This is a genomic window from Pontibacter qinzhouensis, assembly GCF_008017455.1.
In the GTDB taxonomy this organism is placed as follows: domain Bacteria; phylum Bacteroidota; class Bacteroidia; order Cytophagales; family Hymenobacteraceae; genus Pontibacter; species Pontibacter qinzhouensis.
This window is the reverse complement of sequence record NZ_VRTY01000011.1, coordinates 1-57,671: the sequence shown is the minus strand read 5'-3', so window position 1 is coordinate 57,671 and position 57,671 is coordinate 1. Positions and strand designations below refer to the sequence as shown.

43 protein-coding genes are annotated in these 57,671 nt (G+C 46.6%); 18 read left to right on the top strand and 25 right to left on the bottom strand.

Going from position 1 to position 57,671, the window contains the following annotated elements:
• Positions 1-621: 621 nt before the first annotated feature.
• The 5 genes from ilvD to ilvA all read left to right on the top strand — a co-directional run bounded on the left by ilvD (position 622) and on the right by ilvA (position 7,189).
• Entirely contained in the window at positions 622-2,340 is a 1,719-nt protein-coding gene (gene ilvD / locus FVR03_RS04565) for a dihydroxy-acid dehydratase (protein ID WP_147920584.1), read from the top strand.
• On the top strand, positions 2,303-4,045 hold the full coding sequence (gene ilvB, locus FVR03_RS04560) for a biosynthetic-type acetolactate synthase large subunit (protein WP_147920583.1): 1,743 nt from the start codon (positions 2,303-2,305) through the stop codon (positions 4,043-4,045). The genes ilvD and ilvB overlap by 38 nt, the downstream gene beginning before the upstream one ends.
• Positions 4,046-4,071: 26 nt before the next feature.
• Complete coding sequence (gene ilvN, locus FVR03_RS04555; protein WP_187270030.1) at positions 4,072-4,680, top strand: acetolactate synthase small subunit; 609 nt, start codon at positions 4,072-4,074, stop codon at positions 4,678-4,680.
• Positions 4,681-4,862: 182 nt separating this feature from the next.
• The gene (ilvC, locus tag FVR03_RS04550) at positions 4,863-5,903 is read left to right on the top strand and encodes a ketol-acid reductoisomerase (protein ID WP_147920582.1); all 1,041 of its coding nucleotides are present in this window, start codon (positions 4,863-4,865) and stop codon (positions 5,901-5,903) included.
• A gap of 14 nt (positions 5,904-5,917) precedes the next feature.
• Positions 5,918-7,189, top strand: a complete 1,272-nt coding sequence (gene ilvA, locus FVR03_RS04545; protein ID WP_147920581.1) for a threonine ammonia-lyase IlvA — start codon at positions 5,918-5,920, stop codon at positions 7,187-7,189.
• Positions 7,190-7,509: 320 nt separating this feature from the next.
• Here ilvA and FVR03_RS04540 read toward each other — a convergent pair whose 3' ends face one another.
• From FVR03_RS04540 to FVR03_RS04445, 20 genes are all read right to left on the bottom strand, one after another.
• The gene (locus tag FVR03_RS04540; protein WP_147920580.1) at positions 7,510-7,722 is read right to left on the bottom strand and encodes a hypothetical protein; all 213 of its coding nucleotides are present in this window, start codon (positions 7,720-7,722) and stop codon (positions 7,510-7,512) included.
• A gap of 392 nt (positions 7,723-8,114) precedes the next feature.
• On the bottom strand, positions 8,115-11,468 hold the full coding sequence (locus tag FVR03_RS04535) for a DUF8818 domain-containing protein (RefSeq protein WP_147920579.1): 3,354 nt from the start codon (positions 11,466-11,468) through the stop codon (positions 8,115-8,117).
• A 113-nt stretch (positions 11,469-11,581) separates the two neighbouring features.
• Positions 11,582-15,208 carry a sensor histidine kinase gene (locus FVR03_RS04530; protein WP_255474055.1) on the bottom strand — a complete coding sequence of 1,209 codons (3,627 nt, stop codon included), beginning with the start codon at positions 15,206-15,208 and terminating at the stop codon, positions 11,582-11,584.
• 145 nt (positions 15,209-15,353) lie between these two features.
• A complete protein-coding gene (locus tag FVR03_RS04525) occupies positions 15,354-15,635 on the bottom strand; it encodes a DUF983 domain-containing protein (RefSeq protein ID WP_147920578.1) in 282 nt (93 codons plus the stop codon).
• Positions 15,636-15,730: 95 nt separating this feature from the next.
• Positions 15,731-15,901, bottom strand: a complete 171-nt coding sequence (locus tag FVR03_RS25160) for a hypothetical protein (RefSeq protein WP_369410443.1) — start codon at positions 15,899-15,901, stop codon at positions 15,731-15,733.
• 540 nt (positions 15,902-16,441) lie between these two features.
• Positions 16,442-17,002: a DUF420 domain-containing protein gene (locus FVR03_RS04515; protein ID WP_147920576.1), complete on the bottom strand. Its 561-nt coding sequence runs from the start codon at positions 17,000-17,002 to the stop codon at positions 16,442-16,444.
• Positions 16,980-17,627: an SCO family protein gene (locus FVR03_RS04510; RefSeq protein WP_255474054.1), complete on the bottom strand. Its 648-nt coding sequence runs from the start codon at positions 17,625-17,627 to the stop codon at positions 16,980-16,982. Before FVR03_RS04510 ends, FVR03_RS04515 begins: the two co-directional genes overlap by 23 nt.
• Before the next feature lie 29 nt (positions 17,628-17,656).
• Positions 17,657-18,004, bottom strand: coding sequence for a cytochrome C oxidase subunit IV family protein (locus tag FVR03_RS04505; RefSeq protein WP_147920574.1), 348 nt, complete (start codon positions 18,002-18,004; stop codon positions 17,657-17,659).
• Positions 18,005-18,071: 67 nt separating this feature from the next.
• A complete protein-coding gene (locus FVR03_RS04500) occupies positions 18,072-18,818 on the bottom strand; it encodes a cytochrome c oxidase subunit 3 (protein WP_147920573.1) in 747 nt (248 codons plus the stop codon).
• 20 nt (positions 18,819-18,838) lie between these two features.
• A complete protein-coding gene (locus FVR03_RS04495; protein ID WP_187270034.1) occupies positions 18,839-19,423 on the bottom strand; it encodes a cytochrome c oxidase subunit 3 in 585 nt (194 codons plus the stop codon).
• Between the two features lie 8 nt (positions 19,424-19,431).
• The gene (gene cyoE, locus FVR03_RS04490; RefSeq protein WP_255474053.1) at positions 19,432-20,286 is read right to left on the bottom strand and encodes a heme o synthase; all 855 of its coding nucleotides are present in this window, start codon (positions 20,284-20,286) and stop codon (positions 19,432-19,434) included.
• A 41-nt stretch (positions 20,287-20,327) separates the two neighbouring features.
• On the bottom strand, positions 20,328-21,404 hold the full coding sequence (locus tag FVR03_RS04485; protein WP_147920570.1) for a COX15/CtaA family protein: 1,077 nt from the start codon (positions 21,402-21,404) through the stop codon (positions 20,328-20,330).
• A gap of 10 nt (positions 21,405-21,414) precedes the next feature.
• Positions 21,415-23,241 carry a cytochrome c oxidase subunit I gene (locus tag FVR03_RS04480; protein ID WP_147920569.1) on the bottom strand — a complete coding sequence of 609 codons (1,827 nt, stop codon included), beginning with the start codon at positions 23,239-23,241 and terminating at the stop codon, positions 21,415-21,417.
• A gap of 19 nt (positions 23,242-23,260) precedes the next feature.
• The gene (locus FVR03_RS04475) at positions 23,261-24,328 is read right to left on the bottom strand and encodes a cytochrome c oxidase subunit II (protein ID WP_147920568.1); all 1,068 of its coding nucleotides are present in this window, start codon (positions 24,326-24,328) and stop codon (positions 23,261-23,263) included.
• Between the two features lie 24 nt (positions 24,329-24,352).
• Positions 24,353-25,624: a quinol:cytochrome C oxidoreductase gene (locus tag FVR03_RS04470; protein WP_147920567.1), complete on the bottom strand. Its 1,272-nt coding sequence runs from the start codon at positions 25,622-25,624 to the stop codon at positions 24,353-24,355.
• A 27-nt stretch (positions 25,625-25,651) separates the two neighbouring features.
• Entirely contained in the window at positions 25,652-26,320 is a 669-nt protein-coding gene (locus FVR03_RS04465; protein WP_147920566.1) for a c-type cytochrome, read from the bottom strand.
• Positions 26,320-26,844 carry a DUF3341 domain-containing protein gene (locus FVR03_RS04460; protein ID WP_147920565.1) on the bottom strand — a complete coding sequence of 175 codons (525 nt, stop codon included), beginning with the start codon at positions 26,842-26,844 and terminating at the stop codon, positions 26,320-26,322. Before FVR03_RS04460 ends, FVR03_RS04465 begins: the two co-directional genes overlap by 1 nt.
• A complete protein-coding gene (nrfD, locus tag FVR03_RS04455; protein WP_147920564.1) occupies positions 26,837-28,273 on the bottom strand; it encodes an NrfD/PsrC family molybdoenzyme membrane anchor subunit in 1,437 nt (478 codons plus the stop codon). Before nrfD ends, FVR03_RS04460 begins: the two co-directional genes overlap by 8 nt.
• Positions 28,274-28,292: 19 nt before the next feature.
• Positions 28,293-31,295 (bottom strand): TAT-variant-translocated molybdopterin oxidoreductase, encoded by a 3,003-nt coding sequence (locus FVR03_RS04450; RefSeq protein WP_147920563.1) that lies wholly within the window; start codon positions 31,293-31,295, stop codon positions 28,293-28,295.
• 46 nt (positions 31,296-31,341) lie between these two features.
• Positions 31,342-32,652 carry a c-type cytochrome gene (locus FVR03_RS04445; protein WP_147920562.1) on the bottom strand — a complete coding sequence of 437 codons (1,311 nt, stop codon included), beginning with the start codon at positions 32,650-32,652 and terminating at the stop codon, positions 31,342-31,344.
• A gap of 583 nt (positions 32,653-33,235) precedes the next feature.
• Here FVR03_RS04445 and rpsF point away from each other — a divergent pair.
• The 7 genes from rpsF (at position 33,236) to priA (ending at position 43,225) form a co-directional block, all read left to right on the top strand.
• Positions 33,236-33,607, top strand: coding sequence for a 30S ribosomal protein S6 (gene rpsF, locus FVR03_RS04440; protein WP_147920561.1), 372 nt, complete (start codon positions 33,236-33,238; stop codon positions 33,605-33,607).
• Positions 33,604-33,855, top strand: coding sequence for a 30S ribosomal protein S18 (gene rpsR / locus FVR03_RS04435; RefSeq protein WP_092104663.1), 252 nt, complete (start codon positions 33,604-33,606; stop codon positions 33,853-33,855). Before rpsF ends, rpsR begins: the two co-directional genes overlap by 4 nt.
• A gap of 14 nt (positions 33,856-33,869) precedes the next feature.
• A complete protein-coding gene (gene rplI / locus FVR03_RS04430; protein WP_147920560.1) occupies positions 33,870-34,313 on the top strand; it encodes a 50S ribosomal protein L9 in 444 nt (147 codons plus the stop codon).
• Positions 34,314-34,820: 507 nt separating this feature from the next.
• Entirely contained in the window at positions 34,821-37,046 is a 2,226-nt protein-coding gene (locus FVR03_RS04425; RefSeq protein ID WP_147920559.1) for a M3 family metallopeptidase, read from the top strand.
• An 80-nt stretch (positions 37,047-37,126) separates the two neighbouring features.
• Positions 37,127-38,107 (top strand): GSCFA domain-containing protein, encoded by a 981-nt coding sequence (locus tag FVR03_RS04420; RefSeq protein WP_255474052.1) that lies wholly within the window; start codon positions 37,127-37,129, stop codon positions 38,105-38,107.
• A gap of 98 nt (positions 38,108-38,205) precedes the next feature.
• Complete coding sequence (locus tag FVR03_RS04415; protein WP_147920558.1) at positions 38,206-40,269, top strand: thioredoxin domain-containing protein; 2,064 nt, start codon at positions 38,206-38,208, stop codon at positions 40,267-40,269.
• 424 nt (positions 40,270-40,693) lie between these two features.
• The gene (priA, locus tag FVR03_RS04410; protein ID WP_147920557.1) at positions 40,694-43,225 is read left to right on the top strand and encodes a replication restart helicase PriA; all 2,532 of its coding nucleotides are present in this window, start codon (positions 40,694-40,696) and stop codon (positions 43,223-43,225) included.
• Between the two features lie 213 nt (positions 43,226-43,438).
• On the opposite strand, the gene FVR03_RS04405 is transcribed toward priA, so the two are convergent.
• Positions 43,439-43,780, bottom strand: a complete 342-nt coding sequence (locus FVR03_RS04405; protein WP_147920556.1) for an FEKKY domain-containing protein — start codon at positions 43,778-43,780, stop codon at positions 43,439-43,441.
• Positions 43,781-44,749: 969 nt separating this feature from the next.
• On the opposite strand from FVR03_RS04405, the gene FVR03_RS04400 reads away from it, so the two are divergent.
• Positions 44,750-45,175: a hypothetical protein gene (locus FVR03_RS04400; protein WP_147920555.1), complete on the top strand. Its 426-nt coding sequence runs from the start codon at positions 44,750-44,752 to the stop codon at positions 45,173-45,175.
• Between the two features lie 390 nt (positions 45,176-45,565).
• On the opposite strand, the gene FVR03_RS04395 is transcribed toward FVR03_RS04400, so the two are convergent.
• The 3 genes from FVR03_RS04395 to FVR03_RS04385 all read right to left on the bottom strand — a co-directional run bounded on the left by FVR03_RS04395 (position 45,566) and on the right by FVR03_RS04385 (position 49,295).
• The gene (locus FVR03_RS04395) at positions 45,566-45,745 is read right to left on the bottom strand and encodes a hypothetical protein (protein ID WP_147920554.1); all 180 of its coding nucleotides are present in this window, start codon (positions 45,743-45,745) and stop codon (positions 45,566-45,568) included.
• Between the two features lie 73 nt (positions 45,746-45,818).
• On the bottom strand, positions 45,819-46,355 hold the full coding sequence (locus FVR03_RS04390) for a DinB family protein (protein ID WP_147920553.1): 537 nt from the start codon (positions 46,353-46,355) through the stop codon (positions 45,819-45,821).
• A gap of 381 nt (positions 46,356-46,736) precedes the next feature.
• Positions 46,737-49,295, bottom strand: a complete 2,559-nt coding sequence (locus tag FVR03_RS04385; protein ID WP_147920552.1) for a M14 metallopeptidase family protein — start codon at positions 49,293-49,295, stop codon at positions 46,737-46,739.
• Positions 49,296-49,585: 290 nt separating this feature from the next.
• Here FVR03_RS04385 and FVR03_RS04380 point away from each other — a divergent pair, with 290 nt between their 5' ends.
• On the top strand, positions 49,586-50,275 hold the full coding sequence (locus tag FVR03_RS04380; RefSeq protein WP_147920551.1) for a TIGR02117 family protein: 690 nt from the start codon (positions 49,586-49,588) through the stop codon (positions 50,273-50,275).
• Between the two features lie 105 nt (positions 50,276-50,380).
• Here FVR03_RS04380 and FVR03_RS04375 read toward each other — a convergent pair whose 3' ends face one another.
• On the bottom strand, positions 50,381-50,995 hold the full coding sequence (locus FVR03_RS04375) for a DJ-1/PfpI family protein (RefSeq protein ID WP_147920550.1): 615 nt from the start codon (positions 50,993-50,995) through the stop codon (positions 50,381-50,383).
• Between the two features lie 543 nt (positions 50,996-51,538).
• On the opposite strand from FVR03_RS04375, the gene FVR03_RS04370 reads away from it, so the two are divergent.
• The 4 genes from FVR03_RS04370 to FVR03_RS04355 all read left to right on the top strand — a co-directional run.
• The gene (locus FVR03_RS04370; protein WP_147920549.1) at positions 51,539-52,081 is read left to right on the top strand and encodes a hypothetical protein; all 543 of its coding nucleotides are present in this window, start codon (positions 51,539-51,541) and stop codon (positions 52,079-52,081) included.
• A 27-nt stretch (positions 52,082-52,108) separates the two neighbouring features.
• Positions 52,109-52,513 carry a DUF2721 domain-containing protein gene (locus FVR03_RS04365; protein ID WP_147920548.1) on the top strand — a complete coding sequence of 135 codons (405 nt, stop codon included), beginning with the start codon at positions 52,109-52,111 and terminating at the stop codon, positions 52,511-52,513.
• Positions 52,514-52,876: 363 nt separating this feature from the next.
• Positions 52,877-56,083, top strand: coding sequence for a T9SS type B sorting domain-containing protein (locus tag FVR03_RS04360; RefSeq protein ID WP_147920547.1), 3,207 nt, complete (start codon positions 52,877-52,879; stop codon positions 56,081-56,083).
• A 673-nt stretch (positions 56,084-56,756) separates the two neighbouring features.
• On the top strand, positions 56,757-57,671 hold a 915-nt coding region (locus FVR03_RS04355; RefSeq protein ID WP_147920546.1), incomplete at its 3' end, for a PKD domain-containing protein.

Genomic DNA, 57,671 nt, shown 5'->3' with positions numbered 1-57,671 from the left:
CTCAGCTACACAAAGACAATCACACAGCACACGACATCTAAGAAGCTACACGGCTTTTGTTCTGGTACCAGGTGTTGCAGCAACATATAGTTCTCCAGCACTTAGTGGCCTAACAACCCCTTGGCCTCCTGTACCCCAAAACTCTCTCCGAAGGCCATTTCCATTAGAATAATTTCCTACCAGCCAGCAGCTACTACACCTTAAAAAGGTAACATCAAACTAAACGCCACAATGAAATGTTATACCCGCAGACGCTACACTAGTATAAACTCCAGTTTGCCTGCCTGCTGATTTCATTTGATTACTACAATTTGGATCAAAACACACCTAAAGTTCCTTAAAATAAATAACTATTATTCGCTTAGAGATTGTAGAACCAAAGCAAACATTGCACTGTTAATCAATATCTTATACTACAAAAAAGAATCATTAGAAATAGTGGCAAATAAAAAAAAAGATTTCACTTGCAGCACTAATTCACTGAAATTGTGAACAGATTTAACTGGCCTCCATCTGTTTAAAGGAACAGGAGACTTGTTAGCTTAAGAAATAGACACAGGCAGAGGACGAACATCAGGAGATGGCTCTGCACCAAATAACCTTGTTAAAAATAATACAGCAATGGCATTAAACAAATATAGCCGCATTTACACGCAAGACGACAGCCTACCTGCTTCACAGGCCATGCTTATCGGCTCTGGATTGTCGGAACAGGATTTGCGCAAGCCTTTTGTAGGCATTTGCTCTACCGGCTTTGAAGGCAACACCTGCAACATGCACCTCAACGACCTGGCTGATGATGTGAAATTAGGAGTCTCTGGTCTTGACATGGTGGGGCTACGGTTTAATACAATTGGTGTAAGCGATGGCATAACCAACGGCACTGCCGGTATGCGCTACTCGCTGGTATCGCGCGAGATTATTGCCGACTCTATTGAGGCTATGGCTGGTGCACACAACTACGATGCGCTGGCTTGTGTGGTAGGTTGCGACAAAAACATGCCTGGCTCTCTTATTGCCATGGCCCGCCTGAACCGCCCCAGCATGATGGTGTATGGCGGTACCATTAAAGGTGGCTTGTTTAAGGAAAATAAACTCAATATAGTATCGTGCTTCGAAGCCTATGGCAAAAAGCTGAATGGCCAGATCTCTGACGAAGATTATAAAGGCATTATCCGGAATGCATGCCCAGGTCCGGGTGCTTGCGGTGGTATGTATACTGCCAATACCATGGCCTCTGCCGCTGAGGCGCTGGGTATGTCGGTGCCCTACTCTTCTTCGTTGCCGGCAGTTAGCCAGGAGAAGCGCGAGGAGTGCCTGAACGCAGGAACATACCTGAGAATCCTGCTTGAAAAAGACATTAAACCAAGAGATATATTGGTAAGAGAAGCTTTCGAAAACGCCATGGTTTTAATTACCGTGCTCGGTGGCTCTACCAACGCTGTTATTCACCTGATTGCTATTGCACATGCGGCCGGTATAAAACTGACGCTGGAAGATTTTCAGGCAGTAAGCGACAGAACACCACTTCTCGGCGACCTGAAACCTAGTGGCAAATACCTGATGGAGGACCTTTTTGCAGTAGGTGGTGTACCTGCCGTCATGAAAACCTTACTCAACGAAGGTTTGATTAACGGCGACTTGCTTACTGTAACAGGCAAAACTATAGCCGAAAACCTGGCCAATGTAAAACCACTTGGTGAAGAGCAAGACCTGCTGCGACCGCTCTCTAACCCGATTAAGGCCGATGGCCACATCCAGATACTCTATGGTAACCTGGCAACTAAAGGTGGCGTGGCCAAAATATCCGGTAAAGAAGGAGAGCGTTTCGAAGGTCCGGCTGTGGTCTTTAACTCAGAAGAAGAACTGAACGAAGGCATTGTGCAAGGCAAGATAAAAGCTGGCAATGTGGTCGTAATCCGGTATGTCGGACCGAAAGGCGGACCAGGCATGCCGGAAATGTTGAAGCCTACCTCTGCCATTATGGGAGCTGGCCTTGGCGATAAAGTAGCGCTTATAACAGATGGTCGATTTTCAGGTGGCACGCATGGCTTCGTTATCGGGCACGTAACCCCTGAGGCTTACGATGGCGGCAACATTGCCCTGGTAGAAGACGGGGACTGGATTGTATTGGATGCCACTACCAACTCCATACACATGCTGGTAGACGATGCCCTGCTGAGCCTGCGCCGCGACAAGTGGACCAGACCTGCGCCAAACGTGACACAGGGAGTGCTGCTGAAGTACCGCAGAACAGTTAGCGATGCAAGTAACGGATGTATTACAGATTTAGAAGAGGCTTATGTTAACGAGAGAGAAACAAGCTCCGGAATTGCTTAAAGAAGAACAAGTGGCAGAAACCATATCAGGTGGTGAAGCCCTTATAAAAATACTCCTGGCAGAAGGTGTAGACACCATTTTCGGATATCCGGGTGGCGCTATTATGCCTATATATGATGCCTTGTATGGGTATCAGGACAAAGTAAATCACGTGCTGGTGCGGCACGAGCAGGGCGGTATACATGCCGGCCAGGGCTATGCCCGCTCCTCCGGCAAGGTAGGTGTAGTATTTGCCACAAGCGGCCCCGGGGCTACCAACTTAATTACCGGCCTCGCTGATGCCCAGATAGACAGCACCCCGCTGGTGTGTATCACCGGTCAGGTGTTCGCGCACCTGCTGGGCACCGACGCTTTTCAGGAAGCAGACGTAATCAGTATCTCAGCTCCGGTTACCAAATGGAATTACCAGATTACCGATGCCAACGAAATACCGGAGGTACTGGCGAAGGCATTCTATTTTGCTAAAAGCGGCCGCCCAGGGCCTGTACTGATCGATATTGCCAAAAACGCGCAGATTCAGAAATTCGAGTACAAAGGCTATAACCGCTGCGACCATGTACGCAGTTATCGCCCGAAGCCGATCGTGCGCAAAGAGTACATTGAGCAGGCAGCAGAACTGATAAACGCTGCTAAAAAGCCTTTTGTACTCTGGGGGCAAGGTGTAATGCTGGGTGCCGCAGAGCAGGAGTTTAAAGCATTCATAGAGAAAAGCGGTATACCAGCTGCCTGGACTATTATGGGTGCCGGCTCGCTGCCCAGCGACCACCCACAGAACGTAGGTATGCTCGGCATGCACGGCAACTATGGCCCTAACGTGCTCACAAACGAATGCGATGTGCTTATTGCCATCGGTATGCGTTTCGACGATCGCGTAACCGGCCGCTTAGACAAATACGCCAAGCAGGCAAAGGTTATTCACTTTGATATCGATCCATCAGAAATCGACAAAAACGTGAAAACAACTGTGCCGGTTTGGGGCGATTGCAAGGAAACACTGCCACTCCTGACAGAGCTCATCGAGCCAAAGCAGCACACCGAGTGGCTGCAAAAGTTTAAGGAATACGAGCAACAGGAAATAGCAGCTGTTATTCAGGATGAGCTTTTCCCTACGTCAGAAGAAATGACAATGGGCGAGGTAATTCAGCAGCTGAACGATTTAACAGGTGGTGAAGCCATTATTGTATCGGATGTAGGCCAGCACCAGATGGTAGCCTGCCGCTACGCCAAGCTAAACAATACACGCAGCAACATTACCAGCGGTGGTTTAGGCACAATGGGCTTTGCCCTGCCTGCTGCCATAGGCGCTAAATTTGGTGCTCAGGACAAAACAGTTGTAGCCGTAATTGGCGATGGCGGTTTCCAGATGACCTTACAGGAATTAGGTACCATTATGCAGAGTGGCGTAGATGTAAAGATCCTCATCCTGAACAACCAGTTCCTGGGCATGGTAAGGCAATGGCAGGAGCTGTTCCACGACAGGCGTTATTCGTTTGTGGATATCACGAGCCCTAACTTTGTAACAGTAGCCAGTGGCTACGGCATTGCCGGAAAAAGCATTTCTAAAAGAGAAGAATTACAACCTACTCTTGCCGAAATGTTGGCCCACAAAGGCTCTTTCCTGCTGGAGGTGATGGTAACAAAAGAGAACAACGTGTTCCCAATGGTGCCGCAGGGCTGCAGCGTAAGCGAGATCAGGCTGAAGTAATCTTCATTTTAAAGAAGAAAAACAACATGAGTAATCAACAGCAAATAGACAGGCAGGAGTACAATATTACAGTTTACACGGAGAACACGATTGGGCTGCTTAACCGCATTTCCACTATCTTCTCCCGCCGCAAACTCAATATCGACTCCCTGAACACATCACCTTCCGAAATAGAAGGTATTCACCGCTTCAACATCGTGATTCACGAAACCGAAGAAGTGGTGCGCAAACTGGCCAGCCAGATAGAAAAGCAGGTTGAAGTACTGAAAGTGTATTACAACACCAACGACGACGTGATCTGGCAGGAAATGGCGCTTTATAAAGTGCCTACCGACATTATCGCTGAAAAAGCCTTAGTGGAGCGGTTGCTGCGTGAAAACGGTGCGCGTGCCGTGGTTATCCGGAAAGATTACACCGTGTTTGAAACAACCGGCCACCGCGAAGAGACCGACAACCTGATAAAGGTATTGCAACCGTTCGGCCTGATTGAGTTTGTACGCAGCGCCCGCATCGCGATCATAAAAGACAGCGATGGCTTTAACAGGAAACTGCGCGAGTTCGAACGCAAAGAACCCGGCCACGAAGTAATCGAAAACGAGTACCTCAACAGCCGCGACAAAGTATTTACTATGTAAGATGCTAGATACTAGATGTTAGATTATAGATTTTGTTTTTGAAAAGAGATTAGAGGCAGAGAGTCTTAGCTCCTTACAATACGCCACTTCTCTTAATCAAAGTCTAATAACACAGTCTAACATCTAGAATCTAATATCTAAAATCTAATAAAATAAACAATTTTTAACTAGCTAAAATCAGAATGGCAACTATCAATTTCGGAGGAGTAGACGAAACAGTTATCACCCGTGACGAATTCCCTCTTTCAAAAGCCCAGGAAGTACTTAAAAACGAAGTAATCGCCGTTATCGGTTACGGCGTGCAAGGTCCTGGTCAGGCTCTTAACATGAGAGACAATGGATTTAATGTTATCGTAGGCCAGCGTAAAGACTCTTCTTCCTGGGACAGAGCTAAAAATGATGGCTTTGTTGAAGGTGAATCATTATTCTCTATTGAAGAAGCAGTAGAGCGTGGCACGATCATCTGCAACCTGCTTTCTGATGCCGGACAAATTGCTGTTTGGCCAACTATTAAAGAAAGACTTACCCCTGGTAAAGCCCTTTATTTCTCTCACGGCTTCGGCATCACATTTAAAGAGCACACAAACATTGTTCCTCCTGCTGATGTTGACGTAATTTTGGTTGCTCCTAAAGGCAGCGGTACAAGCCTTCGCAGATTGTTCCTGGCCGGTGGTGGCCTGAACTCTTCGTTTGCTGTGTTCCAGGATGCTACTGGTAAGGCTTACGAAAAAGCAATTGCCATGGGTATCGGTGTAGGATCTGGTTACCTGTTCGAAACAGATTTCAAAAAAGAAGTATACAGCGACCTTACCGGTGAGCGTGGTGTATTGATGGGTGCCCTTGCAGGCATTATCGAAGCCCAGTATGCGGTACTGCGTGAGCGCGGACACTCTCCTTCTGAGGCCTTTAACGAAACAGTAGAAGAATTAACCCAGAGCCTTGTGCCACTTGTTGGCGAAAACGGCATGGACTGGATGTACGCCAACTGCTCTGTTACTGCACAGCGTGGTGCCCTCGACTGGAAAGGCAAATTCAGAGAAGCTACACTGCCGGTTCTGAACGAGCTGTACGATAGCGTGGCCTCTGGCAAAGAAGCACAGCGCACGATCGAAAGAGGTTCTAACCCAGAGTACCGTCAGGACCTGGAGGCAGAGCTGAAAGAATTGCGTGAGTCAGAATTATGGCAAACAGGAGCGGTAGTAAGAAAACTGCGCTCTAAATAAGGAGTACATTATTAATGGATAAAGCTATAGCCTCTTTAGATACTGTCGTCTCGCTTGAAAAAGTGGAGAAGGCGGCTAAGAACTTGAAAGGTGTTATTTACAAAACACCCCTTCTGCAGAACCTCTCGCTCTCGCAGCACTACAATGCGAACATTTACCTGAAGCGTGAGGACCTGCAGGTGGTGCGGTCTTACAAAATCAGAGGCGCGTACAACAAAATGTGTGGCCTGGCAGCCGAGGAGAAAGAGCGCGAAATCGTTTGCTCCAGCGCCGGAAACCATGCACAAGGGGTGGCCTATGCCTGCCAGTTGTTAGGTATCAAGGGCTATATCTTTATGCCTTCTAATACACCGGCTCAGAAAGTGAGCAAGGTGCGCCTGTTCGGCAAAGAAATGGTAGAAGTCGTGCTAACGGGTAACACCTACGACGATACCTTTAAGGCAGCCAAGGAATTTTGCGACAGCCGTGGCAGTACCTTTATTCCTCCCTTCGACGACATGGCCATAGTAGAAGGCCAGGCAACTGTGGGGCTGGAGATTCTGAAAGATGCTTCTTTCTCCATCGATTTCTGCTTTATGCCGATTGGTGGCGGTGGTCTGGCTTCCGGCCTATCGAGTGTGTTTAAGCGGTTGAGCCCGCATACCAAGCTTATTGGCGTGCAACCTATGGGAGCACCATCTATGTACCGCTCTATACAGGAGAACCAGCGCCTGATGCTCGACCACATCGACAGCTTTGTGGATGGTGCCGCCGTGAAATGCCCCGGAGAACTCACCTTTGAGATCTGCCGTGAGCTGCTCGACGATGTGGTGCTGATTCCGGAAGGCCAGATTTGTGAGGACATCCTGAAGATGTACAACGAAGAAGGCATTGTGCTCGAACCTGCAGGCACACTCTCTATTTCCGCGCTCAAAGGTTATGCCAGTCAGATAGAAGGCAAAAATGTGGTTTGTGTGGTAAGTGGCAGCAACAACGATATTACCCGCATGGAGGATATTAAGGAGCGCGCCATGCAGCATCAGGGCCTGAAGCACTACTTTATGGTTACTTTTAACCAGAAACCCGGTGCGTTACGGACCTTTGTGAACAAAGTGCTGCACCCCGACCACGACATTATCCATTTTCAGTACATCAAGAAAAACAACAAGGAGAAAGGACCTGTGTTTGTAGGAATCGAGGTGAAGCATCCGCACGATGTGGAAACTATTAAGCTGAAAATGCTTGAAGAAGGTTTCGCCTACGAATACCTCAACGGCAAACAGGATTTCCTGAACCTGCTCGTGTAGCAGAAACCACTTATAATAAGAAGCCCTGCCTGATTCATTTCGGGTGGGGCTTTTTTATGCTGGTATTGAAACTAGAAATCAACCATCTGCTTGTTCAACAGCCGAATAGCTTTCTGTTAAAAACAAAGACCATAGGCAGAATTCCGGCAGAAATTCTTCAGAAGGCCATTTTCATTAGAATAATTTATTAGTAAGTAACTAGAGACTGCTGTATATCCTTTCAATACATCACCAGAATACCATTAAAAAAAACCGGTTGCTTTAGTCATAAAGACCAAAGCAACCGGTTATAACTTTTACAATATACTTATACGTTACTATTATTGATTTCTGGTTTCGTCAGCGTCGATCGTTTCTGTTCTGGTGGTAGTATCTGTTTCTACTACAGTTTCTTCCACTTCATATTCTGAAACTTTAGTTTCTGAATCGATTACTGTCTCATTTGCATCGCTCTCAGTTCCAGCCTGATTATCGCAAGAATACATGCTAAATGAACCAAAAAGAACGGCTGCGGCAAAAAATAACTTTTTCATAATCTACTTTTTTAGTTTAACTTTTATAAATACGATATTTCACCAATTTAAATATAGGTCTATCGTATATTTCTCATCTTTACGAACTTAAGTTTAGAAAGGATATATTTATTTTGTATTTTTTTCATAACACCGGCTTTAAACAACTAGCAGCTAACTAATTACTGGGCAAATAAGGTGCAATTATTCTAATAAAAACAGCCTTCCAAAGCCAAATTTGGCTTCGGGCATCCAAGGGTAAGGAGAGGCGCTTGCTTTAGTTTAAGATGGAACGAAAAGTTTTGCCAGCCGAGAGCGTGGCAGGCCTTGGCAGAATTTATCTGAAACATCTTCGGAAGGCTTATTTCATTTGAAAAATTTAGCGCAGCTACTAAGCTAAACGCGTTGGCAACCTAAAACAGCACCGAAACCTGGGTTCTGCCAGTATGCACCGCTCCTATTCCGTTAGCTTTCCGGCCATCGTAGTTCACCGAAATGTTAAGGCCATTGCTCAGGCGCTGCTGCACATTAAACGACCATGTCAGGTTGTTACCGGGTCGCAGAGCATTCAGGATCTCGTAGGCCACAAAGGTCTGCTGATCGCCTTCGAAATGGATATTGACATACCGAACCGTGCCGGCCAGTGTGCGCTTGCTTACCTGGTTCAGCTTAGTCTCCAGGCCCAGCTCATGAAACACCCCCTCCTGCTGCGCCGCCTCATCAGCTTGCAGCACATCCTGGCGCACTGCATATTGGTATGTTCCGGTAAAACGCAGCTTCGTACCTGGCTGATAACTCAGTTCCGGCGTTAGCTCCTTCGATACGATTCTGAAGTTTTTAGAAGACAGGAAATTAGAACGATTATCACGGATGTGCTGCCCCACACTAAGTTTAGAGCTCATCACCTCGTTTAAGTTGAGCCTGCCTATTACGGCATGGCTCCCGAGGCTCCTGGTTTCGGCCCCATTGGTCAGCAGCGACTTCTGCTGGTTCTGCTGCACCGTATACTCTAAACCGTATTTGGGATTGGTCCGGTTAAAATAAAACGTGTTCCGCAACGACTTCACCATCGAGATCAGGAACTCATCATCGAAATTCTCGCTGAAAGGGTTGAACCTGTTCGTTAAATCTTCATCGGTTGTTTTTTTGTCGATGCTCACAAACGTCAACACCGAAAAATGAGAAGCCAGTCCTTTCCAGTTTTTCTGATTGTGCCAGCTGCGGGGAGTGGCACTATTGAGGCGGTAGGTAAAGCGGTTGGTGTAGGCATTTATGTACTCGTCGGTAGGCAGAAATATTTTGATGTAGCGTTGCTGGTCTATGGTTTGGGCTTCGAGGTAATCGTTCAGGTCGTTGAGGTTGCCACCTTCACGTAGGTAGTGGGTTCCTTGCCCCGGCAGCGTCTCCCTGAAAATAAATATCCGCTTCAGTTCGCGCCCCGTGCCTACTGAGTAGCTGAACTCAGAGCGGAAACTACCATCCAGAAAACTGCCGTTCCAGTCTACCCGCGATTGCACTGTTTCTTCGTTTTGGGCTGTGGCTAACTCCAGTTTCCGGTACGTTACCTGCAGGGCCAGGTCGTTCTCCTGCCCTAGCTTTGTCTGCACAGTTCCGTTATAGGTCTGCCCTACCTCCGGCAGCCCCATGGTGCCGTTCTCTGTGGGGCGGAGATCGGTGCGGTGACTGTAGTCTAGGCGGAACTTTGTTTTAGCAGTATCCTGACTTTGCACATAAAACAGGTGCTCATCGAAATACATGGCCGATGCTATAACGGCATCAGTGCTTGCTGCTGTAATTTTATTTTTATCGAAACGATACACATAGCCCGGCACCAGCCAGCGGGTGTTGTATTTTATACCTACATCGCCCCGCACCCAATCAGACTCCCGTTCTCCTTGTGCGCTGTTGAGCATAAAGAAGCTGTTCTGCAAGTCCACCCGGCCCAGCCGTTGCACCACATCGAGGGAATGCTGCATGCCGTTGAGCTGCGAATCACGGTTTCGGTGACTGATGCGATAGTTGAACATGTTGTGCTGATCTTTGGTGGCCCCCACCGAAAAGTTAAAGATATGATCTGCCGCTTTCTGCTCTGCCCCCGTTAAACTCCAGTCGCGGTCGAACTCGATGGGCCGGTAACGGTCTATGGGCAGAAAGTTCTCATCCGTAAATTCATAGTTCAGCACGCTGTTAACTTTGTAAGCTCCCAGCAACGACACCTCCTTGTCCTGCACGGTGTACCCTACCCGCACGGCCATGCCTTGGTCGTCGTGCGAATCGAGTTTAGAGAAGCGGTTCAGGTCGTTTTCCGAAACGGCACCTTCTACAAAGAAGTTTACGCCTTTTTGCAGCTCATAGGAGGCTCCCAGGTTTACAAGCTGTTTCTTACGTGGCGTTGGCAGAATGCGCACCGGTGCATAGCTGCCTTGCGGCACACCGTTAACTGGTGCCACCCAGGTATAGACTCTGCCATTCACAGTAGAGTTGGCAGCCACATAATCGCCGGCATTAGGCCCCACCTCCGTAAAGCGCACATTGTACATAGCCGAATCGGGGTTAGTAGAGTAGCGGTAGATGGTGGCAAAGCCCTGGCCTTCGTTATAAATAGTATCGAGTTTCGCGTACAGCACCTGGTTTGGGTCGAAGGTTACTTCAGTTGCTCCCGGAATAACCGCCATGTTCAGGCTATCGCCGATGCTGGCCAGCAAGCGTTTGTCGTCGTCGCGCAGGTCCAGGTTCAGGAGGTTGTTCGGGTTATCAGATTCGTTATAGTAGTTGGCGTACACCTTCATCTTACCAAAGGTCTGGTAATGGCTCATGTTATAGATGCTCCGGCTGTAGTTCATGTCGGAGTACTCGAAGTCTACTTTAATGCGGGAATTCTTGGTAATAACGTGGCGAGTGGTAAAAGTGATCTCTGCCTGGTTGTAATCTACAGTATAGTCGAAGTCGAAGCCACGGGTCAGCAGCCTTCCATCTAGGAATACACGCTCGGAGTTGGCCAGCACAATAATAAAACGCTCGTTATTGGGGCCACGCAGCCGGTAAGGCCCCTGCACGCCCTCCAGCGCCTGCACTGTTTGCGAAGCAAATTTACCTTTAGATACCGAGGCAGCCACCGTGGTAATGCCCTGCCGCTCCGGCGATTTGCCGGTAATGGTTTCGAAGGCTGCGCCCTGCACGTTTTTATAGTATTGCAGAAAGTACGATGGCCGGCTCTGCAACACCACATCGCCTGCTGTTAGTTGCCATTGCTTGTGCTTGAGGGTGATATACACACGGTCGAACTCCTGCAGTTGCTGCGTGTTGCCCTCCGGCTGAAAGGGTATGTTCTGGTCGGTGATGGCTGCTGTTATACTGATATCATCGGTCAGTTTACCATCGAGCTGCAGGTTTAGGGCTGAATTTACAAACACGTTTTGCGTATTACCAAACGACACGCCTCTGGAGATGCTACCTGTTTTGTTCAGGCCTGGTGTTTTAAAAATTTCTTCGCGTGTTGTAAAATCCTCCTGGTAAAAATCGTCTTTAAAGGAGCTGACATCGAGCTTGGTAATGTCGCGATTATAAGCTGGTTTCGTCAGGTTCAACGACATCACTCTAAAACAGACCAACACAGAATCTGCTACTTTTGCACCCACAGAATCGGGCTGTGGCCATTTGGTTAAGCGGAACTCGTTGGTGGTGTAGCTATAATCGAATGCGTATTGTTTGTTGTTGGGGCCGAAAAAAGAAACAGTAGAAGGCAGCAGCGTGAGAGAATCGAGCACGACAGGGTTTGCGGATACAGGTATCCATTGGCAGCGCTTGTTATTGACTGGTGCCTGCGCCAATGCAGGTAAGCATAAACCGAGAAAAAATAGTATAAGGTAGAGCTGCCTCATCATGGCTGCGCCAAGGGTAATGCTATAAAAAATGTAGTGCCTTTCTCTTCCTCCGTCTCAAACCAGATACTTCCGCCTGCATTTTCTATTCCCTTTTTCGCTACGGCCAGTCCAATGCCCGAACCTGTATACTTCGTACTGAAGTTCGGAATAAACACCCTGTTCCGGATATCAGCCGGAATGCCGTTTCCATTGTCTTGTATCGAAATCAGCACCTTACCAGTCGCGTCTATTTCTAACGACACATTTATCTTTGGTTTTCGGCTTGTAGGCACTGCCTGAATAGCGTTCAGGAGCAGGTTATTAAAGCATCTCACCATCAGGCTTTCATCTGCCAGAACTATAACCGGAACGGATGGTATAGCTGTCGTAATGGAGGCTGTCGCCGTATCGTGGTGCAGGTCTACGGCTTTGCGCAAGGCTTCTGCCATATCCATAGGTTCTACCTTCGGCTCCGGCATCGACGTAAAATTAGAGAACGACGTGGCAATGTCGCTTAATATATTTATCTGAGTAATAAGGGTATGCGAAATCTTATCGATCAGTTGTTCGGTATTTGGCTTTTTCTCAGCAATGGCTTTCTGCAGGTACTGCAGCGAGAGCTTCATGGGCGTTAGCGGGTTCTTGATCTCGTGTGCCACCTGGCGCGCCATTTCCCGCCATGCCGCTTCCTTCTCGCGCATGGCCAGCTCTAGTTTGTTCTGCTCCAGTGTCAGCAGCATCCGGTTATACTCTTGTACCAACATTCCTATTTCATCGGCTCCTTCGTAAGCAAGCATTTCGTTTTTCCCGGTCAGGGATGTTTGCTTTAGCTTATTAGCCAACATACGCAAGGGTACAGTTAGTGCCCGCGAAGCAAAAAATGTGAGAATGATAAACATCATAAACATCACGGTAAAAATGTTCATGATGGTGGTAACCAGCTCAATCAGTTTCAGGTCGAGCTGTTTCTCTGAGTTAAAGAACGGAATGCCGATAAAGCCTGCGATCTGGTCTGAGTTCTCGCCTTCGTGCAGCGGCAGGTAAACGGCGTTAAAAGTCAGGTTGCCAGCTCGCTCATCTAACAGCACACGCAGGGCCTGCCGTTCCGAAATGGCAGCAAACGCCTCCGGGTTAATAAGCTGCGAGAGCAAACCAGCTTCAAAAATAAGTGGCTGGCTGGTTACCAACAACCGGCCATAGCGGTTATACACGTTCACATCTGCCTCCGATATGGCAGCTACCTCCGTTACATGCCGCAACAGCCAGTTTTTCTGCGACATCAGGTCCCTCTTTATAACCCTCCTCAGGTTCTCCTGAATAGACTCCCCACGCTGCTCATAAGAGCGCATCAGGTCTTTGCGGTAAGAGGCGGTTACCAGGCTGGCCGTAACCAGGCTCACCAGCAGCAAAGGCAACAGAATGCCAAAGTTCAGGAAAATCTGGATTTTAGTACTGAAATTGGGGCTATAGGCTTTAAAGCTATGGCGTTGGAGCAACAAGCCAATAAACACGCAGATAATTACGCCGCCCGTAAAAAACAGGAATAGAAAAGAAAAGTTAGACAGCAGCTCGCGCCCGCCGTACTGCTCTGTCGTGATAACCAGAATCTGCTCCTGCGCCTTATCGTTCCGGATGCCTACATGATGGTAGCCTTCGCTGGTCGTACCTTTTCTGTAGAACTCACTCCTGTTAACAAGCGATTTGTTAAAGTTGGTGGCATAATCGTATTCGCCCTCACTGTAGCTTAGCTTGCCACCGTCGTACAAAGCATAACTCAGCATGTCGGCCCGGAAAGGCTGGTTGTGTTTCTGGTCTACCAGCAGCTCCGGCACCACACTGTTGGGCAGCAGCTTCTTGAGGCTTAGTTGCAGAATAATGGTGCCCCGTTGCCAGTTATTTATCTGAACGGGAATAACCTGCAGGTAAGTGCGGGTATTAAATTTAGTTGGCTCCCGCACCAGGAACAGGTTCTTATGCTCTGTTCTGGTTTGGGGAGTGTTATACCGGGCCATGAGTTCCTGTAGCGTCGGCACGGCGCTATCGGCACTTTCGAGTGCCAGTCCATCGCTGTCGAAGAGCAACACATTGGTCTCGTATTTATCGAAATAATCAGGGAGGTGCTTCGATATTTTCCTTCTGATAAAGTAAGGATCTACGTAAGGTCCCTTTAACTTAAACTGAATAAGCGGGTCGGCTGCTATTTTGGCTGCTACGTCTTCCAGCAGGTACTCCCCTAAAACATCATTCTCTTCCAGAATAGTACGCCCGAATTTCTGCTTATACTCCATCAGCTCATTCTGATAATGTGTATAAATAGCAGTAGCGCCGGTTAAGGCACTTATGGCTACAATCAGGAAAACGAACAGGTAACTGCGATACGGAAAACTAACAGCATGCTTGTACTGCGCCGACACCACCATCAGGACCCAGAAGAGGACACCTGTAAACGCCAGGCCGCTAAGGTGCGGCGTGAGCCACGACGACAGAATCAGGAGAACAAAGGCAATGCTGCCAAATACTTTATAGGTCCATGCCTTCTCCTCCTGCTGCAACAGCACCGAAACCACAGTAGCCAGTATAAACGTGAACACACACAGCGAAGCCGTGTGCACAAACATGATACTATAAATAATGATCTTGTATTTTGTGAGATCAAGCGACTGGCTGATATCGAGCACCAGTGGCGAGTTGTGGTAAATGCCGTAGTAGAACTGGTAAAGCACCACCAGCAACACAAATAACGCTAAAAAGCAACCTACCAGCAATTGCCTCACTTGCCGTTTGGGCAGCACGAACAACTGGTTGGTTACTTCATTCTTTTTGTATAAATAAGCCGCTGCCCATGCAATTAGGGCCAGCAACAGCATGTTCATGGCCATATCGCCTACAGAAGGAGACCAGAACGAGGCGGCATACACACGCGGATCGAATAATTCTATTTCTACCAGGCTAAAGGGGAGATTAAGCACCAGCAGCAGCACCCGGAACAGTACCAGAAAGCCCAGCAGCTGAAATACACCTTCGTTGTGTTTGCCCTTCCGAAATAAGATCCTGCTGCGGTAAACTGCGAACAGAACAAAGAAGACTATGCCGGCTGCAAACAGCAGAAACACCAGCGACCCGGTACCGGCTTCGGCTTTGGCTACACCAAAATCGAGCGCAAACAAAAACTGACCATCGGAGGTGGTAATGTGGTGCAGGTGTGCTACGGGCTCTAACACCAATGCTGCAGCAATATTACCAAATATACTTTTCTGAAGCCCCGAGGACAGATAACTGTTGCTGATGCGATAGTCTATCTGCAGCGGAATGTACACCAACACATCGTAGTACTGCACTTTGTGCGGAACAACCAGAAAAGCGCCGTATGCGTTGCGCACTGTAGTGGGCCGCATGGTTTTAGGCGGATAATCAAGGTCCGGAATTATGCTGTGATCGGACCAGAAAACCAATCGATCCTGGCTGTAAATAAAGGTAGGAAACTTAGTACGGTGCAGCAATTGCGAAAAAGACAAGTCGTGCTGCTCTAGTTGCGCTTCTATAAGAGAGGCATCTCGGTTAGCATCGGCAATGCTCTCTTCTACCAGGTTGTTTATGTTGCCTACAATGCTGGCGTAATTACCGGCAGGCTTAGATGTTAGCAAATTAAAATGCAGGGCAGCAGAGGCTAAAAAGCATAGCAGCGCAAGAAGTAAAAAAAGAATTGGCGTAACCTTCCGATTCAAAGCAGATGAGTTTATCTACGAAAATAAGCAAAACGACACAGAAGCACCATTCTTTCAGAAGAAATCAGTGCTTGTCGCTATAAGTCGGATCTAATTTGGTGCCAGAAAAAAAGTGAAGCATCAGAATACGGGCGTATCTGAATAAAAAAGGTGTGAAAACAAAAATGAAGGAGGCAACCATTGCTAAATAAACCCAGGTTGGCGGGTCGCCGGCCAGGTAGTACAACAAAACACCTACCGGCAGCACAATTCCTACCGACATAAAGCAACTGATGTACAGCACTCCCCAGAAGAATCCAATCTCGACTTCGTAGAAGAAACCACAGATAGGGCAATGCTTGTGCATACTGTAGTACCTGCCCAGGTTGTAAGAGCTAAAAAACCTGCCTCTTTCGGCACCTCGGACATTTACTAGCCAATATGGCTTCTGCCTCTGCCGGTTCAGGCATTCTTTTTACGGCTGCTCTTATACCAGAGCAGGCCTACCGTACCAACCAGCACGTAAGGAATAATCATGAGGTACAAAATGCCGGTGTTCAAGCCAGATCCCACATCAGAATCAGAATCTGTACTGCCAGTACCAACATTAGACTCAACTGTAGCTCTACACATAGCACACTGACTGTAAGCCGTAGTAGAAACCATGGTTAAAACAAACATGAAGCTAAGAAGCAGCCATACCTTTTGAATCTGTTTTGATATCTTCATTTTATGGTGCAATTATTAGTTTATGAAAAGACGTACGTATTATGGTACAAGCCTTCTAATTTTTACGATTATTGTTTCGATCTGATACTGTCAGTTAACTCAACAGCTGTTGAAGCTATTTAGTTTATCTGTTTAGGTATTGATGAATTATTCTAATGAAAAAGGCCTTCCAAAAGATTTTTGGGTATTTCACCTCAAGGTCTAACGTAAGGTGAGTACGAATAAAGTTTCAGGTAAATTATTTAACTGTCCAAATTGCTTTTAAAGATTCTATTCCTTAGTTACAAAGTTAATCTCAGCTTCCCGTTTAAATTTTCTCCCTTACATGTGAATCGTACCCTTGACAAAAAATCTCAGAATTAGCTTTGGAAGGGCTATTTCATTTAAATAATTAGGTGTATCTATTTGCTATTACTTTAGAATAACAAAATGCCTGATTATGTTTTAGTTGGTTACATTATAATAAGGTGAGATCAGCAGGTAAACCAGCACACCTGTTACAGCCACATACAACCAAATCGGGAAGGTCCAGCGGGAAATACGACGGTGCTTCAGGCGCTGATCTGTAATTCCAAAATAAACCGAGAGCAGCACCAATGGCACGATAACGACGGCGAGTACGATGTGCGTCAGGAGAATGAAGTAGTAAAACATTTTCAGGAAACCATCACCCCCGTAAATAGTACGCTCACCCAGGAAATGATAGGTAACATACGAAACCAGAAAAACAGAAGAAAGACCAAATGCCGTGAGCATAGCGGCCCTGTGGTTCTTAGTATTGCCGCGTTTTATGTTTATATAGCCAATAACAAGTGCTACGGCTGTAAGTGAGTTCAGAATAGCATGAAAAGCCGGAAGAAAAGAAACATCTACTGTAGAGCCTGCTTTCGGCATAAAAAATAGCATGGCCACCACCACCGGAATTGCCACCGACAGAACAGCAATCACTATCAAAAACTTTCTGTCTTTCTGAGCACTCTGATTATTTGTTTTTACTGTATTCATCCAGCAGAACGTTTATTTCTAACATCAACCTGTCTACATCTTCTCTGTCGGTGCCATCGTAGATGCCCCGAACTCTCCTGTTCTTGTCAACCAGCAAAAATCTTTCGCTATGAATAAAATCCTGCTGGCCGGCCACTTGTTGCACTGGTAAATAGAACCCTTTTTCAGCAAGTGTGTAAATCTCCTTTCTATTTCCGGTCAAAAAATACCATTTAGCAGGGTCTGCCCCGTACATATCGGCATACTGCTGCAGCACCTCTGGGGTATCATGTTCCGGATTAATGGAGATAGAAACAAGTTTCACATCAGGCGATTTCTGAAATTTTTCCTGCACACGTGTTAGCTGCGACGACATTTTTTTGCAGACATCAGGGCAAGACGCGAAAAAGAAATTCACCACGTAAAGGTTACCTTCCAGATCGTTGCCTGTAACGGTTTTACCTTCCTGAGAAGTAAGGGCGAATGGCGGTATCTGCTTAAAAACAGTATCACCAGATTCCGTTAACATAATCTCACCTCGGCTATCCGTTTCCGGAAAGTAATGCTTCAACGTAAAATGGTGTTCCCCGAAGGTACCTATAAACAGGAAAATAAGAATAGGCACTAACAGTAGGAGACCTAACATTAGTGCCTTTGCAGGTTTCATCTTATAAATTAATTAAAGTAATTTTCAACAGAGTCGAAGTAGTAACTTCCTTCTGAAATAAGTGCTACCATTAGCCATACAACGAGTGCCATCGGAATAAGCACAGACCAGATCAGAGCTTTTGTTTCGTGTTTTAAGTGCATAAACTCCGCTACAATATAAAATGCTTTAAATATAGTAAGCACTATAAAGATTGCATTTCGGAGTGTACCTGCATCCATGGTAAAGGCGAACAAGAACTCCACGGCAGTAAGAGCTACCAATATGAAAAATGTTTTCCAGATTACCTTTGTCTGCGGCTTTGGAATATCCGCGGTATGGTCAAAATCGTGTGAATGATCAGAATGCATTGCCATAACTTACAGTATCTATATTTTAAAACGACCTTAGGGTCAATTTATTTAGTTTATTGTTGTACGAAAATTAAATTAAGTAGAAGAAGGTAAATACAAATACCCACACTAAGTCTACAAAGTGCCAGTATAAACCAACTTTTTCTACCATTTCGTAGTGGCCACGCTTATGGTAAACACCATTAACCGTATTAATAAAGATCATGACCAGCAATACTACCCCAGAGAATACGTGCGTGCCGTGGAAGCCAGTGATGAAGAAGAACAGATCTGCAAACAAGGGAGGTCCGTACTGGTTCACTGTCAGGTTAGCACCGAAAATCTGTGTTCCGTCAGATAATACCATGCCAGTATCATCGCCTGAGATAAAGTGCGCCCACTCCCACGCCTGGCAACCCAGGAAGATGCTACCAAACAGGATCGTCCATAACAACCACTTCTGCACATCGTTTTTATCCATTCGATGTCCCGCCTCAACTGCCAGCACCATGGTTACAGAGCTTAAGATCAGAATCATGGTCATTAAGGCCACGAATGCCAAAGGCAGATCCATTCCATGTAAACCAGGGAAAGCATTGTAAACCTTTTCAGGAATTGGCCACCATTCAGTTGAGAACGTGAAAGCATCAGGATCTCCGGTGTAAGGAAGGTGCTTATGACGTGATAAACCGTAAACGATCAGTAAAGCGCCAAAAGTAAAGGCATCTGACAGCAGGAAAAACCACATCATGAGTTTTCCATAGCTCGCTTTTAATGGCTCGTTGCCACCGTCCCATGTACCTGAATTTGGTGCTTCCAGCGTAGTTGAAGTAGACATATTGATATAATAAAAACGTGTTAATTATAAATTCTTAAAAAGATGTACAAAAATAGCCAAAGTCCACCTAAAAAGTGCCAATAGATGGTACATAAATGAATTTGCAGCATACTTTTGGAATGTACTTTAAACCTGAAGCTGGCCACCAGAACAATTAACAGGAAAATAAGACCAGTAACAAGGTGAAAACCGTGTACCCCCGTTAGTACATACAAAAATGATCCTGCAGGGTTACTTTCTGAACCTCCAAAAAACACTTTATTGTTAACTAGTTCTCCCCAAGCGTTTAACTGACCAAATAAAAATGCTATTCCAAGACCAATGGTTAGCAACAGCATAATTTTAACCATTGGCAGGTTATTTTTATTAGCTGCATTATGAGCCAATTGCATGGAGGCGCTGCTTAGCAGAATAATAACTGTATTGATAAGAAAAGCTGCTGGCAATTCAAATTCTAACCAATTGCCTTCAAATCTTCTAACTATATAAGCGCTTGTAAAGGCAGCAAACATCATAAAAATACTAACAATAATCAACCAAAGCGAAAACTTTAGTGGATGTACCCCTGCCGGAGAATTTTCTTCATCTAATTTATTAGCTACCATCATTACTATTACACTTTATCCAACACAAAAGCTATCTGCACGATAGGCAGATATAAAAAAGATCCGAACATAATACTCATGGCTGCTTTTTTAGAGCAGGTGCGCATAAGATAAAATGTTTGGGCAAGAAAAAGAACGCCACATACTACAGCTACTAAGGCTGAGGTAGCACCTGTCATACCAAACTGTAGAGGCAACAGGCTTAGTGGAATTAACAGAAGCGTATATATCATAATCTGGATAGCTGTTTTGAGGTTTTTACCACCAGACATAGGCAACATTTTAAAACCGGCTTTTTTATAGTCGTCATCAAGTACCCAGGCGATCGCCCAGAAATGCGGGAACTGCCAGGTGAATTGTATGCCAAACAAAATCCAGGCTTCTACTCCTAATACACCAGTTGCTGCCGCCCAACCAATAAGTGGTGGCATGCCACCTGGTATAGCCCCAACAAATACGCATATAGGACTTATACGCTTCATTGGTGTATAAACAAAACCGTAAAGGACAAGGGATAATAAAGAGAGAAGCGCTGCTAAAGGATTGAAAACAAACCAAAGAATTGCCACACCAGACACGCCGATAAGAGTTCCGAATACAGCAGACTCCAAAACAGATAAACGACCAGTAGGCAATGGCCGCTTTGCTGTGCGTTTCATATGCTTATCCAGATCTTTCTCCAGTATTTGATTAATGATATTGGCAGCCCCCGTTACGAGCATGCCAGCCAAAAATACCAGCCCCACCTGTAGAAATGAGCTATCCATTCGGCCAAGTATAAAGCCTATAGCACTGGAAAAAGCAACTACAAAACTTAACCTGAACTTTAAAAGCTTAAAGTATTCTGTTGCTTTATTTGTCATGAGTAAACAAGACAATATCAGGTTTGATTTCTGTGTGTACATTATCTAACTGCTGCTATTGCCTTTTTTGGTGCTCCTTTAGAAGCATAATTGTAAATGATAATCATAAAGAACTGTACACCGAACAGAACAGTAGCAAGCACAAGGTGCAAAGGCTGCAATACAGGTGGTATAGCAAAATATGCCATTACCACACCTATTGCTATTTCTGCTCCTACTACGATCAGCATCCAGTTACAAAGCAAACTCATGGTATTGTCTTTGAGCTTATACAGTTGGTAAGCTAACCAGCCGTTTAGAGCTAACAATACAATCGAGAATGAACGGTGAATATAAAAAGATCTACCCAACTGCTCAATCCAACTTTCTCTGTTAGTGCCATTCATCATGTAAGCTACTACATCAACATCCTCCCGCACCTGCGTTCCAATTAATATTTGCACAAAAGTAATAGCTGTAACTATCAGGAGCAACATATTGGTACTGGCCGAAAAGTTAAACCGACTTACAAAGGACCTGGCCTGTGACCTCACCAGCATGTACTCCAGCAAAGCAATAAGCACTAATGCCAGCGCCATATGTACGGTTACTGTAACTGGCAGCAAATTAGTTGATACCACGATAGAACCTAACCAGCCTTGAACACCTACCACCAAAAAACTGGTAAAGGCCAGGTAAAATACTACCTTATCTTTTCTTAGATAAGGAATAGAGAAAACGACTGTCAGGAAAATGAAAATACCGATTAAAACACCAACAAGCCTGTTAACATATTCTATCCATGTCTTTGTTACATTAAACTCCGTCTCAATGTACTGACTAGGATGTGCGAATATATTAGCAGCAAGTTCTGTAAATCCGAATTTACTTAACGAGGCAGCTAACCTCTCATTCTTATCTATACGTTTCTGTTTATAAACTTCAAGATAATCAGGAGGTAGTTGACTGACATCAGTTGGAGGAACCCAGCTGCCAAAACACTTTGGCCAGTCTGGGCAACCCATACCTGAACCAGTGCTTCGCACGATTCCTCCAACCAGTATCAGAAAATAAACAGCAACAACTGTTACAATTCCAATTGTTCTAAACCTTTTTTCAGGAAAAGAATTTTTAGTCATTAATGTATTTCTACTCTAAATCTTTCTCATGCGGCAGGTTTGAAGACTGCGTTTCTGAGAAAGGTACTGTTTGAGGAATATAATCTTCCGCGGCACCTGGTTTGCTATAGTCGTAAGGCCATCTGTAAACAGCAGGTATTTCACCTGGCCAGTTACCATGTCCTGGCAACGGAGGAGTTGTCCACTCCAGAGTGTTGGAGTGCCATGGATTCATAGAAGCTCTACGCCCTTTAAAGATGCTATAGATAAAGTTAAAGAGGAAGATAAACTGAGCTCCGAAACCGATGATAGCAGCTATACTAATGAAAGCATTTAAGTCTCCGAACATGCTGAAAGAATCAAAAGTAGTCCAGGAGTAATATCTTCTAGGGAAGCCTGCAATACCAAGGTAGTGCATAGGCATAAACACCAGGTAAACAGCCACAAACGTTAACCAGAAGTGGATATATCCTAATTTCTCATCCATCATGCGGCCAAACATCTTAGGGAACCAGTGGTATACCCCTGTAAACATACCAAAGAATGCTGCAGCTCCCATTACAAGGTGGAAGTGGGCAATTACAAAATAAGTATCGTGCAGGTGAATGTCGAGTGAAGAGTTACCAAGGATAATACCTGTTAAACCACCAGCTATAAACAGCGATACAAAACCAATAGAGAACATCATGGCTGCTGTAAAACGGATATTGCCTCTCCAAAGTGTAGCCAACCAGTTAAATACCTTAACAGCTGAAGGAACTGCAATAATCAGAGTAAGGAACATGAACACAGATCCAAGGAACGGGTTCATACCCGTTACGAACATGTGGTGCGCCCAAACCACAAACGAAAGTAAAGCAATTCCAAGTAATGAACCAATCATGGCTCGGTAACCGAAAATAGGTTTACGCGCGTTGGTCGAGATAACTTCTGACACCATACCGAAGCTAGGCAGAATTACGATATACACCTCTGGGTGACCAAGGAACCAGAACAAGTGCTGGAATAAGATAGGAGAACCACCCGTGTTCGCTAAAGCCTCTCCTGCAATGTAGATGTCAGAAAGGTAAAAGCTGGTGCCAAAGCTTCTGTCAAAAATCAGCAACAAGGCAGCTGAGAAAAGAACAGGGAAAGAAAGTAAGCCAAGTATAGCCGTTAAGAAGAATGACCAGATTGTTAAAGGCATTTTGGTCATTGACATACCTTTAGTGCGCAGGTTAATGACAGTTGTAATGTAATTAACACCACCTAAAAGCTGCGATACAATGAAAAGCGCCATTGCAATAAGCCAAAGCGTCATTCCTGACTTAGAACCTTCAATAGCCTGCGGTAAGGCACTTAATGGAGGGTAAACTGTCCAGCCACCACCTGCAGGACCTGAATCTAAGAAAAGGGAGATAAACAGAATTACGCTGGCCAGGAAGAAGAACCAGAATGAAAGCATGTTCATGAAGCCTGAAGCCATATCGCGCGCACCAATCTGCAACGGAATAAGGAAGTTAAAGAACGTACCGCTTAGACCGGCAGTCAATACAAAGAACACCATAATAGTACCGTGCATGGTCACCATGGCCAGGTAAAACTCCGGGTTTAGTTTACCATTCTCAATCCATCCACCCAGAATAGGTTCCAGAAACGTGAATGTAGCCTCAGGCCAACCTAACTGCAATCGGAACAGAATAGATAAGAAGCCACCTATAAAAGCCCACAGAATACCCATAAAGAGGAACTGCTTCCCAATTACTTTATGGTCCTGGCTAAAGATATACTTCTCAAAGAAATTTTGATCGTGATGATGATCATGCTCATCGTGAGCATGATGTACATCTTTATGAATGGAGATATCTGCACTAGACATAGACAAACGTATTTAAATGCTACAACTCTGATTTTATTTCCTCTGCTTTCTCAGCCTCTTTGCTCATTACTAAACGCTCTTGAGAAGGGTTAGAAAACTTCGCTAATATATCCGGGTTCTGATCAACAAAAGACTTCTGTTGTGCAACCCATTCTTCATAATCCTCGGGTTCATCTACAACTACAATAAAGCGCATTGCAAAGTGACCACGTCCGCAGATTTCCGTACATGCTAACTCATAGTTAAAGTCAGGGTTACCGGTTTTGCTTCGCATGTCATTTGTTGTTTCAGTAGGAACAAACCAGAACTTAGTGGGCATACCAGGCACGGCATCCATTTTAAGTCTGAAATGTGGCATAAATACACTATGTATTACATCTCTGGCTCTGATCTTTAACAACACAGGCTTACCTTTTGGTACGTGCAACTGCATTGGCATAAAGTCGTCCTGCGCATTCGGATCACTGAAGTCTACACCAAGTTCATTTACAGCATCAATTAGTTTATAATCGGCTACACCCAGTTTGCCATCAGCACCCGGATACCGAACAATCCAGTTAAACTGCTTTCCTACTACCTCAATTACCACGGCATCTTCAGGCGCAGCACTTGTAATTTTTGTCCATGTTTTCCAGCCGGCAAATACTAGTAGTGCCATTACAACAGCAGGAATCAAAGTCCACACAATCTCAATCTTATTATTGTGCGGATAGTAATAAGCTCTTTTGTTGTCTTGGTGCTGATACTTGTAAGAATAAACGAACAGTAAAATCTGTGTCAGTACAAATACGATACCGATTACAATCATTGTTGTCCAGAAAAGACTGTCGGTCCATTCTCCGTGAACAGATGCCAGCGGCTGGTTCATTTCATCCCAGTATCTGGCGAAAGACCAGAAGAAAGCGGCTCCACCTACAAATAGGAACAACAATAAGAGTGCACTGTTTACTTTGTTACTTGTTTTAGTAGTACCTGATGCCCGTTGGCTGGAACCTCTGAATATAGAGGCCAATGTACCGATCCGGAATAGCAGGAACAGAACTACGATTAATAGAATTATGGATAAACCAATGGCGAACGTAATCATTATATAACGCTTTTAGTATTGTCTCTATACATGATGGTGAATACTCTCTTCCAGGAATGGGTGGTTCACAGGTACAAGGGACGCTTTAGAAAGGCCTTTTGCAAACGTAAACAGGAACACTCCTAAGAACACAAGTGCTGTACCTACTTCTATGAAGCCAAATCCGGCGTCGCCGCGCATGGTCGCAGGCATCATCATGAGGTAGAAATCTAACCAATGACCAAATAGGATAGCAATAGTAACCAGCTTGAGCATGATCATCTGGCGTTTTGCGTCTCTCGTCATTAACACCAGGAAAGGGAAAGCAAAGTTTATAACCAGGTTAGCGAAGAAAATACCGAGATATTTTCCATCATAACCGCTTAAACGCTCTGTAAAATAAATTACCTCTTCCGGAATATTGGCATACCAGTACAGCATAAACTGTGAGAACCAAATGTAGGTCCAGAAAATAGAGAACGCGAAGCAGAATTTACCCAAGTCATGTAAGTGGTTGGCATTTACCATTTTCAGGTATCCATTCTGCTTTAGGATAATTACTGTTAGCGTAATTGCGGCTAATCCAGATACCCACCAGCTGGCGAATACATACCAACCAAACATGGTACTGAACCAGTGCGTGTCGATTGAAAGTACCCAGTCCCAGGCAGACATAGAAGAAGTTACACCGAAAACCACCAGGAACATAGCCGAAATACGGATACTTTTATGGTAATAGTTTGTGCCTCCTTGTAAATCTTCAGCAATAGAGTTTCTTCTTAACCAGTTGAAGAACAAAATCCATAGCGCAAAATAAACCACCATTCTTATCAGGAAGAATGCGAAGTTCAGGTAAGGCTTCTTACCGTTGATAATAGGGTCGAAGCGTGGATCATTTACATCATAAAGATAGTCATGCGTCCAATGAAAAATATCATGCCCACCTAGCAGGAATACGATCAGCATAACGGCACCACCTATTGGAAGGTAGTAACCTAGAGCCTCAGGAATCCTTTTGATAAGCACTGACCAGCCTGCATAGGCTACATATTGTACCGCCACGAAGAAAACCCCGATCAGGGCTATTCCTGAAAAATACACATTGTTGAGCCACAAGTTCACGTAGAGCCTCTTCACCCAAGTAGCAGGCTCATGGGCAGCAGCTTCGCCATGCGCAGCATCCACGGCATGGTGTTCTCCACCCCATCCCATAGCCATGGCAATAATACCTACTATAAGTAAAACAACACCTATAGCTATCATTAAGAAAAACTTGTTATTTGTTTTCCTCGAAATGATGAGTCTTTCTTCTGTCATTATCCTTTTAAAATTTTGCCTTAGACGTTAGTTATTAGGAGTGTCACTATTTCCTGTGTTGTCTGCTCCAGCCTCAGTGGCTGTGCTTGCCTGATTTGCCTGCTCTTCAGTGGCAATGGCTGTATCTGCCTCGCCAGTCTGAAGCTGCTGCACATACATCACAATTTTCCAGCGTTCAGTTGGGTTCACTTGTGTTCCATGCGGACGCATACGTCCTCTGCCGTTTGTGATTACATGGTAAATATGACCTTCGGGAAGCGTAGCCACACGACCCGCAGTATAAGAAGGAACACCTTTGAATTTTATACCCACTTTACCCTGACCATCTCCTTGCTCGCCATGGCATGGAGAGCAGAAACGGGCGTAAAGTAACTTCCCATCTTCCAGGTTCTGTGTAGTTCTGGCAAGTGGATTTTTTAGCTCAACGCCAGCCACTTCAGCCGTATCAGATGATAGATACATTGTGTACCCCATTTTGCCACGGGCAACAGTACCCTGAGCAGGTTCACGCATGTTAAGGCCACCTGGGTTGTAAAGGCTCGGCTTGATCTGTGAATAAGGCTCTAAAGGAATGGCATTATACATATCAGGAGCATACTCTACGCCCGGGTCTTGCTCATTTTTACAAGCTACCAATGCTGCGGTAGCGAAAAGCAGAGCAGAAGCTTTCAAACCTATTGTAGATAAACTTTTCATTATTTCAGCACCTCCTTCTGGTTAACTTCGATTGCACCGTTTGTCCGAAGCAGGTCATTTAAAGCAGCAAGATCTGTAACACCATCTTTTACTTCAATTGCCATTACAAATTTATCATCTGTAGATCGCTTATCAAAAACAGGCACCTTGGTAGAAGGTTTTAGTTTTGTTACAATAAAGAAGGTGATCACCATACCATGAGCAGCACATAGAACTGTAAGCTCAAATGTTACCGGAATAAAAGATGGTAACGCAATGTGAGGCTTACCACCAATAATCATTGGCCAGTCAAAACCGAGCATCCAAATCTGCATCCAAAGAGCGAATGAAGTACCAAAAAGCCCAAAGAAGAAGGCAGCTATCGGCAGACGGGATCTTTTTATACCTAATACATCATCTATACCGTGTACAGGATAAGGTGAGAAGACTTCATAAATTTTGGTACCTGCAGCCCGTACGTTTTCGATGGCCGTCAGCAGGACATCTTCATCATCGTAGATACCTAGAACAAACTTTTTATTCATTGCTATGAGATGTATTAGAGTTAGAATCCTTTGGAGTGCCATGCATCGTGTTCGTATGACGCTGGTGATGCGGTTTTACCTCTGAAGATGATTTCAGAATGGCTTTTACCTCTGCCATGTTAATTACCGGGAAGAATTTGGCAAACAGCAGGAACAGTGTAAAGAACAAGCCGATAGTACCCACATAAATACCAACGTCGATAATGGTTGGAGAGAACATTGCCCAGGAAGATGGCAGGTAATCGCGGTGCAGGGAAGTAACGATAATTACGAAACGCTCGAACCACATACCGATGTTTACGAAGATCGTGATGATGAACGTAGCTGTCAGGCTTCTGCGGATGCTTCTGAACCAGAATAGCTGCGGCGTGATTACGTTACAGGTCATCATAGACCAGTAAGCCCACCAGTAAGGACCTGTTGCACGGTTAATGAAGGCATACTGTTCGTACTCTACCTGTGAATACCAGGCAATAAAGAACTCTGTGATATAGGCTACACCTACAATAGAACCTGTCAGAATAATTACCTTGTTCATCGATTCGATGTGCTCCAGGGTAATATAATCTTCCAGCTTAAATACCTTTCGGGTAATAATCATCAGGGTTAACACCATGGCAAAACCTGAGAAAATCGCACCTGCCACAAAGTATGGCGGGAAGATAGTGGTGTGCCAGCCTGGAATTACAGATGTTGCAAAGTCAAAAGATACGATGGTGTGTACAGAAAGTACAAGCGGTGTAGCTAAACCAGCCAGAATCAGGGAAACTGTTTCATAACGTGACCAGGCTTTTGCTGAACCAGTCCAGCCGAAAGAAAGAACAGCATAAGCTCGTCTTGCTATTGGCCCTGTAGCACGGTCGCGGATGGTAGCAAAGTCAGGAATCAGACCGATGTACCAGAAAACCAGTGATACTGAGAAGTATGTGGAGATCGCGAACACATCCCAAAGTAGCGGTGAGTTAAAGTTAACCCAAAGCGAACCGTATGTGTTGGGAAGAGGAAGTACCCATAAGGCCATCCAGGGGCGGCCCATGTGCAGTACCGGGAACATGGCCGCGCATATTACCGCGAAAATGGTCATCGCCTCAGCGGCACGGTTAATAGAAGTTCTCCACTTCTGGCGGAACAGCAAAAGGATAGCTGAGATAAGTGTACCGGCGTGACCAATACCTACCCACCATACGAAGTTGGTGATATCCCAGGCCCAACCTACTGTTTTGTTAAGGCCCCACTCCCCTATACCATACCAAAGGGTGCGGTAAACAGAGTAACAAAAAATAGCAAAACCTACCAGGGCAACAGCCAGGGCAATGGCCCAACGCATGTTGGGTCTTGCCTCTACCTGTCTGCAGACATCTTCAGTGATGTCGTGGTATGTTTTCCCCCCCGTTACAAGAGGCTCTCTTATCGGAGATACATGCTGCATAACGCTATCTAAATTTATTTTAAGCTAAGTTTCTAATTTTAGTCAGGTAAGTAACGTTTGGCTGAACGTTGATTTCTTCCAGTACCTGGAAAGCACGCTCGCCTTCTTCTTTGGCCAACACTTGCGAAATTCGGCTTTCAGGATCCAGCATATCACCAAAGATGATCGCATCAGTTGGGCAGGACTGCGCGCAAGCAGAAACGATTTCACCGTCTTTTGGTCTTCTGTTCTCACGTTTCGCCTCAAGCTTACCAAGCTGAACACGCTGCACACAGAAAGAGCATTTCTCCATTACACCTCTTGAACGAACCACCACATCTGGGTTCAACACCATCTTACCGAGGTCGTTGTTCATGTTGTAGTCGAATTTATCGTTGTTGGCGTAAGCAAACCAGTTAAAACGACGCACTTTGTAAGGGCAGTTATTTGCACAGTAACGAGTACCTACGCAACGGTTATAAGCCATCTGGTTGATACCTTCAGAGCTGTGCATGGTAGCGGCAACCGGGCAAACTGTTTCACATGGAGCATGGTTGCAGTGCTGACACATCATCGGCTGGAAGATAACTGAAGGGTTATCAGCCGGATGCTCCATCTCTGCGTAATCTTTCTCCTCGTGCTCCTTCGCGCTGTAATACCTGTCAATGCGCATCCAGTGCATCTCTCGGCGGTTGATTACTTCTGCTTTACCTACTACCGGAATGTTGTTCTCAATATTGCAGCTCAGGGTACAAGCACCGCAACCAATACAGGAATTAAGGTCAATGACCATTCCCCAGTGGTGGTTCTTGTATTCGTAATCATCCCAAAGCGAAACAGTAGCTGGTTTAACAGGGCCATCATGTGTAGTCAGGCGGATGTACGTTGTTACTTTCTTAGGATCGGCCTGATAGTTTGCCAGCGTATTCTCCTGCACTACCAAACGGTCCATGATCGTGTGGTGTGTCTGCATTTGCGCAATTGGAGAAGTAGCGTCTGTCTTCTCAATTTTCACCACGCTGCTGTAGCTTACCGCATTGTTAGCAACCGTTGTGATCGGGAAGGCATTAGCACCTAAGCCTCTTACAACCGGCATAGACTCCAGATCGCGGCCATAACCCATCGCAAGACCAACGGTTCCTGGTGCCTGCCCTGGCTGAACAAGTGCAGGAGCTTCTATAGTCTTACCATTAGCAGTCGTGATTCTCAGCACATCTCCCTGTACCACTTTCATTTCCTCGGCCATTAAACGAGGCATGGTTACATAATTACCCCAGGTCGATTTAGTGATAGGATCACCAGCTTCCTGCAGGTAAGGGTTGTTTACTTCGTAGCCAGGGCCAATTTGTACTTTTTCGTATACAACAGCTTCTATTCCGTTTCCGGCTGCTCTACTGCCAGCAGCACTTGCGGCAGCAGCGGCTGTTATAGTATTGGCAGTGGTGTTTACGCGGAGCATGGTAGCACCTGTCTCCAGCACACCATCATGCACTGCTTTATCCCAGAAGGTATTGAAATCACCTGAAGCTACTTTTCTCCAGTTATTTCTGATATAGTCGTAGTAAGTTGTTGTACTGCCACTCCAGGTAAGCAGGCTGTCCTGCATCTGGCGAGTCTTAAATATCGGGCTGATTACAGGTTGAGCTAAGCTTAGGAAACCTCTTTTCGGCTCGTAATCATTCCACGACTCCAGGTAATTGCTGTCTGGAGCTACAACATCAGCTAATAAAGCTGTTTCGTCTACGCGCTCTGCAAAAGATACCTTCAGACCAACTTTAGTTAATCCGGAGGCTACTCTGTCTGCAAGCGGATGATCGTAGGCAGGGTTTGCATTGTAGAAGAACACGGCACCGATTGTTCCGGCATTCATATCTTCGATAAAACGAAGCATTTGCGCATCGTTACCCTGCTTTACAAAGTAAGGAGCAGCTGTATCGATGGTAGTACCGCCAGCACCTAAGGCTTCGTTAAGAGCAGTTACCATGGTTTGAACACCTGGGTCGTTTGAGCCAGACACCACTAGCGCCTTGCCTTTGTTGGCATTCAGATCTCTAACAGCAGCAGCAAAAGCCTTGCTGTCTACATTTGCAGGAGCGCTTCCACCCTGGCCGGAGATGCTGTTATAAAGAGCCGCTACAAGCGCAGCTTCCTGCGATGGCTTGATAGGCACACGTACATCCGCGTTAGCACCAGTAAGAGAAAGAATCGTCTCGAACTGGTAATGACGCGACATCACCGCACTCTCTTTGGTGATCTTACGGTTCTGGATGTATTGTTTTGCAAAAGGAGTTGGGGCGATCCAGGAACCCAGGAAATCGGCACCAACGCTTACTATAATATTAGCTTTGCTGAAGTCGTAGCCTGGAATGGTACCACCATTCGCGGCAAGCAGAGCAGAAGCAGAATTGGCATCGTAAGTTACGTGCTCAAAGCTTCCGAAGCGCGATCCGAACTCATCAATCAATTGTTTTGTAGAAGGGCTGGCTACGGTAGAAGACACCAGCACAACTTTGCCGTTGATGCCAGAAAGACGTGACGTGATATCACGGTCTACCTGCTCCCACTTGGCTTCTTTGCCTTTTATAAGCGGGTGGCGAAGTCTGTTGTTATCATACACATTTAAAACAGAACCCTGCGCTCTTGGGCTTGTACCCAGTGGCGTAATAGAAGACATCGGGTTCGGCTCGATCTTAATTGGCCGGCCTTCGCGGGTCTTAATCAGGACGCTGTTGTAGTCTCCGTGTGAGAAATAGGTAGAGGCGTACCAGTTGGCAACACCTGGTTCTACATCAACCGGCTTGTTCAGGTAAGGGATCGCTTTTCTAACAGGCGCCTCACAAGAAGCCAGAGTGGCTGCAGCCAGACCAAAGCCAAGAAGCTTTAAGAAATCTCTTCTTGGGGCACTAACCTGCGAAGACTTGCTGTCTGCTGGGGTTTCATTTAACGGCAGGAATTCTGGAAACTCATTATGAGCATGCTTGGCGAACTCCGGAGTATTTTCTAACTCCTCAATTCCTTTCCAGTATTTAATTCTGTCTTGCATAATATATCTAGAGAACTCGGATACTTATATAATTAGATGAATTTGATTAATAGTGACACTTAGAACATTCTGTACCACCATTAGACGCCACTGTGAAAGCTCCCTTAGATGATGCTTCGTGCAGCTTCACCAGGTTGTCGTAATAGCCGTTACCTTTTGTATTCAGAGGAGTTTCGCGGTGACAGTCGATACACCAGCCCATGGTTAATGGAGAGTATTGGTATACCACTTCCATTTCCTGTATAGGTCCGTGGCAAGTCTGGCACTCTACGCCAGCCACTTGTGTGTGCTGTGCGTGGTTAAAGTAGGCAAGATCAGGTAGGTTATGAATGCGCACCCATTCAATTGGCTTGTTGCGCTCCAGTGCGCGGTAAATTTTCTGAATCTCCTGCGACTCTGTTTTAATCTGGCTGTGGCAGTTCATACAGATGTTGGCAGAAGGAATACTGGCACTCTTGCTTTCGTACACGGTTGTGTGGCAGTAGTTACAGTTAATCTCGTGCTCACCGGCGTGCAGGGCGTGCGAGAAGGCGATTGGCTGACGTGGCTGGTATCCTTGCTGAATACCGATACCCATCATCTTATCAAGCCCCAGGTCGATTAACACCACCACAAAGATCAGAGCTACAATAGTACGAACGGCACTGGATTTATAAACTTTAGAGAGGTCGAAACGCTGGTTAACTATTTCGTCGTCGTACTCATCAAGTTTCTTGTTCTTGTTCAGGTAGTTCTTCAGAATAGAAGAAATCAGCAATAGGGTTACTACCAGCACAATAAGCACTACAATAAGCACAACCAGAATAATATCGAGGTATCCACCAATGGCGCCAATGGCCTGGTCGCCTACTGGCTGCGTTCCATCTGCCACGGCAGCATCAGTACCACCTGCAGGAGCGGCATCTACACCAGACTCAATATAAGTTATGATAGACTTGATCTCGTCATCAGAGAAGGCAAAAGAAGGCATGGCCTGCTTGTTGTACTGCTCATACACAGCAACAGCCTGCGCATCGCCAGACTGAATAAGCGCCTGGGAGTTTCTGATCCACTTAATTAACCATGATTCGCTGTGTCGCTGACTCATGCCCTGCAAACCAGGGCCAACTACAACATCGCCTCCGGCAGAGTGACAAGCCGCACAGTTGTTTTTGAAAAGAGACTGGCCTGCGCTGATGACAGCAGGATCGCCAGCAGCGCCGGCATCAGATGCAGTTGCCACAGCTCCGGGCTCTACCCCCTTAGTAGCTATATCTGCCTGGTCGCTAGCCTGAGCCCACGCACCGAAAGAAACGGTAACGGCAAATAAAAAGGCAATAAGAAATTTGGTTTTTGCTTTAAGTATACAGCTAATCATAGCCAAGATAACTTGTTTAGTAGATGGTGAAAATACTTATGGGCACAAATCTACTATGCGAATTCCATTAATCAAATATAAATAACTGTATTTTTCCCCTACTTTTCGGTTATTGTGCCCGATATCATTTCTCCTTTAATATTCTTTTTATAAATACCTTACACCCTTATTTATTTATATTAATTCTAAATAACAGTTATCAATCCTGATATCTCTCTTTTAAAAAACCAACATAAATCATATTTGCACAAATTATCAGGCCGACCCATAAATTATATTCTGATGAAGCCGTTTAGAAAATTGCACTTTTCTTATGCTCTTGATTTTTTTCCACCTCAATTCATCATTAGCTGCAATGTTAAGCTTAGACTTTTGCGCCGAAATTTTTACAAATGAAACGTTACCTATATATTAAGGTGTATGCCGTTTCTGCTACCTCTGAAACCAGGTTGTAGATTTGCTGCTACCAGAGAATTTTGGAGAGTTGATGTCAATAATTTTAGTTCGGTTATAGAAAGTGCTTGTAATACAAAAATATAAGTCCTAAATTTGCAGGCTAAATTCAAAAAATTCTCATACACAAATGGAATTAAAAAATTACGAAACGATCTTCATCCTGACCCCGTTGCTGAACGAGGTGCAGATGCAAGAAACGGTCGAGAAGTTCAGACAGGTGCTTAAGGAAAATAGCGCCGACATTATCCACGAAGAGAACTGGGGTCTGCGTAAACTGGCTTATCCAATCCAGAAAAAATCGACAGGCTTTTACCACCTCATCGAGTTTGCTGCTCCTACTACTGTTGTAGATGCACTTGAGCTGGCTTATCGCCGTGATGAAAAAGTTGTTCGCTTCTTAACTACTGCCCTTGATAAGCATGCTCTTGCTTACAACGAGCGCAGAAGAAAAGGCGAATTTAAGTCACAAGCTAAAAAAGAGGAGGTTAAAGCATCATGAGCTTAGTTAACGAGAAAGTACACAAGCAGGAGAACCGCCAGAAATACTGCCGATTCAAAAAAAGCGGTATTAAATACATCGATTACAAAGACGGTAACTTTTTACTTAAATTTGTAAACGAGCAAGGTAAAATCCTTCCTAGAAGATTAACAGGTACAAGCCTGAAATTTCAGCGCAAAGTATCGCAGGCGGTTGCAAGAGCAAGACACCTTGCTATTTTGCCTTATGTAACTGATTCTTTAAAATAAGGAGGAACTGAGCAATGGAAATTATATTAAAAGATGACGTGAAAGGCGTAGGTTTCAAGAACGATATCGTATCTGTGAAGCCTGGTTTTGGCCGTAACTTCCTGATCCCGCAAGGGCTGGCTGTTCTTGCCAACACATCTAACAAAAAAGTAGTAGCTGAGAACATCCGTCAGGCTGCTCACAAAGCTGATAAAATTAAGAACGACGCGCAGGAACTGGCTAACAGCATCGGTGAAGTAATGCTTGAAATACCGGCTAAAGTTGGTGAGACCGGCAAAATCTTCGGTTCTGTTACAACACTTCAAGTGTCTGATGCCCTTAAAGCAAAAGGCTTTGACGTAGACCGTAAGCGTATCTCTTTCGATCAGGAAGTGAAAACAGCTGGTGAGTACACTGCTACACTTATCTTACACAAAGAAGTAAAGCACCAGGTACGTTTCAACGTAGTGGCTGCCTAAGTTATAGCAATCATTTTAAAAAAGCGTTCTGCCCAACAAGGCAGAACGCTTTTTTTATGCCCCTACCCCATAAAGCACGCTTGCCGACCCTTGACCCAAAACAGGCAAAAAATCTTCTGAAGGGCTTTTTGATTGGAATAATTTGGTTGTTGATCGCTGATTGTTGGTTGCTGATTGTTAATTGTTAAATGGCTTAATTGTTAAATGGTTGATTTCTACACATGAAAGTGTGCTATATCATTTGTTCATGCTGATCAGAGCATTCGAACCGGCAGATCAGAACGATCTTTCGGAGAGGCTGCAGCAACTCTGCTTCAAAGGAGCATGAGATAAGTAGCTTCCGCTTGAACATGCTGGTTAAACCCTTGAGCATATTTAGCTTAAAAACCTTCCGGAGGCTTATTTCATTAGAATAATTCTGAATTGCCTGCCTCATGAGATTGTAGTATCTTTGAAATGAAGCAAAACACGTACTACTACCTAAACCTAACTTCGGAAAAACTACCTATGCGAAAATCTATTGTTCGTTATGGCGCACTGCTTGCAGTCCCCGCCTTTACTATTTTGGCAACAACAAACTGCGTGAACAAATCGACACAGACCACCCCCGACACCAGCACAACTGCTGTTACTGACACAACGGCTCCAGCAGTACAGAACCTACTAGTAGCCGACTGGGCCGGACCTTATGGCGGTGTACCACCTTTCGACCACGTGCAGATTAGCCTGTTTAAGCCAGCTCTGGAAACAGCTATGGCCGAAAACCTGGCCGAAATTGACAACATTGCTGCTGACCCGGCTGCTCCTAACTTCGAGAACACCATAGCGGCTCTGGAACGGGCTGGTCAGGCCATGAACCGCGTGCGCACCATCTACGGCATCTGGAGCTCTAACATGAACGGCCCCGAATTTCAGGTAATTGAAAGAGAGATGGCCCCTAAACTTTCTGCTTACTCTGATAAAATAACGCAAAACGAAGCCCTGTTCAAACGCATCGAGGCAGTTTATAATTCCCCTGACAAAGCACAACTTAGTGCAGAGCAGCAGCGGCTTACCTGGAACTACTACAACAACTTTGTACGCTCAGGTGCCCGGCTCGATGCTCAGGCCAAAGAGCGCCTATCGGCAATAAATCAGGAGCTGGCAGGCCTTTTCACCAACTTCAGCCAGAACGTGCTGGCCGACGAAACAGATTATGTGCTGGAACTGCAGAACGATGCCGACCTGGCTGGTTTGCCAGCCTCGCTGCGAGAAGCGGCTGCAGGGGCAGCTAAAACCAAAAACAGCAAGGCCTCTTACGTTATCACCAACACCCGCTCCTCCATCGATCCCTTCCTGACTTACTCCGATCGTCGTGATCTGCGCGAAAAGGCCTGGAAAATGTTTGTTGACCGGGGCGACAATGGTGGTGAACACGACAATAACGCCATCATTTCAGAAATTCTAAGATTAAGGGCGGAACGTGCCAAGTTATTAGGCTACAAAACACACGCGCACTGGCGCCTTGAGAACACCATGGCCAAAACGCCGGAACGCGCTTTAGAACTGATGGAAGCCGTTTGGACACCTGCCATTGCCCGTGTGCGCGAAGAAGTAGCCGATATGCAGGCATTAGCAAAAAAAGAAGGAGCCAACATAAAAATTGAGCCCTGGGATTACCGCTACTACGCCGAAAAGGTACGAAAAGCGCGATACGACCTCGACCAGAACGAGGTAAAAGAATATCTGCAACTGGAGAAGCTGCGCGAAGGCATGTTCTGGGTAGCAGGCGAGCTTTTCGATTTCGACTTCACTCCCGTTACAGATGTACCGGTTTACCACCCCGATGTGCGCGTATGGGAAGTGAAGAACAAAATCACCGGCCAGCATATCGGCCTGTGGTACTTCGACCCGTATGCCCGCGCCGGCAAGCGCTCCGGTGCCTGGATGAACGCCTACCGCCGCCAGCACAGGCTGGATGGCAACACCGCCACCATTGTATCGAACAACTCGAACTTCGTGAAAGGCAAAGAAGGCGAGCCTGTGCTTATCTCCTGGGACGATGCTAACACCCTGTTCCACGAGTTCGGTCATGCCCTGCATGGTCTTTCCTCTAACGTAACCTACCCGTCGTTATCGGGTACTGCCGTGGTGCGCGACTATGTAGAATTCCCGTCGCAGTTGCTGGAGCATTGGCTCTCTACGCCGGAGGTACTGCAACGCTTTGCCGTACATTACCAAACAGGCAAGCCGATTCCGCAGAACCTCGTGGACCGCATAGAAAAAGCTTCTACCTTTAACGAAGGTTTCGAAACGACTGAGTATTTATCGAGTGCCCTTATCGACATGAAACTTCACCTGGCCGGAGATCAGAAAATTGATGCCGATGCTTTTGAGCGCGAAACACTAGCTGCGCTGGGTATGCCTTCTGAAATTGTGATGCGCCACCGCACGCCACAGTTCATGCACGTGTTCTCCAGCGATGGCTACTCGGCCGGCTACTACAGCTACCTTTGGTCTGATGTACTGACGGCCGATGCTTACGGAGCCTTTACAGAAGGCAGTGGCCCTTACGACAAAGCCGTAGCCAAGCGTCTGCAGCAGCATATTTTCTCGGTAGGCAACACCATCGATCCGGCCGAAGGTTACCGTGCCTTCCGTGGCCGCGACCCGAAAGTGGAAGCACTTATGCGTAAGCGTGGTTTCCCGGTAAAAGGAGAAGCAACTAAAAAAGCACCTGCCAGAAAAAAGTAACTCCAGGCTTTACATATTTTAGTATAACAGATCAGGCTGGCAAATTTGTCAGCCTGATCTGTTTATGATATCTTTCCTGTATGATGTTCCGCACCGAAGTTTCGATTAAAGCATCGCAGCTCAACCTGCCCCACCAGTCAGAAGTTGTGACCATCGGCTCGTGTTTTGCTGAAGTAATTGGCCAAAAGCTGCTTCAAAACAAAGTACCGGCACTGGTAAACCCTTTTGGCACTATCTTTAACCCGCTATCGGCGTGCCTGTTGCTGGAAATAGCCTGTGGCAAAACCTATGATTTTGAGCAGCACCTGGTGCAGCACAATGGTGTCTGGTACGCCTACGACCTGCACTCTGCGCTCTCCTCTCCTTCTAAAGAAGAATTGCTGCACATCATTGAACAAAAACTACAGGAAACACACGATCAACTCCAAAGAGCTTCGCTGCTGATTATGACCTGGGGAACCGCCGTGAGCTACCGCCTTACCGCCACCGGGGCAGTAGTGGCCAACTGCCACAAGCTCCCGGCCAGGCAGTTTACCCGGCTGCTGCTCAACCCCTCCGAAATAACTGATGCTTTTAACCAGATGCTGCCACGCCTGCAGCAGCTGAACCCTACTCTACAACTACTTTTAACGGTGAGCCCGGTGCGCCACACCAAAGAGACCCTGGAGATCAACAGCGTGAGCAAAGCTATTCTGCGGCTGGCTACGCATCAGCTAACAGAGGCGCACGAGCAGGTGCAGTACTTCCCGGCTTACGAGATCATGCTCGATGATTTGCGAGACTACAGGTTTTACAAGTCTGACCTGGTGCACCCTACTGATATGGCCGAAGATTACATCTGGCAGAAATTCGTCTCAGCTTATTTCGATGAGGGTTTCCAGGCGTTTCTGCCGGAGTGGGAGAAGATAAAACGAGCCCTGGCCCACAAAGCTTTTCATCCGGTATCGGCTGCACACCAGCAGTTCCTGAAGGCCACTTTGCAGCAGCTACGGCAGCTGGAGCAGAAACACCACCTTAACTGCTCCGCAGAAGCCGCACAGCTACAGGCGCAACTCCTGTAAGCCTGCTGCATACCAGCGCCAGCTGAAGATCGCCTGTTACCTTTACCCTTCAGGTCCGTACAAAACAGAACCCGGAACAGCACACAGCAGAAAAAACTATGTCAGAAGAGAAGAAAGCAAACCGCCTCATTCACGAAAGCAGCCCCTACCTGTTGCAGCACGCCTATAACCCCGTAGACTGGTACCCCTGGGGCGAAGAAGCCCTGCAAAAAGCTAAAGAATTAGACAAGCCGATTATTGTGAGTATCGGGTATGCTGCCTGCCACTGGTGCCATGTAATGGAGCATCAGTCGTTTGAGCAGGAGAACATTGCGGCTGCTATGAACGAGCACTTTATCTGTATAAAAGTAGACCGCGAAGAGCGCCCTGATGTAGATGCCATTTACATGGATGCCCTTCATGCCATGGGGGTACAAGGTGGCTGGCCCCTGAACGTATTTCTGAATCCGGAGGCAAAGCCGTTTTACGGCGGCACTTACTTTCCGGCGCAGCAATGGCTGGGTTTGTTGCAAAATGTAGCCGATGCCTACAAAAAAAGCAGGCAGGAGCTCGACAAGTCGGCAGAGCAGTTTGCCAGCCACCTGAACGCAAGTGAACTTGCAAAATACGGACTTCAGGAAAGCAACTTTCATGTGCGCGAAGAAGATTTCAGGCTGATGGGCTATAACCTGAGCACCCGTTTCGACAAAAAGCTGGGTGGCCTGGGCCAGGCGCCTAAATTCCCGATGCCAAGTACGTACCTGTTCCTGCTGCGTTACTACAGCCACACCCACGACCAAACCGCCCTGAACCAGCTCAACCTGACCCTCCGCGAAATGGCTTATGGCGGCATCTACGACCAGATGGGCGGAGGCTTTTCGCGCTACTCGGTAGATGCCGAATGGCTGGTGCCACACTTCGAGAAAATGCTTTACGACAACGGGCAGCTGGTGAGCCTCTATGCCCAGGCCTACCAGGTTACAAAAGAGCCGCTGTACAAGGGGGTGGTAATGGAGACCATCGCTTTTGTGGAACGCGAGCTAATGAGCCCCGAAGGTGGTTTTTACTCTTCGTTAGACGCCGACAGCGAGGGCGAAGAAGGCAAGTTTTATACGTTTACCAAAGCAGAGCTGCAGGAGTTGCTGGAAGAGGAAGAACCCTTGTTCTCGAAGTATTACCATGTAACGGCTGCCGGAAATTTTGAGCATGGCCGTAACATCCTGAACCGCCGCATCAGCGACGAGAAGTTTGTACAGGAAAACCAACTGGCCATGGAGGTACTGCAGGAGATGAAAGCCGGCTGGAAAGAAAAACTGATGGAAGCACGGGCGCAGCGCATCCGCCCCGGCCTCGACGACAAAATCCTCCTCTCCTGGAACGCCCTGATGCTGAAAGGACTGGCCGATGCTTTTTATGTTTTTGGTGAGAAGCAGCTATTAACGCTCACCCTTCAAAACGCTGAGTTCCTGGTGAAGCAGATGCTGGTAAACGGAAAGCTCTACCACAACTACAAAGCCGGCAAACCAACCATCGATGGCTTTCTGGAAGATTATGCGCTGCTGATTCAGGCCCTGATCAGGGTGTATGAGATAACCTTTGAGGAGAAATGGCTGCAACAGGCCAAAACCCTGGCAGATTACACCCTGACCCACTTCTACGATGAGCAGGAAAAGCTGTTCTTCTTTACCGACAATAGCTCCGAAAAACTGATAGCCCGCAAAAAAGAAATTACCGATAATGTAGTGCCTGCCTCTAACTCGGTTATGGCTACCAACCTGCACTTTCTGGGCCTTTACTTCGATGAGGAGCATTACCAGCAGCTCTCGAACGACATGCTCAGTAAGGTGAAAGACCTGGTCATAAAAGAGCCATCGCACATGAGCAACTGGGCCAGCCTTTATTTCTATAAATTAAAGCCAACTGCCGAAGTAGCCATAGTAGGCGAAAAAGCCGCCGCCAAACGCGCCGAACTCAGCCTGTTTTTCTTGCCGAACATGCTGCTGCTGGGTACACAAAACCAAAGCCAGTTGGCCCTGCTCCATGACAAAGTTCCAGTTAACGGTGATACCACTATTTACGTCTGCTACAACAAAACCTGCCAGCTGCCGGTGTACACAGTAGCCGAGGCATTAGAGCAATTAAAAAACCACCAAAAAGATCAAAAGAAGTTTCCTGACCTCTAAACCCTTGACATCAAAATAGCCTTTTAGGCTTTGGAAGGCTGTTTTGATTGGAATAATTGGCTGCTGGCTGTTGATTGCTAAATGGCTGAAATGTTAAATGGTTGAATACTTTCGCGTGAGTTATTTCAGTATTTAACATCTTCCCACTAAATCCTGGCTACTCTAAAAAGGATTTATTTCAGAGTAGCCAGGACAGCTAAAATCAGTTCATCTCAAGTGCCAATAAATCCTGCTGCAGACCACAAAAGCCCTTGACCGATTTTCGCGTAAAAAGCTTTGGAAGGCCAATTTCATTTGAATAATTGCCTCTGCAACATACCTTGGCCTGTTAGAGAAACGGCTTAGCCTGCAGCGCACATTCCTCCTGTAGCAATTCACATTTTTTTCCGACCTTTGCTAGTAGTATTAATCTTTTGCAGCACCCTTGTCAGAACTACTGAACTTTAATTTTCCGCCGGAGCCAGCCGTAGACCGTGTTACGCTGTTTGCAGATGTAATACTGCCGCTGCCGCTGCCCAAGCTCTACACCTACCGCATCCCCTTCGAGATGAATGACGAGGTGCTGGTGGGAGTGCGGGTTATTGTTCAGTTTGGTGCCAAAAAAGTGCTTAGTTGCATTGTGGCCGATATTCATGAAAATGCTCCCGCTGATTACCAGGCCAAGTACGTGCTCGATGTGCTCGACGACAAACCCATTGTAACAGCACCACAATTAAAGCTGTTTAAATGGATCGCCGACTACTACATGTGTACGCTCGGTGAAGTTATAAATGCAGCATTACCATCGGCCCTCAAACTCAGCAGCGAATCGAGGCTGCAGCTGCACCCGAGCTATGAACCCGAAGAAGACGACATTCCGCTGGCAACACAGGAGGTTAAGATAATTTACGCCCTACAGCAAAACCAAGCCCTCACGTTTACCGAAGTAGGCAACCTGCTGCAGCTCAAAAATTACCACAAGTACATTAAGTCGCTTATCCAGAAAGAAGCTATTATTATTTTTGAGCAGGTAAGCGACAAATACTCTCCCAAGGTGGTGAAGAAGGTGCGGCTTTCGGAGCATTTCGTGCAGGAGGAGGCTATGCTGGAGGAGCTTTTTGCACAGCTAACTCCCAAGCCTAAACAACTCGACATACTGCTGAACTACCTGCAGAAGGTGCCCGTGCACCAAGACAAAAACCTGAACATCAGGGGCCTGGAGAAAAACGTACTGACCGGTAACCCGCATCTCTCGCAGTCGGCCATTACGAGCCTGATACGGAAGGGCGTGCTGGAGCAATTCGACCAGATTGTGTCGCGGTTCCCGACAGACTTTGGTGCCATGCAAATGCCCATGGCTTTATCGGAGCACCAGGCGGAGGCGCGCGAGGAGATTCTGGGTCTCTTCAAGCAGAAAGACACGGTGCTGCTGCATGGCGTAACCGGCAGCGGCAAAACTGAAGTATACATCGACCTAATAAAACATGCCCTCGAAGGTGGCGGCCAGGTGCTGTACCTGCTCCCCGAAATTGCCCTGACGGCTCAGATCGTAACCCGCCTGATGAAAGTATTTGGCGACCAACTGGGTGTGTACCATTCAAAATTCTCAGATAACGAGCGAGCGGAAGTGTGGCAAGGCATTCTGTCGGGAAAGTTCCAGGTGGTGGTAGGCGTACGCTCGTCTATTTTCCTGCCCTTCCATAACCTCTCGCTGGTTATAATAGATGAGGAGCACGAGCCATCGTATAAGCAATACGACCCGGCCCCGCGCTACAATGCCCGCGAAACGGCCCTGATGATGGCACACCTGCAAGGTGCTAAAACGCTCCTGGGCTCTGCTACGCCTTCTGTAGAAACCTACCATAACTGCAAGACCGGCCGCTGGGGTCTGGTTAGCATGACCAAACGCTTCGGTGCGGCCCAAATGCCGGATATTGAGCTGGTGAACACGCGCGACGAACAGAAGCGAAAAAAAATGCACAGCCATTTCTCGGCAAAACTGATAAACGAAATTGAAGCCCGGCTGCACCGGCAGGAGCAAGTCATCCTGTTTCAGAACCGCCGTGGCTATGCGCCCTTTATTGCCTGCGACGAGTGCTCCTGGATTCCGAAGTGCAAGCATTGCGCCGTTAGCCTATCGTACCACAAATACAACCAGGAACTACGCTGCCACTACTGCGGCTACCACGAGCGCATGCCCTCCGACTGCCCCGCCTGCGGTGCCACCACCCTCAAAAGCATGGGTTTCGGCACTGAAAAAGTAGAGGACGAACTGAAACTGATGCTGCCCAATGCCGAGGTGCAGCGCATGGACCTGGACACGACCAAGAAGAAGAACAGTTACCAGCAGATTATCGCTGACTTTGAGAGCGGCCGCACCAACATATTAGTCGGTACGCAAATGGTAACCAAAGGCCTCGATTTCGAAAACGTGAGCTTAGTAGGTATCCTGAATGCCGATACCATTATTAACTTCCCTGACTTCCGGGCGCATGAGCGGGCGTACCAGCTGTTTGTGCAGGTAAGCGGCAGGGCGGGCCGCAAAGGCAAGCACGGCACCGTTATTATTCAGACGCGTGACCCACTGCAGTCCATCTTCAGGAAGGTGCGCAACAACGATTACTTAGCCTTATACGAGCATGAGATTGAGGAGCGGATGCGCTTTAATTTCCCACCTTTTGTGCGTATGATCAAAATTACAGTAAAGCACGAAGACGAGCGCACCGCTGAGAACTCAGCCATTGTGCTGGCAAAGGAGCTAACCGATCAACTCAGCAAAGAACAGGTGCTGGGGCCGGAGGTGCCGTACATCTTTAAAATCCGGAATCTGTTTCTGCAGGAGATCCACATCAAGCTGCCCCGCCAGAGCGGCCAGCTCAGCAGCTCCAAACGCATGATTGCCGATACCATTCACCAGCTCAAGCTCCTCCCCGATTTTAAAGGGCTGCGCGTGGTGGTAGATGTAGACCCGGCGTGAGATGACCTTACAGCGTCTCAATGACCGGAAAAGCAGCAGCAGGAGCAGAAAGACGGGAAAGGCTGTTTCTATTAAAATGATTTGGAAACTAGTTACATTGCTGCTTTTAAGGTTGCTACGATAGTGCGAGCTTGTAAAACATGGAGGCACGAGTTACAAACTCGCGCCAGCAGGGGTGGCGTAGCTGGCTTATGGGTGTGGTTGTAGCTTGTTTTATTTCTCGCTTCTCCACTTTTTATAACCTACCACATCCGTTCTTATTTTTCTCATCCATTCCTTACCATATGTCTTTTGCAGATGGTCGAGAATCACGAAGTTATATTCTTCCGTTAGTCTATAATCTGGCCCTGTGCAGCCATCTTCATAGTAGTAGACACTATATTTGTTTTCAAAGGCGCTGTCTGTATTATATACTACAGGGGCTATTTCGCTTCGCAGCAACAGAAAAGGCATGTTCTTCTTAATATCCTTTTTTGCAAGTTCTCGGGCTTCATCAACTGTGGTAACAAACACTAATTTAATAGCGCCACTATTATTGATGTCTGCGTCAGTCAACTTTATTGTTTGCCCAAATCCGACAGAGGAGAATAAGGTTAGTAGACTTGTTAGGATAAGAAATTTCATAAATTTAATACGCTATAACTAGCAACTAAACGTAATAACCCCTTAAACATACGTTTATCTGCACTATTTGCGTAAGTGGTTTTACCTTTTGCTGCATAGTTTTCTCTAAAAGTAAACACTAGTGCAGTTGTCTTTAAATTACTAAATTTACATTACATCGTCCAGGATAACTCTATAAACCAGAGAATAAACTTTGCTCTGCGGTAGTTGGCAAGGTAGCTCCCCAAGCTGTATACCTTTCTGTAAATCAAAGTTTAAAATATTTACCGCTGCTTATAATTGAACCATCCACAGATAGCCATCAATTTAGTTAGCTACCAAAGCAATAGGTATTGCTAACTAAATTGTGTCCGCTACCGAACACAGAAGTGTGCACCTCCGGACGATTTATTTTCCTCCAGATACAAAATTACTTTGTAAAGCATTAATTAATAGCCATTTACAAACTTGGCATAGCAAATGCTATAAGGAAATCAGGATTAAGTAGAAATTATTTCTGAACATAAAGCAACCCTTTACTGGTTTTCTACATCTATAAAGCACACGTAAATTGAAGAACCTAAAATTAACCAAACTATGAAAATGCTTTTCTTACTACTGGTCCTGTTTCTGCTAATGCTTGGCGTACTTGAAAACTTTGCTGACACAAAAAAAGCGGTTCTGAAAGGTAGCGAGATAGCATTCACATCGCTTCGCATTATTTAGCTAGTATTCTTTTAGCTGATGCAACCTCTAATAGCATTACTGCATCTATAGTATTGAATTTCAGAATTATACAAACCAATTACAAATACCGCTTACCCATTACAACGCCACCTCTACACACACCAGAAAGACGAGTTAAAGCAACTCTTCCGACAAAATAAAACTTGAAAATTAACCGCTCCAAAAAATAAAACTATGAAAAAAATTACCATGGTAGCTGCTCTGTTGGCTACGTCTTTATCTGTTTCTACTTCCGCTGCAAATGGCCAGGATGTTCCTGCTACCAAAAACGAAGCACAAAAATTCTCTCAGTTGCTCGACACCAACTTTATGCGCCTACTCGAAGTAGACCTGAAGCCAGGTGAATTTGCGACCGTGCACGGCAACCCGGAGCAATTAGCCTATGCTGCCACTGCCGGCACCTTACTTGTTACCACTCCGGATGGCAACACACAACTAATAAAGGTTAAAGCAGGCGACCAGCTTTGGTCAGGCATAAACTCCTACAAAACAGTAAACGTGGGTAAGGTTGAATTTAAAGCAGTGGTTTACGAAGACAAGGCTAAAACAGGCATCTTACAACCTCATTCTCAGAAACTTATTGCTTTTTTAGCGGAGTAAACAGAAACCTTCTTTTCGGTCAAACGTATAATTAAATACCTTTGGCTAAAAGTTGAGAACCTGAACTTAGTTGGACTTTAGCAGTCCTTTTAAGTTCAGGTTTTGCTTTTAGGGCATTTTACGCACATGTCTTCCGTTTAGGTATCGGCTGCGAGATTAGGTTTAAAGCGCTAAATAGAAGGTACTAGACCCGTTTTTAAGAAAAAACTTATGAGTTATTCACTCAATCTCTCATTCAAAATTTCTACCTCTACGAATGCAACACTCCCCAAAACAACCATCAAATAATTTAACCATTAAGCCATGTAGCAGCAAGCAGATCGCAGTCAATTATTTAAATGAAAATACCCTCCAAAAGCATTTTAGGCTATTTTTAGTCAAGGGTGGTGGCTATGGCTTTTTTGTTTTGTTGAGCACGATCAGGTACATAATGCCGAAGCCCAGAAAGGCAATCATGAAAAATACATCGATCCAGGTATAATCGCCTTGTGCAATGGCATAGGCTTTTAGGCCGGCAAATACAAAACAGGCCACGGCCAGGGCTATTCTAAAAAGTTTTTGGTTTCTCATGTGGGTTCTTCGGTAGCTACTGTGCAGGCAGCTTCATAGGTTAACTTTAACTTACATCCTGATGCTCAAACACCTAAATTAGTGGCAGCTGCAGGTACTTTTCCCGGATTATACGCAGGTGGTGTATTTCGTGGCCCAGAATCGCGTAGCCAATGGCTCTTACCGAGATCTCGTTGTTACTCGCCAGACCGGTCTGGTTAAGAGCTTCTTCATCGAAACTTTTAAACAGCTCAATTGTTGACTGCCGCACTGCCGCATACTCATTTAAAATAGACGTAATGGTTCTGGCTGCGGCTTTAGATGGTTCCACATAAATATCCTGGTCGAAACCGGGAAGCGGGGTTTTATCGTGACGGGCGAAGCGGAGGGCGCGGTAGGCAAAAATACGCTCGGTATCTGCCACATGCACCAGCACTTCTTTTATGCTCCATTTACCAGGCTGGTAACGCAAATTTAGCTGCGCCTCTTTTAGCTCCAGCATCGAGTTTATAATAAACTGCTGACTAGCGGCCAGCCCTGCCAATATATCTTCGGCTTTGGCTGCTTCTACGTAAGCTTTTACTGCGTCTGGGTATTCGGCTGGGGCCGGAAAGGTAATCTGAGGTGCCATAGCGTTCTGTTTCTGGAGCCGCAGCCCGTTTTAATTTTGAATGAATAAATGAGTGAGTGTGTGAATACTACATGACTATTTTAACGCTGCAGGTTTTCCTACTTTCAGTCTCTTTCGACTTCACACAAACCACTTATTTATTACGTTTCACTAAGGTAACAATTGGTAGTTTACCTGCCAAGTAAATTGTTGCCAACCCTGCCCTACCCTTGAGCATCAGGAAGCTAAAAAGCCCTCGGAAGGGCTTTTTCATTTAAATAATTTACCTGCACCAATTGGCAAAAGGCACTATTATTTCTTCAACTCAAATCAGGAAAAAGGGATGGAAAGTGAGTTCATTCCCGATCATTTCTAATTTTTAATTTTTAATTGTGCGTAGTATTACTGCCCTACCAGAAATACGGCATTACTGAAAAGTAACTTGCCACTTTGCCAGAATCCTCTGAAAAGCGGGTTGCCGGCCATGTATACTATCTGGCCGCGGCCCATAGGTTGAGTACCCATAATCAGCGAATCCTGAAGCTTTGTTCTCGCTTTAGTGCCGACAAAGCCGGTGGCATAGTTTCCTTTTTTCAACACGCCTACATTCCAGCCATCTTTCAGGTACTCAAAGGTATCGGAAGAGCGAACCAGGGCGTAATAGGTGTCGCCGTAACCAAAGGCCAGCGGGTGCGTTTTGTCGAGGTTTACCCTGAAGATACTGCCTTGCACTTCTTCGGCCAGCGATTCGCGTTCGCGGTTGCCGTACACGCGCAGGTTCTGGTATGGGTTCTGGGTTTCGTTTTTAGATTTAGCCGCTGCTGTTGTATCTTCTGCTCCTTTCTTTTTCAGGTTGAAGTCTTTTTTATCGGCCAGAAAAGCGGCTGCTCCTTCTAAAGCAATTAGTTTACCACCTGAACGCACCCAGTTTTTAACCTGCTCAAGTACCGGATCGGTGAAGACGCGACTGTAGTTACCGCCCGGCAATATAAGCACGTCGAACTCGTGCAGGGGCACCTGCTGGAAATAAGAAGTTCCGAGCACAGTTACCGGGTACCCGATCTGCTGCTCAAAAAAGTGCCAGGCCTCCCCAAACGCATACGCCGACACACCCTCTCCCGACATCATGGCCACTCGCGGAGCCTTCAGGTAACGCACGTTCGAAGAGCCGAAGTCGGAGCCGCTGCTTACAAAACCGGTGGTGGTGGCGCTGAGGCTGACCTGGTGCTTTTTAGCAAGCGCCTGCACCGTGGCATCGAAATCGCCTGCCACAGCCTGGTTGCCGGTGCGCGTTATAATAAGCGTGCCAGCGCCGTATTGCTGTTTATCGGTTTCAAACTCTTTTTCGGCCACCCGCACCTTTACCTTGGCCTGCATCAGCTCGGCCAGAAACTTTACATCGCTCAGGCTATTCCAGCGGGCCAGGTAAGCGTAAGGTTTTTCTATGGTTACAGGAGCAGCCTCAGCCGGAGTTACGTTGCCATGGGCTGGCTCCAGGCGGTTACGCAAAGCATAAGCCTGCACCCCAAAGGCATACGGCAAAGCCCAGGAGGTAATATCGTAGGTAAGGCTATCCTCCAGTTTGGAGGCTGGCTCAAAAAGTACCTTAATGAGTGTAGACTTTGGCTGGTACATGCTTATAACGATGTCCTGCTGCCCCACCTGTACGCTTTCTTCTTTGCCTGTTGCGTAATTAAAGCCTCTGCCTTTGCTGCTTTTGCCAGCGTACCCATACCAGATCTGCTGCCGGTCGAGGTAGTTGGTTAGTTCACGTAAGTTGCCGGCACTGCCGCTTTCTGCCTTAAACACAAAAGCTTTGTAGTCGCCTGCCGGATTTTTGAGGTTGTTTTCGTAGTATTTCCGGAACTCCTGCTTTAGCTGGTCGGCTCTTTCGGAGCCTGCCTGAATGGTGGCCAGGCTGGCAGCGTGGTGGTGGGCAATGCGATCGGTGAGGGTAAGGGTGTCGCCATCCTGCTTTTTGTAAGCCAGACCGGCACGTCCGGAGCCGCCTTGCTCGTAGGTCATGCCAATGGCCCCGTTGTAAGTGGGCCAGGTGTCGCCGTAGCTGGGGTACAGCAGATCAAAATTCTCGCGGGTAAAGTAGAGCCAGTTGTTTTTATCGAAATAAGCCCGGTTATAGTCGCCGATGGTGTTCTGGAACTCCCGCTGAAAAGGCGTAATGCTCTCGTGAAACGGTTTGGCAGCAGGAGAAAAATAATAAGGCGACTCTGCTCCCATCTCATGAAAATCGGCGTGCACCTGTGGCAGCCACACATTGTAAAGCGCCAGCCGCTGCTTCGACTCTACCTGGGTTTGCCAGGCCCAGTCGCGGTTCAGGTCGAAATAGTAATGGTTGGGTCTGCCGCCTGGCCAGGGCTCGTAGTGCTCCCAGGCATGTGGCGAAGGGTTTCCGCCCTGGTTCTGCGTCTGCTTATACCACTGCACATAACGCTCGCGGCCATCGGGGTTCACGCAGGGGTCTATGAGCAGCACCGTGTTTTGCAGCCACTCCTTTATCTGGGCGTTGTCGGGGTTTACAAGGTCGTAGAGCACCTGCAGCACCGCCTCGCTCGACACAGACTCGTTGCCGTGCACATTGTAGCTGAGCCACACAATAGAGGGTTGGTTGCCCTGCACCTGCCCTGGCAGCACACCTGCCTGGCGCAGGTTGTTTTCCCGTATCTGCTCGAGCCGCTGCAGGTTCTCGTCGTTTGCCACATAAGCCAGCAGCAGCGGGCGACCTTCGTAGGTTTTGCCGTACTCCTGCACCTTCAGCCGGTTTGGTGCCTGGGCAGCCAGGTAGTTCACATAGTCTACCACCTGAGCATGAAAAGAGAACTGCTCTCCTAGCTTATAACCTAAAAATTCGGCGGGAGTTTTTATCTTTTGCTGGGCCACTGCCACCTGCACGGCAAGCAGCAACACAATAAAAGCGAGAAGTCGCTTCAGGGTATTCGTCATTGTTATGTTAGATGTGTTTTAGTCAGGTATACTGTTGGTTCTACAATCTGCGGAAAATTGCTGACCCTGCCAATTTTTAAAGAGGTATGTTAGCAGATTTAAGTAAAATGCTCCTGATATAGCCTGTTTAGCTGAGGAACCGAAAACAAAAGTGAAGCTTGCGCAACATGTATCAGTACCTTTTCTGAGCCTGCCTGGCATTGCCATCGTACTGCTTTTTAGTATTTTTATCTGAAGCCAGAGCATACGCTGTTGAACTAAAAACCAGGAACAGATGTGCTTTTAAAGACATGACTCTATTTTTCAAAAAATTACTGATGTTCCTGGCCAAAGTAGCGGCAGGCGTGTTGCTGTTGGTGACGCTGTTTTTTGTGCTGGGTTTTCTGCTCAGCAGCTTCCCTGTAAACCGCAGCTTTGCCCAAACACCAGAAAGCACCATCCGGATTTTTGTTACGTCGAATGGGGTGCACACCGACCTGGTGCTGCCTGTGGTAACGCCTCTCCGCGATTGGCGACAGAAGCTGCCGCTGCAAGACTTTGCTACAACCGATAGCACTTTTACGCACATCGGCTTTGGTTGGGGCGACCGCCGCTTCTACATGGAAACACCTGAATGGAGCGACCTGAAGCTGAATGTGGCCCTAACTTCTGCCCTCTGGCCCACCCGCACCGCTATGCATGTAGAGTACATCCGCAGCAGCCTCGCCACAAACGACCGCCAACGCCCAGTGCTGCTCACGCTGGCGCAGTACCAGCAACTCATAGAGTTTATCGATAGTTCGTTTCAGCAGCAAAATGGAGAGTATGTGTTAATAGAAGGTAGCGGCTACAGTGGCCACGATAACTTTTACGAAGCGCATGGTAAATTCTATGCTACTAAAAACTGCAACAGCTGGGTAAACAAAGGCTTAAAAGCAGCCGATGTAAAAACGGCATGGTGGGCACCATTCCCGTATGCTATTATGCGGCACCTGCGGTAACGGCAGCTCTGGCCGGTAAAGTGGAAGAATAAATAAGCGACCTTGAGATAAAGCAGAAGCCAGCAAATAAGTAGCTACTTGCCGGCTTCTGCCTGTTAAATTAAATTAAACAGTTGCTTCTGCTGTTGCATTTTGGCCTATCTCAATTTTTGCGCCCAACACTTGTAGAAATTCTCTTATAAATTTGGCATGGCCAGGCCAGGCAGGCGAAGTAACCAGGTTACCATCTACCACAGCATCTGTAGCAGGCACGTCCATGTACGTACCACCGGCTAGTTCTACTTCAGGGCCTACTGCGGGGTATGCAGTTAATTTCCGGCCGGTTACCACACGAGCTGCTGTTAAAATTTGTATGCCGTGGCATATAGCGGCAACCGGTTTGTTGTGTTCCATAAAGTAGCGGGTTATCTCCAGCACCTTCTGGTTCAGGCGCAGGTACTCTGGTGCCCTGCCACCTGCTATCACCAGGCCATCGTAATCGCTAACATTAACATCAGAAAAAGTGTAGTTAAGCTGAAAATTATGGCCCGGCTTTTCAGTATAGGTCTGGTCGCCTTCAAAATCGTGGATGGCTGTTTTTACGGTATCGCCTTTCTTTTTATCCGGGCAAACTGTATGTACCTCGTATCCTACCATCTCCAGCATCTGGAAAGGAACCATGGTTTCATAATCTTCGGTAAAATCGCCGGTGAGGAAGAGAATTTTTCTTGTGTTTTCCATTGTTTTATAGCTTGTTAGGTGAATGGCAGTTCTTACGTTTTACAGCTTTAACCTCAGATTGAAGCTCCAGCGATTCTCTTGCTGTACTTAAAAAAAGGCTTCTGTTAATAACAGTGCAGCTTTGGTCAGAAAAAGAGGCTACTCTATGCTGCACCCATTGCTGCAGAGTAAACCAGATTACCTGATCTAGTCTTTTTTGATGTTTTTAATGTGTTGTGTATATAACGGCCAGGTATTACCTAAAATTGCCAGCCCCCTGTTTATCAGGCCATTTAACTCTGCTTTTGCAGCTTCCGCAAATGTTTTTGTTTCTAAAATCAGGTTTAAGCAAGTAGTTAATGCTCTACTGACACAGCACATTTTCCTCCCCTTTCGGCTACACTTCCATATCCGATGATTTTTGCCTTTTGAAATGCGGCCAGAGTTGCTAACTTCACTTTATATGAAGTATTGGCAAAACTATAGGCATAGGTATTCTTGTTTTGCATTCAGTTACTTTACCTTTGTGCTAACACAATTAATTACTTAAACCAAATTGCCATTATGAGCGCCAGAAGCTTTGACCTGCTGCTAGAATCTGCCTACTCGCCAGAAGTACCCGAACTGTTTGAAGAAGGCGCACCTGCTGTTTATAAAAAATTTGAGCAAACGTTTAAAGCCACACGGCTGCAGCATAAAGGCACTTCAGCAGAAGAGCTCAACTTTCGGTTTGAACTGGTGCGGCTGGGGGTAGCTATTGCTTTTATAAAAGCTTTTTCTCGGTTAGCCGATAACGAGGGAGCAACCGAAGTACTGGCGCTGCTGCAGGAGGCTGTTAAGGCTAAAAGCACAAGAGAAATCGACAAGATCATCCAGAAAAAAATTGCCGCTTTCGATACCCTGTACCAGGAGATTTTTGTGCACGAGCAGCGCGAGCAGATTCTGGGTTTGTTTGAGCGCACCCTCGATGCAGCCTCTAAAGACGAACTGGACAACCTGATGCTGGAAGGGCTCGACCTGCTGCAGACCATTGACTTCGACCACAACAACCCCGACGAAGACGAGGACGACCCCATTGACGATGAGTTTATAAAAAGTATAAAATAAACACCACCCTCGGCCTAAGCTCCCCTTATGGAATTAACCTTAACCACCCCCGGGTTACTTTTTCCGGCCCTCTCGCTGCTGCTGCTGGCTTACACCAACCGGTTTATGGCAACAGCCAGCCTGATCAGGGGGCTGAAACCGCGCTATGCCTCCACCCACAGCCACCTCGTGCTGGCCCAGATCCAGAACCTGCGAACCCGCCTCGTTCTAATCCGGAACATGCAGGCAGTGGGCATTGGCAGTCTGTTTGGCTGTGTGCTGTGCATGTTTCTGTTGTTTGCCGGCTACAACACGGCAGGTAAGTATGTTTTCGGGCTGAGCCTGCTCATGCTGCTGGCCTCGCTCGGCCTGGCCCTCCGCGAAATACAGATTTCGGTACATGCCCTTGAGCTAGAGCTAAACGATATGGAGGAGGAGACAGAGGCAACCTAAGTAACTTGCAGCAGCTGCTCTTTTACAGGAAACTCAGGCCCGATTGCAATTATTTAAATTAAAAAGCCCTTCCAAAGCATTTTCATCCTTTTTAGGTAAAGGGTTGCTGGTGCTGCTCTTACTGCACCAAAAGCAACTTACCATAACAACAGCTATCTAGTCCTATCAGGCTGCAGCACCGGCAGTTACTTAGGATTATTACCTGCTCATAGGTTTATTGGTAAAAGCTGTACTGGCTCCGCTACTGTACACATCTTCTACAAAATACCAATATTTACAGAAAAGAAACAGGGAATAGTATATAACACACCAAATATTATCATATATTCACAAAAAATTAGCAATACCATCAGCCGCTCTCTTATGAGAAAAATTTTACTGGTTTTTTTCACCATCTTTCTCAGCATTACATTACCCGCTTCCGCTACTCACCTGGTAGGTGGCGACTTTAATTTGCAGCATGTAAATGGCCATAATTACAAGCTTTCTTTAAACCTTTATTTCGATGCCATAAATGGAGATTTAGGTGCAAAAGATCAGAACCTGAGTGTCACTATTTTCGAAAAGGGTACCAACAAACCGGTGCAGAACCTGCTCATGCCGTTACGTTCGGAAACGCCCATGAACTACTCCAATACATTTTGTAGTAACGTTAGCATTAAAACAACGCTCATGTACTACGAGCTGCCGCTCTACCTCGATCCTGCTGTTTACCACCACCCGGAGGGGTATTATGCCGTGTGGGAAAGGTGCTGCCGCAACAACATCATCAGCAACATTATTAATTCTGCCGGTGCCGGTCAAACATTTTATGTGGAGTTTCCTGCAGTTGTGCGAAACAATGCAACTTTCATAAACTCCTCGCCTAACCTGCCTCCACCACCAAGTGTGTATGCCTGCACCAATGAGCTATTTACGTACAACTTCGGAGGAAAGGACCCCGATGGCGATGAGCTGGTGTACGACCTGGTAACTCCTATCAACGGCTTCAGTTCTGAAATCAACATTGCACCTGCTGCCTCACCTGGGCCTTATCCGGATATTCAGTGGCTACCTGGTTACAGCAAGGAAAAGCAGATTCTGGGCGATCCGGCTTTAACCATCGACTCAAAAACTGGAATGCTCAGCGTAAAGCCTTTAAATAAAGGGCTATTTGTGTTTTCGGTGCGTTGCCAGGAGTTCAGAAACGGTGAAAAAATAGGCGAAACCCGCATCGAGTTTCAGTTACTTGTAAGAGACTGCCTGAGCAACGAAGAACCCGCTGTTATGGCAAAATACGAGCCGGGTTATGGTTTGCCTAGCCGCGAATATAAACCAGGCGACATTTTGCGCATTAACCCCACCGATGCACGCTGCCTCTCTGTTTTTATTACGGATAGAGACAAAAACGAACCGGTAGCCATTAAAGCCATTCCTGTAAACTTCGATAACGACTATTTCTATTTCTCCGGCCCCACGAGCGGCAAAGTGAATACCGGCCCCGAAGCAGATACGCTGAAAACCACCCTCTGCCTCCTTAACTGCTTCGACTCAAACGGGAAAATTTACATGATCGACTTAATTGCCAGCGACGATGGCGACGGAGAATGCAGCATGCCCGGCCAGGACACTCTGCGCATCAGCTTTATAGTAGAACCCTTAGAAGACACACCGCCTACCATTACCCTAACGACCCCAACACGTGTTTTTGAAGTATCGGAGAAGGACCAGATACGGTTCGAGATAATCGGAACGGATGCGGAGAATGATCTTGTAGAAATTACGGCTGTAGGCAAAGACTTTTCTATGGCTTCTCACGCCATTTCGTATCAGCCGGTTGCTTCGGCCACAGGGCAGGCCACGGCAACTTTTGCCTGGCAAATAGATTGTGCCGCTCTCCTAAACCCTTCTTACCAGATCGAGTTTGCTGTTACCACGAACAACTGTGGTATTATAAAGACAGCCACCGAAACCATTGAGGTAAAACCTGCCAGAATCGCCATCGCAAACAACCTGGTAACTGCAGCACAAACCCTTTGCTCCGGCAACTTAACCGCAACTCTTACCGGCAGCTTACCAACTGGCGGAATCGGTAATTACCAGTATGTGTGGGAAAGCAGTACACTAGGCGCGCAAAGTGGCTATACCATAGCTCCCGGCACCAACCATTTGCAAGATTATCCGCCGGTGCTGCTAACTCAAACTACCTGGCTCAGGCGAAAAGTTTTATCTGGCGACTGTTTTGAGCATTACAGTGAGCCTGTACTTATTACCATAACCCCTCTTATAGCCAACAATACCATAACCGGAGCCGGAGAGGCATGTATTGGCACACCACATGGTTTCCTAACAGGAGCTGCCCTTACAGGTGGCAACGGACCTTACACCTATTTGTGGGAGGCCAGTACCACAGGCCCTTCCGGCAGTTTCGCGCCTGCCAGCGGAGCCAATACCACAGCAACTTATCAACCCCAAAACCTGACACAAACCACCTGGTTCAGGCGAGTGGTAAATGCCGGCACCTGCCTGCCTTCTGTAAGTGCTCCCCATGAGGTGGTGCTGTACAAGGCTCTGGAAGGTAACCTTATTTCCGGTTCACAGAGCCTCTGTGCCGGTGAGCAACCTGCCGCGCTGGTAAGTTCTACGCCCAGAGGTGGCAGCGGCAAGTACCATTACCTGTGGGAGGCGAGTACAACCTCTGCCACTTCGGGTTTTGCACCTGCTCCCGGCATAAACAACCAGGCGGCTTATACACCTCCTCCCCTCTCTGCTACCACTTGGTTCAGGCGTAAAGTGTTTTCGGCACCCTGCCAGGAGTTAGTAAGCAAAGCCATGCAAATCCTGATTTACCCCATTCCGGAAGCACCCGCCGTACAAGCTGCCACCGTATGCCCGGGCGAGGCCGCCAGGCTGGTAGCCAGCACTACGATTGCCGATGCGCGGCTGGAGTGGTTTGATCAGGCAAGCGGCGGAACTGCCATAAACAGAGGAAACGAGATGCAAACCCGTGCCCTTTTTGCCGATCAGGATTTTTATGTGCAAACGGTGAGTGCTTTTGGCTGCATAAGCCCGCGAACAAAGGTAACAGCCTCTGTTTATAAGCCCTCGGCCTACGCTGGCGAAGATGTATCGGTTATAGCAGGCAAGAGCACGCACCTGCAAGCTGCTGGTGGCGGTAGCTACAGTTGGTGGCCGCAAGAGGGCTTGTCAGATAGTTTTGTGGCAAACCCGGTAGCCAAACCGCATCAAACCACCGCTTACACGGTAACGGTAGTTACGCCGGAGGGCTGCACCTTTACAGATGAGGTTACTGTTACAGTGCTACCGGGCCTGCGCATTCCGAATGCCATTACACCGAACGGCGATGGCATAAACGAAGGCTGGGAAATCGAGAACATCGGGCTTTACCCCAATTGCCACGTGCAGATTTTTACCCGCTGGGGAGCCAAGATTTTTGAATCGAAAGGATACACGAAGCTCTGGGATGGCACGTACCAGGGCAAAACCTTGCCGGCTGCCGCCTATTATTATATAATTGAGCTTAAAGATTACAACGAATTATTCTCAGGCAATGTGAGTATCATAAAGTAACCCTTGGCACACTTTCACCTAAAACAGCTTCGGAAGGGCATTTTCATTTAAATAATTGGTGTTACGGATTTACCTTTATTACCTTTTGAAGTTAATTATGTTGGGTAGTAGTGTGTCTGGCGAGCTTGTAACTTCGTGTGGCTACAACGTGTAAGAACTATCTTTATCAAGCTATAAGCTATCCTTTTCTGCCAGTATAACTTTAAAGCACGACTGCTTCTCTTCAAGCATAAGTGTAGGCAACATCAATTATTCAAATAAAAATGGCCTCCCAAAGAAATTTGGGCAAATTACCTCCAAGGGTATAGCTGCTGATTTTAGTTGCCGGTAACTGGTTCATGCTAATCTTAACTGTGGCTGCTTTCCTTATCTTTTAATTACTATTTTTTATTCAAATACTACTTACTATCTCCATAGGCCTTTCTTTTTTAAAAGAGCAGGTAATACAGCCTGAACGCTTCAGTGATTTCAACTGAATCCCTTCAAATTCATACCTGCTTCCAGGTATTTTAATCACTTATTCAATATTATTTTGAATATTATGGATTTAAATTTTACCTTCATTCTGCCATAATCCATTATAAACCAGCAACATTATCAGGCTAGCGCTTTCTCTGTACTGTTAAAGAGGAAGCTGTACCCTCATTTCTATTACAAACTATTATCCGACATTATGATGCATCTTTTACATAGAGGACTTTTCGTGCTATGCCTTCTCTGCGGCAGCCTATTTAGTGCAAGCGGCCAGAACTGTAAACCAGCTATAACGGCCTCTGGCCCTACCAAACTTTGTGCAGGAGATAAAGTAACGCTTACTTCAAGCCTGAAGGGCACCAGATATACCTGGGCCAGAAACGGCACCACCATCACCAACGCCACCTCCGACAAACATGAGGTGAACCAGGCCGGAAGGTACACCGTGCGTGTAGATGGCGCAAGCGGCTGCAGCACCACAGGCACCTTATCTGACGAATTCGTTATAACGGCAAGTGCCGTACTGGCAGATTTTTCTGTTCTGAAGAACGAAGTTTGCTCCGGCGACCGTGTTAGCTTCACCAGCACATCTTCCGGAGATGGCCTCACCTACAGCTGGGACTTTGGAGGAACCGGCACCAGCACCAGCAAAGACCCAAGCCATACGTTTAACCTGCCCAACGGCACCACCAGCCGCGACTACAAAGTTAAACTTACTGTAACCAACAGCGATGGCTGCCAAAGCTCCCAGGAAAAAACAATTAAAGTAGCCGAGGTAGTAGCCGACTTTACTGTTCCTGGCGGCGACCTCTGCGCAGGCTCCGGTATAAAGTTTACCGATGCCTCGACCGGCGATGGCAAAAAATACGAGTGGAACTTTGGTGATAACACAACAAGCACAGCGGCCTCACCTACACATGTATTTAAAGGCTTTACCGGTGCCACCAAAACGTTTAACGTTACCTTAAAAGTAACCAACAGCGCTGGCTGCGTCAGCACCAAAACCCGCCAGCTAACGGTAAAAGAAGGCCCCGATGCCGACCTGATGGATATTGACGCTGGGTTTAACACACCTTTTGTGCGTTGCACCACCAACCCAAACGACATAAACTAC

What these genes read in the sequence shown, in the direction of transcription:
- FVR03_RS04470 (WP_147920567.1), bottom strand. Translation starts at nt 25,624, where the DNA reads ATGACAGAAGAAAGACTCATCATTTCGAGGAAAACAAATAACAAGTTT.
- ilvD (WP_147920584.1), top strand. Translation starts at nt 622, where the DNA reads ATGGCATTAAACAAATATAGCCGCATTTACACGCAAGACGACAGCCTA.
- FVR03_RS04500 (WP_147920573.1), bottom strand. Translation starts at nt 18,818, where the DNA reads ATGTCTACTTCAACTACGCTGGAAGCACCAAATTCAGGTACATGGGAC.
- FVR03_RS04480 (WP_147920569.1), bottom strand. Translation starts at nt 23,241, where the DNA reads ATGTCTAGTGCAGATATCTCCATTCATAAAGATGTACATCATGCTCAC.
- rpsR (WP_092104663.1), top strand. Translation starts at nt 33,604, where the DNA reads ATGAGCTTAGTTAACGAGAAAGTACACAAGCAGGAGAACCGCCAGAAA.
- FVR03_RS04505 (WP_147920574.1), bottom strand. Translation starts at nt 18,004, where the DNA reads ATGGCAATGCATTCTGATCATTCACACGATTTTGACCATACCGCGGAT.
- FVR03_RS04375 (WP_147920550.1), bottom strand. Translation starts at nt 50,995, where the DNA reads ATGGAAAACACAAGAAAAATTCTCTTCCTCACCGGCGATTTTACCGAA.
- FVR03_RS04450 (WP_147920563.1), bottom strand. Translation starts at nt 31,295, where the DNA reads ATGCAAGACAGAATTAAATACTGGAAAGGAATTGAGGAGTTAGAAAAT.
- FVR03_RS04420 (WP_255474052.1), top strand. Translation starts at nt 37,127, where the DNA reads ATGATGTTCCGCACCGAAGTTTCGATTAAAGCATCGCAGCTCAACCTG.
- FVR03_RS04370 (WP_147920549.1), top strand. Translation starts at nt 51,539, where the DNA reads ATGAGCGCCAGAAGCTTTGACCTGCTGCTAGAATCTGCCTACTCGCCA.
- FVR03_RS04460 (WP_147920565.1), bottom strand. Translation starts at nt 26,844, where the DNA reads ATGAATAAAAAGTTTGTTCTAGGTATCTACGATGATGAAGATGTCCTG.
- FVR03_RS04510 (WP_255474054.1), bottom strand. Translation starts at nt 17,627, where the DNA reads ATGTTAGGTCTCCTACTGTTAGTGCCTATTCTTATTTTCCTGTTTATA.
- FVR03_RS04475 (WP_147920568.1), bottom strand. Translation starts at nt 24,328, where the DNA reads ATGATTACGTTCGCCATTGGTTTATCCATAATTCTATTAATCGTAGTT.
- FVR03_RS04385 (WP_147920552.1), bottom strand. Translation starts at nt 49,295, where the DNA reads ATGACGAATACCCTGAAGCGACTTCTCGCTTTTATTGTGTTGCTGCTT.
- FVR03_RS04495 (WP_187270034.1), bottom strand. Translation starts at nt 19,423, where the DNA reads ATGGTAGCTAATAAATTAGATGAAGAAAATTCTCCGGCAGGGGTACAT.
- FVR03_RS04360 (WP_147920547.1), top strand. Translation starts at nt 52,877, where the DNA reads ATGAGAAAAATTTTACTGGTTTTTTTCACCATCTTTCTCAGCATTACA.
- FVR03_RS04540 (WP_147920580.1), bottom strand. Translation starts at nt 7,722, where the DNA reads ATGAAAAAGTTATTTTTTGCCGCAGCCGTTCTTTTTGGTTCATTTAGC.
- FVR03_RS04395 (WP_147920554.1), bottom strand. Translation starts at nt 45,745, where the DNA reads ATGAGAAACCAAAAACTTTTTAGAATAGCCCTGGCCGTGGCCTGTTTT.
- nrfD (WP_147920564.1), bottom strand. Translation starts at nt 28,273, where the DNA reads ATGCAGCATGTATCTCCGATAAGAGAGCCTCTTGTAACGGGGGGGAAA.
- FVR03_RS04400 (WP_147920555.1), top strand. Translation starts at nt 44,750, where the DNA reads ATGAAAAAAATTACCATGGTAGCTGCTCTGTTGGCTACGTCTTTATCT.
- FVR03_RS04485 (WP_147920570.1), bottom strand. Translation starts at nt 21,404, where the DNA reads ATGACTAAAAATTCTTTTCCTGAAAAAAGGTTTAGAACAATTGGAATT.
- FVR03_RS04365 (WP_147920548.1), top strand. Translation starts at nt 52,109, where the DNA reads ATGGAATTAACCTTAACCACCCCCGGGTTACTTTTTCCGGCCCTCTCG.
- ilvA (WP_147920581.1), top strand. Translation starts at nt 5,918, where the DNA reads ATGGATAAAGCTATAGCCTCTTTAGATACTGTCGTCTCGCTTGAAAAA.
- ilvC (WP_147920582.1), top strand. Translation starts at nt 4,863, where the DNA reads ATGGCAACTATCAATTTCGGAGGAGTAGACGAAACAGTTATCACCCGT.
- FVR03_RS04465 (WP_147920566.1), bottom strand. Translation starts at nt 26,320, where the DNA reads ATGAAAAGTTTATCTACAATAGGTTTGAAAGCTTCTGCTCTGCTTTTC.
- FVR03_RS04390 (WP_147920553.1), bottom strand. Translation starts at nt 46,355, where the DNA reads ATGGCACCTCAGATTACCTTTCCGGCCCCAGCCGAATACCCAGACGCA.
- rplI (WP_147920560.1), top strand. Translation starts at nt 33,870, where the DNA reads ATGGAAATTATATTAAAAGATGACGTGAAAGGCGTAGGTTTCAAGAAC.
- ilvN (WP_187270030.1), top strand. Translation starts at nt 4,072, where the DNA reads ATGAGTAATCAACAGCAAATAGACAGGCAGGAGTACAATATTACAGTT.
- FVR03_RS04515 (WP_147920576.1), bottom strand. Translation starts at nt 17,002, where the DNA reads ATGAATACAGTAAAAACAAATAATCAGAGTGCTCAGAAAGACAGAAAG.
- FVR03_RS04415 (WP_147920558.1), top strand. Translation starts at nt 38,206, where the DNA reads ATGTCAGAAGAGAAGAAAGCAAACCGCCTCATTCACGAAAGCAGCCCC.
- FVR03_RS25160 (WP_369410443.1), bottom strand. Translation starts at nt 15,901, where the DNA reads ATGTGTAGAGCTACAGTTGAGTCTAATGTTGGTACTGGCAGTACAGAT.
- rpsF (WP_147920561.1), top strand. Translation starts at nt 33,236, where the DNA reads ATGGAATTAAAAAATTACGAAACGATCTTCATCCTGACCCCGTTGCTG.
- cyoE (WP_255474053.1), bottom strand. Translation starts at nt 20,286, where the DNA reads ATGACAAATAAAGCAACAGAATACTTTAAGCTTTTAAAGTTCAGGTTA.
- FVR03_RS04525 (WP_147920578.1), bottom strand. Translation starts at nt 15,635, where the DNA reads ATGCACAAGCATTGCCCTATCTGTGGTTTCTTCTACGAAGTCGAGATT.
- FVR03_RS04445 (WP_147920562.1), bottom strand. Translation starts at nt 32,652, where the DNA reads ATGATTAGCTGTATACTTAAAGCAAAAACCAAATTTCTTATTGCCTTT.
- ilvB (WP_147920583.1), top strand. Translation starts at nt 2,303, where the DNA reads ATGTTAACGAGAGAGAAACAAGCTCCGGAATTGCTTAAAGAAGAACAA.
- FVR03_RS04380 (WP_147920551.1), top strand. Translation starts at nt 49,586, where the DNA reads ATGACTCTATTTTTCAAAAAATTACTGATGTTCCTGGCCAAAGTAGCG.
- FVR03_RS04425 (WP_147920559.1), top strand. Translation starts at nt 34,821, where the DNA reads ATGCGAAAATCTATTGTTCGTTATGGCGCACTGCTTGCAGTCCCCGCC.